This is a genomic window from Arenimonas sp. GDDSR-1 (assembly GCF_025980345.1).
Taxonomy (GTDB): Bacteria; Pseudomonadota; Gammaproteobacteria; order Xanthomonadales; family Xanthomonadaceae; genus Arenimonas.
The window spans coordinates 1-55,433 of sequence record NZ_JAPDUI010000004.1 but is presented as its reverse complement, the minus strand read 5'-3'; the positions used below and the strand labels follow the sequence as shown (position 1 = coordinate 55,433).

The window sequence follows — 55,433 nt, the reverse complement described above, 5'->3', positions numbered from 1 at the left end:
CTTCGTCATTGACCTGCACGTATTTCTTGATCACTTCCAGCAGTTCGCTGCGCAGGCGCGGCATGTAATCCGGGGCGCTGGCATCCCGGCGGGATTGGGACACCAGGATCTGCAGGCGGTTCTTGGCGGTCGAGGCCGAGGTCGGTTTGCTGTCGAGTTTTTCCAGCTGTTCGATGATGTTGCGCAGAAGTCCCATGGCTCAACCTCCGAACATTTTCGAGAAGAAGCCCTTCTTCTCGACGGTGGTGAAGCGCATCGGGCGGTCTTCGCCGAGGATGCGGGCGACGGCATCGGTGTAGGCCTGGCCGGCATCGGAGTTTTCATCGAGGATGACCGGGTTGCCCGAGTTGGACGACTGCAGCACTTCCGGCGATTCCGGAATGACGCCGACGACCTTGAGGCCAAGGATTTCCTCGACATCGCCGATGGAAAGCATCTCGCCCTTCTCGACGCGGGCCGGGTTGTAGCGGGTCAGCAGCAGGTGTTCGGTGATGTGTTCGCCGGCTTCGGCCTTCTGGGTCTTGGAGGCCAGCAGTCCGAGGATGCGGTCGGAGTCGCGTACCGAGGACACTTCCGGATTGACCACGACCACCGCACGGTCGGCGTAGTACATGGCCAGATAGGCGCCTTTTTCAATGCCGGCCGGCGAGTCGCACAGGATGTAGTCGAAACCTTCGGCAGCCAGATCCTTGAGCACCTTCTCGACGCCTTCGCGGGTCAGGGCGTCCTTGTCGCGGGTCTGCGAAGCGGCCAGGACGAACAGGTTGTCGAAGCGCTTGTCCTTGATCAGCGCCTGTTTCAGGTTGGCCTCACCGTGCACCACGTTGACGAAGTCGTAAACCACGCGGCGCTCGCAGCCCATGATCAGGTCGAGATTGCGCAGGCCGACGTCGAAATCGATGACCACGGTTTTCTTGCCGGCCTTGGCCAGGCCGCAGGCGATGCTTGCGCTGGAGGTGGTCTTGCCGACGCCGCCCTTGCCGGATGTGACTACGATGATCTCTGCCAAAATGCGCTCCTTGTCTGTCAATGTCGGTGAATCATATTAAGCCAGTTCTTCGATGCGCAGCTGGTCTTTGTCGAGCCAGATCTGCACCGCCTTGCCCAGCAGTTTTTTCGGAATTTCGTCCAGAACCTTGTACGTGCCGGCGATGGCGACCAGCTCGGCGTTGAATTCGCGGCAGAATATCCGGGCCTGGGCGTTGCCGGAAGCGCCGGCCAGGGCGCGGCCGCGCAACGGACCGTAAATATGGATGGAACCGTCGGCGATGGCCTCGGCGCCTGCGCCTACCATGGCACAGACGGTCAGATCACGCCCGGCGGCGTAAACCTGCTGGCCCGAACGCAATGGCTGGGTCTGCAGCAGCCCGGGTTCCTGATTGGCAGGCGCCGCAACAGCTGCGGTACGGGGCTCGGGTGCCGGCGTTGGCGGAGCAGGTTCGGCGGCGGCGTCCCGTTCAAATGAGGCTCTGAACTTGGCCAGAATCGGCAAGCCGACCTGTTCAGCCAGTTTTTCCACGGCCGGCGTACCGTAGGCGATGGCCACCGGCATGACGCCGGCATCGCGTAACGCATCGATCAGGGCATCGGTCGCTTCGGCATCGGGACAGGCGGGCAGCGCGCTGAAATCGAGGATCACGGCCGCATGCCGGAACAGTTTCGGCGCACGTTCGACGCGTTCCTGCATTTCGGCTTTCAGTGCCGCGAGGTCCAGCGTGCGGATGCGCAGATTGGCGATGCCGACTTGGCCGAATTTCAATTCGCCGCATTGTTCGTAGCTCACCGAAGCACCGCCCATCTCAGGTCCCCGTGGCCAGATGGCCGCCGGTCTGCGGTTTCTGGCGGGATTTCAGCCAATTGACCTGGGGCAGCTGGGCGCCATAACTGGACTGCACAAACGGAAAACTGCACAGGTCCTTGTAAAGCATGGCGGCACGCAGCGGCGAGTCCGGCAATTGATGCTGGCCGACCTCATGGAACCCGAAACTGCCGTGAAAAAGCAGGGCGGGGTGGGTACTGTCTTCGATGAACACCTCGGCAACCAGCGCCGGTGCACGCACTTCGGCGAAACTCTGCACGTCGGCATAGAACAGACGGCCGATGCCGGCGCTGCGCTGGCCTTTGGCGATGACGATGCGGTCGACGTAAACGAAGGCCTCGTAATGATCCTTGAACCAGCGGAAATTGCTGCTTTCGTAGTCGGCATCGCGGGTCATGGCAATCAGGAAGCCGACCAGACAGTCATCGGACTCGGCAACGCGGAAATAATCGGCATGCTGCCAGAAATACTGAATCTGCCCTTGGTTCATCGGCAGAATTCCGCTTCCTGCGGCATTGTTCATGGCCAGAATGGCATCCAGTTCGTGCGCTTGCACGTCGCGGATCGAAATCGACATCGAGACTACTCCAGAATCCAACCAGCCCGTCTTCGGCTTGATGCGGAATTATCGCATGGAGAGCTGGAACAGCGTTAGAGTTTTTGCACGAAAAACGGCAGGCATGACTTCTGGCGGCTTGCAAGTGATTGATTAGGGGGTATCATTCCCCGATGAATGCACGCATCAACCATCAGCAATTGCTGCGCTTTGCCGGATTGTTTACCTGGGGCATGGTCGGCATTCCTTTGCTGTATGCCTGGCGGCAGGGTTTCGATCAAAGCGGGTTGAGCCAGGTTTCAGTGAGCGGCTGGATTTTCAGTTATCTGGCGTTCGGCGTGCTGTATCTGCTGGTGACCGGCCAGCTCAACATCTACCGTCGCGGTTGGCGGGACAGCGTTAGCCTGCTGCTGCTCACCCTGTTCGCCATCGCCGTAAGTTATTATTCCGAAACGGGATTGGGCAGCATGCTGCTCACCGTCATTGCCGGCATTCTGCCCTGGCTGTTGCCGGTCCGGCTTGGTTCGCTGTGGCTGGTGGTCAGCCATCTGCTGGTCATCCCGGTGTTCATCTTCAGCTCGGATGGCCTGACCTGGTGGGAAGCCTTCCTGCAAAGCCTGCTGTACGCCGGATTTTCGACCTTCGTGTTCGTGACCGGCTACGTCGCCAAGCAGCAGGCCGCGGCCCGGGAGGAGCAGCGCCGGCTGATCGCCGAACTCCGCGCCGCACGGACTCTGCTGGCGGAAAACTCCCGGGTCGGCGAACGTCTGCGGATCTCCCGCGAGCTTCACGACCTGTTGGGCCACCATCTGACCGCGCTGAGCCTGAATCTGGAAGTGGCCGGCCACTTGAGCGAAGGCAAGGCCCAGGAGCATGTGAAGCAGAGCCATGCCCTGGCCAAGTTGTTGCTTTCCGATGTGCGCGAAGCGGTTTCGGAAATGCGTGAAGGTTGTGCCATCGACATCTTGGCGGCGATTTCGCCCTTGGTTCAGCCGATGCCCAATCTGGACATCCAATTGCATGCCGATCCCGGGTTGACCCTCGAGGATTCCAGTGTCGCCCAGGTGATTCTACGCTGTGTGCAGGAATTGATCACCAACACCATCAAACATGCCGGCGCTTCAAAGCTCGAAATTTCCTTGCAAAAGCTGGATAATTTATTGATTTTAAAGTCGGAAGACAATGGCGTCGGTGTTTCCCTGGCCCGTCTCGGCAATGGCCTGCAAGGCATGAAGGAGCGGGTCATGGCGCTTGACGGCAAACTGTTGATTCAATCGTCGCCCGGTCATGGTTTCAGTGTCAGCATTACCCTGCCTCTAGGAGATTAACGCATGATTCGAGTCGTTTTGGTGGATGACCAGACCCTGGTCCGTCAAGGGGTGAAATCCCTGCTGTCGTTGGCCGAGGATATCGTGGTTGTGGCTGAAGCCAATGATGGCCAGCAGGCCATTGATCTCATTCCGGAAATCGCCCCGGATGTGGTGTTGATGGACATGCGCATGCCGGTCAAATCCGGGCTGGAAGCCGTTCAGGAGCTCTCGGCGGCCGGCCGCTTGCCGCCCACCATCATTCTGACCACCTTCGATGACGATGAGCTGGTGTTGGCTGGAATCAAGGCCGGAGCCAAGGGCTATCTGCTCAAGGATGTCAGTCTGGAACAGCTGGTCGAGGCGATTCAGGTGGTCTCGAAAGGCGGATCGCTGGTGCAGCCGGCGATGTCGCAACGGCTGCTTTCGGGGCTGGAGGGCATGAGTAACCATTTTGTCAGCCTCGAGCGCCCGGACCCCTTGACCGAGCGTGAAACCGAGATTCTGCGGCTGATGGCTGGTGGCTTTTCCAACAAGGAAATCGCCAATTCCCTGCATGTAGCCGAAGGCACCATCAAGAATCACGTGTCCAACATCCTGTCCAAGCTGGGGGTCCGTGACCGCACCCGGGCGGTGCTGAAGGCGTTCGAACTGAAAATCGTCTAAACGGCGCACAGCCGTGGCCCAAGGAGCCGGTCCGGGCCAACCCAATCCGGATATTAAATGGTATCCTTTAGGACTGATTGCCTGAAAGGGCAGTTTGCCCCTGGAGAGAGTCTTTAAATGAACCGAATTTACGAATTCCTGATTTCGCTGGTCGTCGTTGTGGCGCTTTTTGCAGTCGTCGGCCTTTTCCTGCCCTCGAAGCGCACCGTTGAAAACAAAATCGAAAGCAACCGTCCGATCAGCACCGTTTACGATGTCCTCAACGGCTTCAACCGTTTTGACGAATGGAACGTCCTGCGCTCGGACAGCATGTTGAAATCGCAGGTCAGCGACCCCGCCACCGGCGTGGGCGCCACCATGAGCTACAGCTCGTTGAACCGTTCCACCGGCAGCGGCACCTGGAAGCTGATCGAAAGCGTTCCGCAGGAAAAAATTAAGTTCGCCATCGAAGATACCTCGCAGGGCAGCGACAAGTTCCTGACCATCCTGCTCGACCGCACCGGACCGCTCAACAAGAATGTCGAAATCCGCCAGATCTATGAAGTCGACTACGGCTGGAATCTGCTCGGCCGCTATGCCGGTCTGTACGTCGAGCGCAATGTCGGCGACAAGATCAAAGCCGGGTCCAAGCGTCTGACCACCTTCCTGGCCACCGTTCCGAAGCTGTCCTATGCCGACCGCGTCAATCCGATCACCTTTACCGAGGTTCCGGCCACGAACGCCCTGGTCGCCACCGTCATTTCCAAGCGTGACAACAACGAAATCGCCACCGGCATCGTGAACAAAATGGCCTGGATCAACAAGATCATCGCCGCCAACGGCCTGCAGGCCGCAGGCCCGATGCGCATCGTGACCAACGAGTTCACCTCCGACAGCTACAGCTTCGATGTCGTGCAGCCGGTGACCAAAAACGGCGAAAGCACCGGTGCCTGGAATGTCAGGACCGAAGCGGAAGTCACCCTCGAAGAAATTCCGGGCGGCCGTGCCGCAACCACCGATTACACCGGTTATGCCACCGGTCTGGAAAGCGAACGTCAGTCGGTACGCGCCTGGGCCATGGTCAACGGTGCTTCAACCCGTGACCGCGCCTATGAAGAGTACCTGGTGCCGCCGCAGCTGATGATGACCGAGACCGCCAAATTCAAGGTCTATTGGCCCATCAAGTAAGCAGAACTGAAAAAGCGGGCATGGCCCGCTTTTTCTTTGCCTGCCGGTTGTCAGCATCCTCGGCTTTTCTATACACTTGAACAAACCGGACGGGTGGGGCGGGATGATCCAGGCAGAAGGCATCAGCAAGCGTTTCGGCGCGATTACCGCGGTCGAGGATCTCGGCTTCCGGGTTGAAACCGGTGAAATCGCGGCATTGCTCGGCCCGAACGGCGCCGGCAAGACCACCTGCATGCGGATGCTGTCCGGATTCCTGCTGCCTGACTCCGGCACGGTCAGCATTGCCGGTTTTGATCCGGTCCGGAATCCGCGCTCGGTCCGGCAACACCTCGGATACCTGCCCGAGCATGCGCCGATTTACCGGGAATCCACGGTGCTTTCCTATCTTCGTTTCATCGCATCGGCACGGAGTCTCGGAAGACTGGCCATGTCGGCCGTGGATGACATCTGCGAGCGCCTCTGGCTGAATCCGATCGCACACCAGACCGTTTCGACGCTGTCCAAAGGGGCGATGCGGCGGGTCGCTCTGGCGGCGGCGGTCCTGCACCGGCCTCCGGCCCTGCTTCTGGATGAACCGACGGACGGTCTGGATCCGATCCAGAAACAGCAGGTCCGCCGGCTGATCCAGGAGCTGGCCAAGAACAGCGCCATATTGATGAGTACGCACCAGATCGATGACGTGTTGGCCCTGTGTCCGCGCACCCTGATCATGGCTGCCGGCCGTAAACTGCTTGATGAAAGCACCGACGATCTGCTGTTGCAGTCGAAATACCATAACGCGGTGTCATTCGTGGCCCGTGAAAGCATTGCCGCAAGGGCCGCGCTCGAGGGGCTTTCGGGCATCAGCGGATTCGAGCAGAATGCGGCCGACGGCCGTCTGTATGTGTTCGTGCAGGGCAGCAAACCGCAGAACCAGATCATCGCCGAACGACTGGTTCAGAAAAGCGTGCCCTACCATGATCTGCGTCTCGAAGTCGGGCGCCTCGATGAAGTCTTCGCAAAAACCGTCGGCGAGGCCAGAACATGAACGCCTTCGCGGCCGTGTTCAAACGCGAATTGCTGGCCTACTTCCGGACGCCGCTGGCACTGGTGTATGCGGTCATTTTCCTGATGCTTTCGAACAGTTTCGTGTTCTACCTCGGCGACCTCTACGAAACCGGCCAGGCCAGCATGCAGGCCTATTTCCGGCTCCTGCCCTGGGTCTGTCTGCTGCTGGTACCGGCCTTGTCCATGCGCAGCTGGTCCGAAGAGTTCCGATCAGGCACCATCGAATTGCTGGATGCCTTGCCCCTGGCGCCCTGGCAGCTGGTACTGGCCAAATTCGCGGCACTCTGGTGCGTGGCGGTCAGTGCCTTGCTGCTGTCGTTTCCGCTCTGGCTGACTCTGGCCTGGCTGGGCGATCCGGATCACGGCGTGATCATGCTCGGATATTTCGGCAGCAGCCTGATGCTGGCATCGATGCTGGCCGTCGGACTGTGTGTTTCTTCGTTCAGTGAAAACCAGCTGGTGGTTTACATCCTGACCGCGGTGATCCTGCTGCTTTACCTGCTGGCGGGATATCCCCTGGCTTTGAATCCGATACGCGAGGTGTTTCCGCAGCATGCGGTCGACCTGATCAGTTCGATGAGCTTCCTGACCCATCTGAATGCCGTCATCCGCGGCGTGCTCGATCTGCGCGATGCGCTGTTTTTCGCCATGACCGCGGCGTTCTGGCTGACGGTCAATCTGCTGGTGCTCAGGGCACGCAGGGGCGGCGCATGAGGATGCCGGCACCGGCCCGCTTGGCTTTTGCAGGAATGGTCCTGTTCGGGATTTATTTCATGCTTTGCCAGCTGGTGCTGGTGATGATGCCGCCGGTGCGTCTCGATCTCACCGAAAAGCGCCTGTTCACGCTCTCGGAGGGCAGCGTTCACATCCTTCGCGACATCCGCACGCCGGTCGCATTGACCCTGTACTACTCCGAAAAGGAAGCACGCCCCTATCCGCAGTTCCGCCAGTACGCCACCCGGGTCATCGAAAAGGTCGAAGAGTACGCGGCACAATCGGGCGGTCGGATCACCTTCCGCGTCCTCGATCCGGAGCCTTACTCGGCCACGGAGGATGCCGCCATCGCCAATGGCATCGCCGCCATTCCGCTGGAAGACGGCTCAGGCCCCCTGTATTTCGGACTGACGGCGCTTTCCGAGGGGCGCAGCAAGGCCATCGGCTTCGTCAAGCCCGAGGCCGAGGAACATCTGGAATACGAGCTGTCGAAACTCATACGCTCGGTGCAGCGCATCGACAGGCCGAAGGTCGCCTTGGTCACGGAGCTTCCGGTTACCGGCAATGCCAACCCCGCCTTCGGGCCGGTCACTCCGGCCTGGGTCGCGTTCCGCCAGCTCTCGGAACGCTATGAGATGGTGACGCTGTCGCCGCGTGCGCTGAAAATTCCCGATGATGTCGATGTGCTCTGGGTCATGCATCCGCGCGGCTGGCCGGCCGACAGCCTGAGCCAGATCCAGAACTACATCAATGCCGGCCGCCATGCCGTCATCCTGCTGGATCCGAACGCAGAGTCGGTCCCGGTGTTCGGAACCGGCGGCGAACTCTCCCTCGGATCGGATGCCGCCGCGCTACTGCAGCCATGGGGAATCGTTTTCAATCCGGGCCAGGTGGTGCTCGACAGCAAGTATGCCTGGCTCATGCAGCTCAACGAGAACCAGTTTCCCAAGCGCAATCCCGGTCTGATCAGTCTGCCGGGTGCCGCCATGAACCAGAGCGATGTCGTTACCGCGGATCTCGACCGCATCGTCCTGTCGAGTGCCGGTGCGCTGGATATCCGCGACAGCAGCCTGCTGCGCATCGAGCCCCTGCTGCAGAGTTCCGATGCGTCCAGACCCATCGATGCCGTGGCCTACCGCAGTGCCGCCGATGATCCCGAGAAACTGCTGAATCAGTTTGTATCCAGCCAGGAACCCTTCGTGCTGGCAGCGCGGTTCACCGGGGCACCGCCGCGCGGGGAAAAGGGAGCCGGGATCAACTTCATCGTCATCGGCGATACCGACTTCCTCAGCGACCGCCTCTGGGTGCTGGAAAGCAATCTGTTCGGCGAACCGGTATTCAGTGCCCAGGCCAGCAACGGCGATTTCTTCTTCAACATCATCGACCAGCTGTCCGGCTCGGATGACCTGATTTCCATCCGCAGCCGCGGCATGGTTTCACGGCCCTTCGAAAAAGTCGATCAGCTCCGCCGCACGGCCGAACAGCGTTACCGCGACAGCCAGGTCGGTCTGCTGGCCGAACTGGACCGGGTTCAGGCTGAAATCAATGCCCTGCAGGACGGCGGCAAAACCGATGCCGTTCTTGAAAGTCCACGCCGTAACGCCCTGGCGGCACGGAAAATCACGCTGCGCAAGCAGCTTCGCCGGATCCAGCGCGAATTGAATGAAGATGTCGAGAGTCTGGGGCAACGCATCAAGCTGTTGAATATATTCGCTCTGCCGTTTCTGCTGTTGATTGTGGCTGGCGTCATCGCGGTCCGCCGCCGCATGTTCAAAGACTATGCCCGGGTCGGCGGTCATGGCGCGGCATAAGCGCGGATTCGATGCTGCGGTAGCGCGTCGCGCTCTGGTCAAGGCCGATCCGGCGTTCGCGCCCTGGATCCGTAAAATCGGGCCGATTGATTATTCCTCCGGATGGAGCCGGCCCTTTGATGTGGCCGATGCCCTGGCACGCGCCATCCTGTACCAGCAACTCAGCGGAAAAGCCGCCGCCACCATTGTTGGCCGGGTCGAAGCGGCCATGGCCGAGCCGCGGTTCCATCACCGGACTCTGGCGCGCCTGAGTGATGCCCAACTGCGCAGCTGCGGGGTCTCCGGCAACAAGACGATGGCGCTGCGGGACCTGGCCCGGCGCGAGAAAGCCGGGGAAATTCCGGATTCGCGCCGGTTGCAGTATCTCGATGACGACGCCATCGTTTCGGCCTTGGTTCCGACGCGCGGCATCGGTCGCTGGACCGTGGAGATGATGCTGATGTTCCGGCTCGGCCGGCCGGATGTGCTGCCCATCGACGATCTGGGCGTGCGGCAGGGCGCCATGCTGCTGGATGGGTTGCCGGAAATGCCGCACCCCAAAGCCCTCGCGCTGCGCGGCCGGGTCTGGGCGCCTTACCGGACACTGGCCAGTTTCTATCTCTGGCGCATCGCCGACTTCCGCAAGGAAGCGGTCAAGCGTTCTCAGTCCTGATCACTGCCGATCCAGAACCAATGCCAGGGCTCATAACTGATGCCGTGCGCATTGCCGCGCGCATAACTCATCCGGAAGCCGAAGGCGGCTGCATTGCGGTTCAGCCAGTCGAATGCCGGCGTGTTCTCGAAACTTTCCAGCGCGGGGGCTTCTCCGGGCGTGCCGATATCGATGGCGCGGCCGCTGTGGTGCTCACTGAAGCCCGGGGCCGCGTTCACCGCAAGAATGTCATGCAACGGGATGCCGCGTGCGCTTTTGCGGCGGAAAATCCCCATTTGGTAATGCGCGCTCCGGTAACCGGATATGGCCTGCAACCGGACATCATCGGACACCGCGGCAGACTGCATCCGGGCCCAGGCCTTGGCGGCATCGTACGCCAGCCATAGAGGGCGGCGGAAGCAATCCCGGCCTGCATATTCCAACTGGACCGGCTCGGGTACCGCCGATAGGCCGACTTGCCGGCTGTAGGCCTCGGCATCGATTCCCAATTCGGCATGAAGCGGTTCCAGGTCGGTAAGCGACAGGTGGGAGGCCGCGCCATCTGCGGCGGCCAGCAGTTCATTGACCGCCTCGAAACGCTGCTGCGCGGCTGGGCTGCGCTTCAGGAAACGCAATCCGGATCCCTGCAGGGTTGCGATGTAGATTCCGCTACTGCGCTCGCGGATCAGCCAATCCGCCTGCGCCAGTTGCCGGGCGTGGCTGTTGGCGCGGGCCCGGTAAAGGCAGGCCGGCACCGCATCCAGACGACTGCCATTGATCAAGCGGTATTCGGCGGGAATCAGCATTACAGGGCCTGCAAGGTGTCGAGGAATTCCCTCGGTCGCTCCAAGCTTAATAAAACCGGCCCGCTTTGGGTAGGCAGATAGACCACTTTGCTGCGGTCGGTGATGTAAACGTGCGCCTTACGGCCGTCGTAGAGCTTGAACAGACCGGAACTCAGTCCGGGCATGGCGGCGCCCCACAGCTTCCATTTCGGACGCAGCTCCTGACGGGATTCCAGATTGACCAGCGCGGCATTGGCGCGGTCGATGCTGTTCAGGGCCCAGTGCTTGTCGATGAAGCTGACTTTGATCGACAGCCCATCCTTGCCTAATTTCGCTTGGGGATTCCTGACGCCCATGGCGGCGGCGATCAGCACCGCCGGCCCGATGCCGAACAACAGGCCCAGGAGCCAAAGCGGCATTCCGGTGAATTCATCCGGATTGCCCCACCAGATGACGCCGACGACCAGGATTGGAAGCAACGTCAAGACCGCAAAGAACCATTTGGCGGCGGCGCCGACGGGTGAAAATTCGAAAGACCGGGGTTTATCGTTCATCGCTGCTGTCCTCGTCGTTTTTTGCCGCCGGTAGGCGGTCGGCTCTGCGCAGCGCCTCGCGCAGCACATACTCGATCTGCGCGTTCAGGGAACGCAGATCGTCATCGGCCCAGTGCTGGACGGCTTCCAGCAACCGGGCGTTGATGCGCAGCGGAAACGCTTTCTTCGCAGTCATCGCAAGGGATCAGTAAATCGAACCGGTGTTGACGATCGGCTGCGTCCCGCGCTCGCCGCACAGCACCACCAGCAGATTGCTGACCATTGCCGCGCGGCGTTCCGGATCGAGATCGACGACATTGCGTTTCGAGAGCTCGCTCAGGGCCATCTCGACCATGCTGACCGCGCCTTCGACGATGCGGGTGCGGGCGGCGATGATGGCGCTGGCCTGTTGGCGCTGCAGCATGGCCTGGGCGATTTCCGGGGCATAGGCCAGATGACTGATGCGCGCTTCGATGACGCGTACGCCGGCCTCGGCCAGACGCTCCTGGATTTCCTCGGTCAGATGTTTGGCGATTTCACCGGCATGGCTGCGCAGCGAAATCTTGCCGTCTTCGTGCTGGTCATAGGGGTAGGAGGTGGCCATGGCGCGCAGTGCGGCTTCGGACTGGATGTGCACGAAGCTTTCGTAATCATCGACATTGAATACGGCTTCCGCCGAATCGACGACATTCCAGACCACCACGGCCGCGATTTCAATCGGACTGCCTTCCAGATCATTGACCTTCAGCTTGCCGGATTCGAAGTTGCGCGTGCGCAGCGAAATCTTCTTCTTGCTGTAGAAGGGGTTGTTCCAGCGCAGACCCTGTTCCTTCACGGTACCCACATACTTGCCGAACAGGCTGAGCACGGCGGCCTGGTTCGGTTCGACCATGTAAAGCCCGATCAGCAGGAATGAGAACACAATCAGGCCCGCCAGGGATCCGAAAGCGATGAGGGGGTCGTGCCCCTGGGCTCCGATGAAAAAACCGTAGGCGCAGAGCGTACATGCGGCCAGGCTGAAGATGAGAACGCCAATGCCGTTGAATGATTTGAGATTGTTTTCTTTCATGGTGACCCCCTTGGTTGATATTTAAATGATATCAAAATAAATCAGTGTGTCAACAGAATATTTATTGTTATAAATCATTTAGATACAAAAAAAGCGGCGGAGCCGCTTTTTGAAAACCATATCGATCTGCCTTCAAGGCTGCAGTCGGTCGAAGCGGATGACCGGCGTCGGCGCCTGCTCGCTGCCGACAAACAGCTGCTTGCCGTCCCGGGAATATCCGATGCCCTCGGCCTGGGGCAGCCAGGGCAGGGTAATGATGGTTTGCGGACTCAGGCTTTGGCCTTTGCCTTTGGGCATTTTGAAGAAATAAATCTGTTGATAGTTCAGCACGGCGATGGTGGTTTTATCGGGACTGAGATCGGCCGCTGTGATCTGCGCGCGGTAGCGGCCGTAATCGCCCTTACTGTTCATGGTCTGCGCATCCGGCTGGGCAATGCCTTCCAGAGTCGCCACCTTGACCGGTTTGCTGCCGTCTTTGGCGTCGAAGGGCAGGGCGAATAGCTCGGCGGGTACGCGTTTTTTCGAGATCAGGTAAAAGCGTTTGGATTCTGAAGAAGCAAACAGCGATTCGGCATCCCGTGCGCCGTCGGGCCAGTGAAAGCGGATGCTCTTGACCGGCGTGATGCTGCCGCTTTGGTTCGCATCCGCCGGCTCTTCGAAGATATGGATATAGAGTTCATCGCGGATGCCGCCGTTGTCGCCGGTATCGGCGATGGCGAGGTAGTTCTTGCCGTTCAGGGAATAGTTGGTGATGTCTTCCCAGTCGATATTGCGCACGCCTTCGGTGCTGAAGGTGCCCAGGGTCTGTGCCGCACCATCGATGGCGATGATTTCGGCCGGATTGTCCCCGTCGTTGATGGCCCAGTACACGCCATCGGCATGGTTGGAGCGGGTCAGCCCCGACAGCTCGGCCAGTTTGCCGGCGTCGGGAATGCCCGCGAAAACCGGTTCCGACCAGCGCACGGGCGTGGCTTCGGAAGTCGCCTGACAGGCCGAAAGGAACAAATAACCGACGGTGAACAGAGCCAGGAATGCACGGCGCGGCTTGAATAAAACGATGCTTTTCATCATGGGTATAATGACATAAACCGCTACCAGCAGACAATTGCCATGCATGATCATCCCCGCGTTTTCGGTACCCCTGAGGCAGGAAATGCCCTCCGTGTCCTGTTGCTGGGTTCGGGAGAGCTGGGTAAGGAGGTAGCCATCGAGCTGCAGCGTTTCGGAGTGCAGGTGATTGCCGCAGACCGCTACGACAATGCGCCGGCCATGCAGGTCGCGCACGAATGCCACACGCTGAACATGCTCGACCCTGCGGCGCTGCGTGATCTGATTGCACGGGTCAAGCCGCATCTGGTGGTGCCCGAAATCGAGGCCATCCACACCCAGACCCTGGTCGATCTGGAAGAAAACCAGGGTCTGCACGTGATTCCGACGGCGCGTGCGGCGCGCTTGACCATGGACCGCGAGGGCATCCGGCGCCTGGCCGCGGAGACTCTCGGGCTGCCGACTTCGCCGTACCGGTTTGTCGATGATGAAGCCGGATACCGCGAAGCCTTGCCGGCCGTCGGTATCCCCTGCGTCATCAAACCCGTGATGTCATCATCCGGTAAAGGCCAAAGCACCATCCGTAACGAATCCGAAATCGACGCCGCATGGCACAAGGCCCAGACCGGCGGAAGGGCCGGCACGGGCCGGTGCATCGTCGAGGGCTTCATCGATTTCGATTACGAAATCACCTTGCTCACCGTCCGACACCGGGACGGGATTTCGTTCTGTCCGCCGGTCGGCCATCTGCAGATTGACGGCGACTACCGCGAAAGCTGGATGCCGCAGCCGATGAGCGAAACGGCCTGGGCCAAGGCACAGGACATCGCACGCGCCATCACCGACAACCTGGGCGGCTACGGTCTGTTCGGTGTCGAGCTGTTCGTCAAGGGCGATGCGGTCTGGTTCAGTGAAGTCTCGCCGCGTCCGCATGACACCGGACTGGTGACTTTGATTTCGCAGGAGCTTTCCGAATTCGCCCTGCATGCCCGCGCCATCCTGGGCCTTCCGATTCCCGAAATCCGCGATTATGGTCCTTCGGCTTCGGTTGCGATTCTGGCCAAGGGCACCGGCGTTCCCGAGTTCGGCGGCGTCGCCGAAGCGCTGGCCGAAACCGGAACGGCGCTTCGTCTGTTCGGCAAGCCGTATGTGGAAGGCTCAAGGCGCGTGGCGGTGGCACTGGCACGCGATGCAACACTGGACGCCGCGCGTGAAAAGGCACGGCGTGTCGCCGCCTCGCTCAAGGTTGATTTGGTTTAAACGGCGCCAGATCAACCCAGACCATGCGGTGATCGGTGGCATCCAGCCAGTCGTGGCCCGGCTCACCGGCTTTCGGCCAAAACACCCCGTTGCCGATGACGTTCCAACCGACCGAGGGAAGCACGTAATCCAGACGAAGATTGCCGACCTTGGGTCCAAAATCACCGGTGTCATGGCGCGGAGAGCCGCGGTGTTTGCCATTGGCGCCTCCGGTGGCCTCGGCCGCCTGCGCCGCACCTTCGGAACGCGGCGTCAGCATTCTGAGCACGTGTGGGTTTTCCAGCAGTTCGACGATGGTACCCGGAATGCCATCGCCGTCGGCGGGGTCGGCGTTCAAATCGCCGGCAATGACGAAACGCCCGCCATTCTTCAGGCCGCCGTGCCGGCCGAGGTCATCGACGATCCAGTCGTTGCCGCGATTCCAGACATACTCGCCCCAGAACCGGATTTCATCGGCATTGCGTCTGCCGTTCCGGTCTTCCGGGCCGTCGAATACCGGTGGTGTCGGATGCGACACCAGAAAGTGCAGGATGCCCAACGGCGTTGCGACCGGAACATCCCAGTGCGATTTCGAGGACAGGCGGAAGGCATTCCAGGCCGCTTCCGAATACCATGGCGAACCATCGGGACGCACCGGAATCCGCGCCTGCGGCATGTCCTTCCAGAGGAATTTCTGGAATGTCCGGACGGCCTGTTGATCGATGGGGAATTTCGACAGCACCAGCATGCCGTATTGACCGGGATGGTTGCCGAAACCGAAAGCATCATTGCCGCCTTCGATTTTTCCATCGCCGTTCAGATCGAAACCGCTCGGAACCCCGGTGTTGACCGGAGCGAAATAGCGGTAGTTGTAGGTGATGGGCTTCTGGCCGAATTGCCCCTTGCCCAGATACATTTTCTGGAACAGATCGGCCGCGCGACCTTCGGCATCGTAATCGAATTCATTGAGCAGCAGCAGATCGGGGCGTTGGTGTTGGATTACGGCCGCGATTTTCCGGGCCGGCGCATCGCCCTGTTGCAGACGCCCGATCAGTCCGCCGGCCTGATCGGAATACAGGGAGGTATTGAAGGTCGCAACGCGGATCCGGTCCGCCGCTGCTTCCGCATTCACCGTCGTCAGGCTGGCGAGCAGAGTCATGAAGGCAAATAAACGCATGGCGCGTCCGTTTCTGGGTTTCCGCCATTGTGCCACAGGCTGTGGGTATAATCGCGGCATGAACCCCTCGAGAATGCCATGAGCATCACCGAATTTTTCGGCTTTCTGGCCGCCACACTGACCACCGTCTCCTTCATTCCGCAGGTCATCCAGGTCTGGCGCAGCAAACAGACCCAGGACATCTCCTTGGGCATGTATGCGATATTCACCGTGGGAATCCTGGCCTGGCTGATCTACGGCATTCTGCTCGGTTCGGTTCCGATCATCATCGCCAACAGCATCACCATCGTTCTGGCCGGTTCGGTTCTGGCCATGAAACTCAAATACGGCTGAAAGCCGATCCCTAGGAAAATGGAAATGGACAGCAACGACACTTATATTCCTAAATCCTCAGTCAGCCGTTCGGTCGCTTCCCGCCGCCTTTTGATCGGTTTGCTGCAGGGTCTCGCGCTTTATCTGGTTTATCAGGCGGCGGAAAACAAACTGTGGACCGCCGGCAATTCCGGGCTGTTCGCGGCCCTGCTTCTCGTGCTGACGCTGGTGCCCGTGCTTCTGATTTCGGCGCTCGGCCATATTCCGGCGCGGACACTCTGGCGGTGGCTGTTGCCGGCGGCCGCCGTTCTGGCGCTGCTTGGTTTTTACGACATCTGGCGCGGTGTCGGCGCACCGTATTGGGATACCCAGAAATTCGCCGAGCAGGCCCGCTTTCCTTCCCCGCAGCTTTGGCTGCATGCCGTTGCCGGATTTTTCATCGCCCATGCCATGGTCGGCGCCGCGGTGCTGGATGGGCGCCGCATCGCGGCTTACCGCAGTTATTTCGAAAGCGCATCCAAGCTGCTGATCCAGGTCGCCTTCGCGGCGGTGTTCACTGGCATCATCTGGCTGGTCATGCTGCTCGGTGCGGCCCTGTTCGACATGATCAAGCTGGCCTTTCTCAAGGACGTGCTTGATGAAGCCTGGTTTGCGATACCGTTGACCACCTTCGCCTTTGCCTACGCGCTGCACATCACGGATGTGCGGCCGGCCATCGTGCATGGCGTGCGCAGTCTGGTTCTGGTGCTGCTGTCCTGGATTCTTCCCGTCGCCGTGCTGCTCATCGGCGGATTCCTGCTGGCACTGCCGTTCACCGGACTCGAGCCCCTGTGGGCGACCAAAGCCGCGACGGCGCTGCTCTTGGCGGCTTCGGCGGTTCTGGCGGTCCTGATCAATGCCGCCTTCCAGGATGGCAGCGTCAGCGCGGAAGTCGCGCTGCCGATCCGCATCGGGGCAAAAATCGCGGCCCTGTTGATTCTTCCCCTGGCGCTGATTGCCGCCTATGCCCTCAGTCTGCGGGTCGGTCAATACGGCTGGACCGTCGACCGGCTGGTTGCCGCGTTTTGTCTGGTGGTGGCCTTCTGCTGCGGACTCGGCTATTTCTGGTCGGCGCTGCGCAGTCCGCAGTGGCTGTCGCGGATCGCCCCGGTCAACATCGTTACGGCCTTCATCCTGCTGTTCCTGTTGCTGGCCATTTTCTCGCCGGTGCTTGATCCGTCGCGCATTTCCGTGAATAGCCAGCTGGCGCAACTGAAAGCCGGAAAAGTGAGCGCCGCGAAGTTCGATTATGAATTTCTACGTTTCGAGGGCCAACGCTTCGGCAATGCGGCGTTGAAGACCATGGCTGCTGACACATCAGGAAAAGATGCCGCTGTCATCGCCGTCAAGGCGAAGGCGGCGCTTCAGCGCGATGCGCTCTGGAACATGGAGCCGCAAAAGCTGGATGCCGAATTACTTGCGGTGAACATCGCGGTGAGGACGCCGAACGCAGCCTTGCCCGCCAGTTTTCTGACGCAGAACTGGAAAGACACCATTAAGACCAATACCTGGCAATATCCGGAATGCCTGCACAATAGCGGCAGAAACTGTGACGCCCTCATTCTGGATATGGATGCCGATGGTACAGCCGAGGTCCTGTTGCACGAACAGGGCGGTTCGTTGCACGTTTTTAAACGCGTAAAAGACATCTGGAGCCTTGCCGGCGCGGTCGATTTACCGGGAAACTGCGCTCCAGTCAATGATGCGCTGAGTATGGGTAAAATTGCCTCGGCGCCGGCGAATATGGGGGACGTCGTCATCGCCGGAAGGCATTACCGTCCGGTCAGCAGGGCGCCGCTGACCTGTCCGCAGACCGTTGCCGGCAAGCCGTAACTCAGCCCAGCCGCAGTCCCATGCGCCGTCCGAGCACGGTCGGCGCCTGATGCGCGAAGGTATCCAGCTGCACTTTGCCTTCCGGGAACAGCAGAATTACCGTAGAGCCGTAGTTGAAGCGCGCCATTTCCGCGAAACGTTCCAGCCGGATGTTTTGACCGCGGAAATCGAGGCGTTTCGGGGCATCGGCGTATTCCGGGATGTTGACCCCGTTCCAGACCGTTTCCACGCCGGACACCAGCATGGCGCCGACCATCACCGAGCACATCGGCCCGAAATCGGTCTCGAAATGGCAGACCAGACGCTCGTTGCGGGCGAACAACCGCGGCACATCGGCCACCGTTCCCGGCGACACGCTGAAAAGACGTCCCGGAACATGCAACGTCTCGACCAGGGTACCGCTCCAGGGCATGTGCACCCGGTGGTAATCGCGTGGTGACAGGTAGATGTTCATGAACACGCCGTTTTCATAGGCTTTCGCCATTTCGGCATCACCCAGCAGCTCCACGGCGGTATAGTCCTGACCTTTGGCCTGGAAAATGCGTCCGTTTTGAATATTTCCGCATTGGCTGACTTTGCCATCGGCGGGCAGGATCAGGGTCTGTGGGTCGGCATCGGGCGAACGGGCGCCGGGTTTCAGGGCACGGGTGAAAAAGGCATTGAAGCTTTCGTAGCTGTCCGGATCGGAATCGGCGGCTTCTGCCAGATTCACATCGAAGTTGGCCAGAATCGTGTGGATGAAACGGTGTTTGATCCAGGGGGTTTTCGAGTAGGCCAGCCGGTGCGCCAAATGCGAAAGCAGCCGGTGCGGGAGCAGGTACTGCGCGAGCGAAGCGATTTTCATGGGCGGGCCTTGGCCAGTGCAATCAGGTCCGCGCCGATGGCCTCCGGCTTGAGCGGCGGCCGGATGATGCCGGCGAATTCAGCCTTCGGATTGAGCAGGACCAGAGTGGCGGAATGGTCCATGGTGTAGGAGTCGCCTTGCGGCACCTTCATGTACACCAGGCCGAGAGCGCGGGTGAATTCCCCCAACTGCGGTTCGGCGGCGGTAGCGGTCAGGGTGTCTTTATGGAAAAAGGCCGCATATTCAGCGATTTTCGCCGGAGTATCGCGCTCGGGATCGATGGACAGGAAGAGCAGCTTCGGTTTCTGCGGCAAGCCGGACGCATCCCAGAGTGCCTGGGCACGGGCCATGTCGGTCAGTGTCGTCGGGCAGACATCCGGACAATGGGTAAATCCGACAAACACCACCGTCCAGTGGCCTTTGAGCTGATCGGCGGTCATCGGCCCGGTCGCACTTTCGAGCTTGAAGGCGGGCAGGGCACGGGGACTGTCGATGACTTTGACCGCCGTCATCGCCGGAAGGGGTTTGGCCGGCAGCTGCGGTTTGAATAAGGCCGCCGAAAGTGCCAAGCCGAGGCCGGCTGCCAGTGCGGCAATCAGTATCAGGGTGATTTTACGGTTCATCAAGGCCTGCGCCGTGGAGTTCAACAGCCTGAATTATAGCCTCTGGGGCTATAATACGCACATTGAATTCCCGTGCGGAAAGACCATGACCACTGAATTGTCCAGCATCATCGATTTCATCCGTTACGGCGCCAGCCAGTTCGGCCGTGCCGGGCTGACCTTCGGCCACAGCTTCGACAATGCGCTTGATGAATCCACGCAGCTGGTGCTGCATGCCTTGCATCTGCCGCATGACATCGGGCCGGCCTACGGCCAGGCCCGTTTGACCGCCGAGGAAAAATCGGCCGTTCTGGCCCTGTTCAAACGCCGCATCGATGAACGCATTCCGGCCTGCTATCTGACCGGCGAGGCCTGGTTTGCCGGACTGAATTTCAAATCCGATGCCCGCGCGCTGGTCCCGCGTTCGCCGATAGCCGAATTGATTGAATCCGGTTTCGAGCCCTGGCTCGGTGGACGTGCGGTGGAATCGGCATTGGATCTTTGCACCGGATCGGGCTGCATCGCCATCGCCATGGCCCATTACAACCCGGAGTGGCGGGTCGACGGTGTAGATATCTCCGATGAGGCGCTCAGTCTGGCTGCCGAAAACAAAGCCCGCCTTTACGCCGACAACTGCCACCTGATCAAAAGCGACCTGTTCACGGCATTGTCCGGCAAGGTCTATGACCTGATCGTGACCAATCCGCCGTATGTGACCAATGACGAAACCGATGCGTTGCCGAAGGAGTACGCGCACGAGCCCGACCTGGGGCTGCGTGCCGGCGATGACGGCCTGGATTTTGCGCTGAAGATCCTGCGCGATGCGCCCGCTCATCTGTCCGAACACGGCCTGCTGATCTGCGAGGTCGGCGAAAGCGAGCGCCATCTGATGCGTCTTCTGCCGGAAGTGCCGTTCGCCTGGGTCGAGTTCAAAGTCGGCCAGATGGGCATCTTCGCGATTGACCGCAACGATATCCTCGCCCATCATGAACGCATCAGCCAGCTGGCTGCCCTGCGCTGAAGGAAAGCCGTGTCGGACAACCGTTTCGGAAAACTGTTTTCGGTCACCACCTTCGGCGAAAGCCATGGCCCTGCCATCGGTTGCGTCATTGACGGGTGCCCGCCGGGAATCGCCATCAGCGCTGAAGAGTTCCGTGCCGACTTGGACCGTCGCGCCACCGGTAAAACACGGCATACGTCCCAGCGCCATGAAGCGGATGATATCGAAATCCTGTCAGGTGTCTATCTCGGGCTGACCACCGGCACGCCGATCGCCCTGCTGATCCGCAATACCGACGCACGCTCGAAGGACTACAGCGGCATTGCCGAACAGTTCCGTCCGGGTCATGCCGATTACACCTACCACCACAAATACGGTATACGCGATCCGCGCGGCGGCGGACGATCTTCGGCCCGCGAAACCACCATGCGCGTCGCGGCCGGCGTCATCGCCAAGAAATGGCTGGCCGAAAATTACGGGATCCGCATCCACGCCGGCATCAACCAGATCGGCAGCCTACAGGCCGATATGCCGCAGGACGTGGACTGGTCGGTGGTGGAAGGCAATCCTTTTTTCTGGCCCATCGCTTCGCAGATCGGCGAGTTGGAAACCTTGCTTGACGCCACCCGCAAGTCCGGAGACTCGCTCGGTGCCCGGGTATTCGTCATCGCCTCCGGCGTACCCGTCGGTTGGGGCCAACCGGTATACGGCAAGCTCGATGCCGAAATCGCTGCCGCGATGATGTCGATCAATGCCGTCAAAGGCGTCGAAATCGGTGCGGGGTTCGCCGCGGTCAGCCAACCCGGTAGTATCCACCGGGATTTGATCAGTGCCGATGGCTTTCTGAGCAATCAAGCCGGAGGTATCCTCGGCGGCATCAGCACCGGTCAGGACATCACCTGCCAGATTGCGTTCAAACCGACATCCAGCCTGCGTCTGCCCGGCAACAGCCTCGATACCGAGGGCAATCCGGTCGAGGTGGTGACCACCGGGCGTCATGATCCCTGTGTCGGTCTGCGCGCACCGCCGATCTGCGAGGCCATGCTGGCCCTGTGCCTGATGGATATGGCCTTGCGGCACCGCGCCCAGTGCGGTGATGTCCCCGCCCAGACGCCCTTGGTCCCCAGCCGCCCCCTTTGAGTCCCGATACCCCGTAGAATGCACGCATGATGAAGACTTTTACTGTTGCAGTCGTTGGCGCCACCGGCGCCGTAGGCCAGACCATGCTGGCCATCCTGCAGGAACGCCGCTTTCCCATCGGCACCTTGCATGTGCTGGCTTCCGAACGTTCAGCCGGCGAACAAATCGAGTTCGACGGCCGCAAAATCACGGTCCAGGATCTGGCCGGCTTCGATCCATCCGGCGTCGATTTCGCGCTGTTCTCGGCCGGCGGCTCGATTTCAAAGGAGTATGCCCCCCGATTCGCCGCCGCAGGCGCCATTGTCATCGACAACAGCTCCGCATTCCGCATGGAGGCCGATGTGCCGCTGGTGGTGTCCGAGGTCAATCCGGAGGCGCTCGACAGCATTCCGCGCGGCATCGTGGCCAATCCGAACTGTTCGACCATGCAGATGCTGGTTGCGCTGGCGCCGATTCACCGTGCCGTGGGTATCAGCCGCATCAATGTCGCTACGTATCAGTCGGTTTCCGGCGCCGGCCGTTCCGCGTTGGAAGAACTCGGCCGGCAGACCGCCAACATCCTGAGCTTCAAGGATCCGGACCCGAAGCGCTTCCCGGTGCAGATTGCCTTCAATCTGATTCCGCATATCGATGACTTCCTCGACAACGGCTATACCAAAGAGGAAATGAAACTGGTCTGGGAAACCCGTAAAATCCTCGGCGATGAACGGATCCAGGTCAATCCGACCGCGGTCCGCGTGCCGGTGTTCTACGGACACTCGGAGGCCGTGCATGTCGAAACCCGGGCCAAGATCACCGCTGCCGAAGCCCGTGCGCTGTTGGAGAAATCACCGGGAGTGAGCGTTGTCGATGACCGCGTTCCCGGGGGCTACCCGACGCCGGTGACGCATGCCTCCGGCACCGACGCGGTCTATGTCGGCCGCATCCGCGAGGACATCTCCTGCGACAATGGTTTGAACCTGTGGGTGGTTTCCGACAACATCCGCAAAGGCGCTGCGCTCAATGCCGTGCAGATCGCCGAATTGCTGGCCGCCAAACGGTGACTGTACGGCGATGCGCATGATCCGGACGCCCTGCAAGCTGGTCCTGCTCGTGATGTCGGCTTGGCTGTGCAGCCTGCCGGCATTGGCGGTGACGCTCGGACAGGTGCAGATGCAGTCCGGTCTCGGGCAGCCGCTGTCCGCGCGCATACCGGTTTATGATGCCGATGACGCCGATGTGCAGTCGCTGAGCGTGCAGCTCGCTTCCGAGGAAGCCTTCCGCCGGCTCGGCATCGACCGCAGCCTCTATGCCGAGCTGCAGGTCCGTCTGCAGATCGATGATTCCGGCCGTCCCTATGTCGAGTTGCGCACCGAGCGCCCGTTTCAGGAGCCTGTCCTCAACATCCTGATTGATGCCAGCTGGCGCAACGGCGGCCGGCAAATCAAGGAAATGACGGCACTGGTTGATCCGCCGTTCATCTCCAAGGCGGCCGTGCAGACCATCGATGCGCCGACCGTGCCGCTGACTCCGGTGGTTGCTGCACCCGTTGCCGCGCCCATTTCGCGCACCCCATCCATTCCGACCGGTTCCGAAGCAGTGGAGCCCGTTGCGCCGAAGCCGCCGGCAACACCACCAGCGAAAGCCCCGGAGCCCGTTGCGCCGAAGCCGTTAGCCCCGAAGCCGATTGCAGCCCAACCGGCACCGGTCCAATCTGCTGCGTCTGCCGTACGCATTCCGGCGACGTCGGACAATCAGCGGGAAGTGCAGAGCGGCGAGAGTCTTTACACCATCGCTATCGCCCATAAGCAGACGCAAGCTTCCACGGTCAGCCTGAACCAGATGATGGTCGCCATCCAGCGCGCCAATCCGGAAGCCTTCATCCAGGGCAATGCCAACCGCCTGAAACGCGGCAGCATCCTGAGACTGCCGGACGAGGCACAGGTCCGCGCCTTATTGCCTGATGACAGTGCCGGTCTCTTGGCCGGACAGTGGGCCCGCAAGGTCCAGGCCCAACCGGCGCCCGTGTTGGGTGCAGCCAATCGTTTGAACCGGCAGACCACGGCACCGGCGGTCTCCACCGGTCCGGCAAAATCATCCCCGATCAATCAAGGGCGGCTCAAAATCGTGCCCACGGCAGGTACCATGAACAATGCAGGCAGTCAGTCCGGCGCCAGTAAATCCGGGCAGGGCACGGAGCTCCGTGCCGAAAACACCCTCACCCAGGAAGAGGTAGCGGCACGACAGGCCGAGATCGCCAATCTTCGCAACCAGCTGGATGAAGCCGCCAAACTGCAGACGGAAAGCAAGCGCCTGATTGAACTGCAGAACTCCCAGATCAAACAGCTGACCGAACGCATGCAGCAGTTGGAAAAAGGCGGACAGCCGGCCAATACCGCTTCGGTGGCCGCGCCGGCAGGCTCAAGCCCGCCCGATCCCTGGTATTACAGCCCGTATGCGGCGTTCGCCGCGCTGCTGTTGATTGCCGGGTTGCTCGGCATCCTGCTGAAACGCCGCCGCTGAAATTCAGGTCTGGTTGAGCAGGCGGATGCCCTGGATCACCATCAATGCAATCACAACCACCAGAAGCGCCATGCGCGCTTTGTTGAGCCGGTTCGCCGGCGCCGGTGCGGTTTTCCTTACCTGCCGGTAGCTTTCCGGAACATAGGACTCAGGTGTGGTATCCAACAGCCCGTTTTCCAGAAGTATTTCCCGCGCACGCCGGTAATCATCGGCGTGCAGCACCCAAAGCTGGGGTTGCGGCTCATCCAGCGATGCCTGCCGTTCGTTGTAGCTGAAGCCCCGGCGCGAGTAGGTTTTGTAGCTGCGACCGCCGATAATCTTGGTGGCGATGCCGGCTTGCGCGAACAGATCGCGGACATGTTCGACGTTTTCGAGACGGGCCGAGCTGAACATCATCCTCATGCCGGATTCTCCGGAGCGCCATCGGTGACACGGATCAGCCCTTCCTGCGCGACCGACGCCACCAGGACGCCTTCACGGGTATAGATGCTGCCGCGTGCCAAACCGCGGGCACCGCTGGCTGAAGGACTGTCGAGCGAGTACAGCAGCCAGTCATCGATGCGGAACGGCCGGTGGAACCACAGTGCATGGTCCAGCGAAGCCATCTGCACATTGTGCTGGTAGTAGCTGATGCCGCTCGGGAAAGTGCTGGTGCCGAGCAGATAGAAATCGGACGCATAGGCCAGCATGGCACGGTGCATGTTCGCGTCGTCGCCGATTTTATCCATCAGCCGGAACCAGACCTGCTGGTAGGGTGGACGCTTGCTGGGATTCAGTTCGTCGCGCGGATATACCGGACGCATCTCGAACGGCCCCATGCGCGACAGCCAGCGCTGCATTTTCGCCGAAAGTCCGGCCATAACCTCAGGGCTTGGCGGCGTCTGCGGCGGCACATCTTCGGGTTGCGGCACTTCCGGAATGTGGAATTGATGCTCGACCCCGGATTCCTGTTTCTGGAACGAGGCGGCAAAAACCAGAATCGGTTTGCCGTGCTGGATGGCGGTAACGCGGCGGACCGAGAAACTGTGGCCATCGCGCGAACGGTCGACATCGAACACGATCGGGGCTTCGATGTCGCCGGCACGGAGAAAATAGGCGTGTATCGAATGCACGGTGCGCGCATCATCCACCGTCTGTTGGGCGGCGCTGAGCGATTGTCCGAGCACCTGTCCGCCGAAGACGTACTTGGTGCCGATATCGCGGCTTTGTCCGCGGAACAGGTTTTCCTCCAGCCGTTCCAGGGTCAGCAGATCGATCAGTTCATTGACGACAGGTGCGCTCATGCAGTGGGTTCCGGTTGCAGACGGGTCAGGCCGGTTTCGGCAAGAATGCGCGACCAGGGAAAATGCGGTCCAGGATCGCGCTTGCGATGGACCCGGCGTTCGGGATCATCAGTGGCATCGACCATGGCCGTGTCGAGATCTTCGTGGCCGGCAATCAGCTGCAGGTTGGGCAGTGCGGCACGCAATTGCCGGAGCAGGGCCGATGTAGCCGCAATCTGCGCCTCGGTGTAAGGTTCGCTCATGTCCTGGTGGCCGCTGTGGTACCAGTCCGGATAGCGGCCGGTATTGACCAGTTCGATGCCGATCGCGCGCGGATTGAAGCCGCGCGTGTGATGCGCGACGAATTCCGGACCGACATAGCAATGCACGCTGCCATCGCGGTCGATGTAAAAGTGTCCGCTGTTGCCGGTACCGGCAGGATAATGCACGCGCTCACCGTATTCACGGGCCATGGCCAGATCCGGCAGTTCGGTGCAGTGCATGACCACAAGGTCGATTTGGCCGATTTCCCGCACATCCAGTTTTGCCTCATAGGGCAGCCGGTGCTCGTGGATTGGCCATGCAGGGCTTAAATCATTCATAATGGCGCCATAATACCATCGCCGGCCCGCCGCTTTCAGCATCCGGGCATTACCGGGACAACCTGCATGAGCGGACACGTCATCATTTCGCACGGCCTCAACAGCGGCCCCGATGCCACCAAAGCCACGGCATTGGCCCAGGCCTGCGACCTGCTGGGCTGGACCTGCGAGCGCCCGGATTTCCGCGATCTGGACGCCGCCATGCCGCCTTTGGGTGATGTCCAGTCCCGGATCGTACGCCTGCAGCAACTCGCCGCTGCCATTAACGGTCCGGTCGTGCTGGCCGGTTCCAGCATGGGGGCCTTCATCTCCGCCCAGGTTTCCCTGCGCATGCCGGTGCGGGGCCTGTTCCTGATGGCGCCGCCGATCAGCCTTGAAGGCTATGAAATGCGCCTGCAGACATCCGCGGTACCGCTTTCCATCGTGCATGGCTGGCATGATGAACTGATCCCTGCCGATGATGTCGCCCAGTGGGCCAAGCACCATCAGGCGCGCATCTGTCTGGTCAATGACGATCACCGTCTAGGTGCCCATGTGGATTTCTGCGCCCAGCAATTCGCCCTGTTTCTGGGCAGCCTGTCGTGAAGTTCTTTCTGTCATGCGCCAAAGGCCTGGAGTATCTCTTGGTCGACGAGGCCGCCGCCATGGCTGTCAAAGCGACCGCAACGATGGCGGGGGTCAATGCCGAAGGCAGCCTGCGCGATGCCATGAATCTGGTCATGCATTCCCGTCTGGCATCCCGGGTGCTCTGGCCGATTGCCCATTTCGATTGCTTGAACGAGCAGGACCTGTACCAGGGCATGCATGCCATTGATTGGGCCAAACACATCGGTCCGGGTAGGAGTTTCGCCATTGATGCCCGCATATCCAGCCCGACCCTGACCCACGAGCGTTACGCCGCACAGCGCGGCAAGGATGCCATCGTCGATCGTTTGCGGGCGCAGACCGGAACGCGTCCGGACGTCGATGTCGAAAATCCGGATATCCGCATCAATGTGCATGTGCGCAAGGACAAGGCCGACATCGCGATTGATCTGGGCGGCGGCTCTTTGCATAAACGAGGCTGGCGCCAGGAGCAGGGCGAGGCACCGATCAAGGAAAATCTGGCCGCGGCCATGCTGTACCGGGGCAAATGGCCGCAGGTCTACAAGGATGGCGGCGGCCTGCTGGATCCGATGTGCGGCAGCGGTACGCTGTTGATTGAAGCCGCCCTGATGGCCGCGGATGAAGCGCCCGGTCTGCAAAGGCATGGCGACAGATTACCGACGCAGTGGCTCGGATTCGATGCCGAGGGATGGCAGGTACTGTGCACGGAGGCGCGCCGTCGCGCCGATGCCGGACGCGCCGCCTTGAAACCTGTATTTACCGGCTACGACACGCAGGCGGATGTGCTGCGCAAGGCCGTGGCCAACTGTGATCGCGCGGGACTGGCCGAACTGATCCGTTTTGAACGTCAGGCGGTTTCGAATCTGAAAGCACCTGGCCAGACGACCGGGCTGGTGGTCTGTAACATGCCCTATAACCAGCGCCTGCAGGCCGACAAAGCCCTGTATCGCGAGGCCGGCGACGCGCTGAGTGTGCAGGTTCCGCAATGGCGGGCCGTCCTGTTGTGCGGTAACGACGAGCTGGCGTATGCCACCGGTCTGCGTGCCAAGAAAAAATACGAATTCCATAACGGCGCCTTGCCCTGCACGTTGCTGCTGTGTGAACCGATCTTCAGTCCGCGTCCCGAACGCGAAGGTCCCAGGCCGCTGGCGGACGGTGCGCTGATGGTGGCCAACCGGTTGCAGAAGAATCTGAAGAAATTCGGGAAATGGGCGAAGCAGGGCAATATTTCCTGTTACCGCATCTATGATGCGGACCTGCCCGAATACGCCGCAGCCATCGACCTCTACCCCGAAGAGGATGGCGACGGCCGGCTTTTCCTGCATGTCCAGGAATATGAAGCGCCGGCCGAAATTCCCGAAGAAAGCACCCGCCGACGGTTCGGTGAATTGCTTCAGGCCGTGGATGCGGTGTTCGCGTTGCCACGGGCCCAGGTTTCGGTAAAAACGCGTCGCCGCGGCAAGGGCGGCAGCAAATACGGCCGCATGGATGATACCCATGATTTCATCCAAGTCAGGGAAGGGCAGGTGAAGCTGTGGGTGAATCTGTTCGATTATCTGGATACCGGCCTGTTCCTCGATCACCGCCCTCTGCGCCTGCGCCTGGCGGACGAAGCACGCGGCAGGCGTTTCCTGAATCTGTTCTGTTACACCGCCACGGCCAGCGTGCATGCCATTGCCGGCGGTGCCGCGGCGTCCACTTCAGTGGATCTGTCGGCGACCTATCTGGACTGGGCCGAAGCCAATTATGAGTTGAACGACATCCAGGGCGGCAGCCATCAGCTGGTCAAGGCCGATGTAGCCGAATGGCTGGGCAATTGCCGGCAGAAGTTCGATCTGGTGTTCTGCGATCCGCCGACGTTCTCCAATTCCGCCAGTGCCGCCGATTTCGATGTGCAGAAGGATCATGTCGCCCTGCTGGAGAAGATCATGGCAGTGATGACCGATGACGGCGTCTGCTATTTCTCGAACAACTTCCGTAAATTCAAGATCGATCTTGATGCCTTATCGGCATTTGCCCGAGTGGACGATATTTCGGCACAGACCATCGATCCGGATTTCGAGCGCAACCCGAAGATCCACCGGTGCTGGAAATTGACCCGAAAATAAACCCGCCGAAGCGGGTTTGATGCAACGGCATGGACGCCGAGACGGTCATTTTCCGGTTTTGATGGTGGTCCACAGCCTTACGCGTTCTCGCTGGACGTCCGGCGGGAAACTGGCCGGATCGGCCAGCTTGGCGCTGACTTCGGGTTTCGGGTACACCGATTCATCGGCAGCCAGTTCCGGGTCCAGCAGGGCCTTGGCGGCATTATTCGGCGTGGCGTACGAGACATAGTTGCTGATGTCCGCGGCGACCTGCGGGCGCAGCAGGTAATCGATGAACTTCATGGCGTTGGACTTGTTGCGGGCATCGCCCGGAATGGCCATGACATCGACCCAGCGCGCGGCGCCTTCCCTGGGGATGAGGAAATCGATTTCGACCCCGTTGGCGGCTTCGTCGGCGCGGTCGCGGGCCTGGAAGATATCGCCGGAGTAGCCCATGGCCACGCAGATGTCGCCATTGGCCAGATCGGAGATGTACTGCGAAGAGTGGAAATACTTGATGTTGGCACGCGTACCCAGGAAAGCCTGTTTTGCGGCTTCCAGTGATTTTCCGTCGGAAACCTTCGGATCCATGCCTTTCCAGAGCAGCGCAGAGGTGATGGCATCTTCAGGGTCGTCCAGAACGGCGATGCCGCACTGTGCCAGCTTGCCGGCGATGACCGGATCGAACACCAGCGACCAGCTGTCAATGACGGCATCCGGTCCGAGTATTTCACGGACTTTTTTGACGTTGTAGCCGATGCCCGTGGTTCCCCACATGTAAGGCACCAGCTTGGCATTGCCCGGATCAATGGCGTCCAGTGACTTCAGTACGCCTGTATCCAGATTGCCCCAGTTGGCGAGCGCGGCCCTGTCCAGATCGGCGTAAACGCCCGCCGCAATCTGTTTCTCGGCGAACGGACGGGCCGAGGGAAATACCAGATCGTAGCCGGATGCGCCCGAAAGCAGTTTGGCTTCCAGTGTTTCGTTGCTGTCGTAGACATCGTAGACGACCTTGATCCCGGTTTCTTTGCTGAATCCAGCGACCGTATCTTCAGCGATGTAATCGCTCCAGTTATAGACGTAGAGGACTTTGGCGTCCGCCTCGGCTTTCTTCGCATCTTCCTTGTTGCCGCAGGCGCCAAGCGCCGTGCACACGGCCAATATCAAGACGAGTCTTTTCATGGCACTACTCTCTTTGGCTAAGAGGTGAGTTTAGCCTAAATCCTTGGAATGTCTACTCAATAGCGCAAATCGAGCGACTCGACGGCATGGCAATCCTTCAACTTTATTATTAGTATCCGATTATATTCATCATCGGCAATCGGTCGAACCGGATGTGCGGTCCAGGCTTCAGCAATGGCAGGAATGGTGTTGCTGTGCCCGATCACCACGGCGCTGGCATCGGCCGGCAAGGCACAGATGCGCGCCAACAGCTGCTGCGGGTATTCGGCAGCCGTGGCTTTTTCAATCGGAACTACGGTAACGGAGATGCCGGACGCTGCGGCCAAGGGCAATGCCGTCAATTGCGTGCGCCGGTATTGGCTTGTAAAAACGGCAGCGGGTTTTGCATTGGCAAGCCGAACGGCAAGATTTTCAGCGCGGGCGGTGCCGATCTCGGTCAGTCCCGGATCGGATGCCGGTTCTGCGGATTTTTCGGCATGCCGCAGGAGAAAAACCATGTGGTTCTGCGCATGCGCCGCCGTGCTGATGAAAAGCATCAATATTGCGGCATTCCGTAACTTTCCGGCAATCATGATCTTGCTCCGAGCTGTGTCAGCAGAGCGCGCAGGAACAGGGCGCGTTGTTCGCCGGATTCGGTTTTGTTGGTGATTTTCAGCCGGTCCGAGCCCTGCATGGCATAGGTCCGGGGATTGCGCTGGATCAGCTGGATGACCGTCATCGGATCGATCGCCGGTTTGGCGGTGAATGCCAGATAGCCGCCACCGTCGTGCAGGTCGATGCGCTGGATGCCGATCTGCTCCGCCATCAGCCGCAATTCGGCGCAGGCAAAAAGCTGCTCGGCCGCCGGTGCCAGCAGGCCGAAGCGGTCGATGATTTCGATCTGCAGTTCCCGCAGATCGGCGGGTGATTTTGCCGAAGCGATGCGCTTATAGAGCATGAGACGGGTATGCACGTCATCGATCATGCTGTCCGGAAGCAGTGCCGGGCTGTGCAGGCTGACTTGGGCGCTGGCCGAGGCCGACGTCAGCACATCGGGAATTTTGCCATCCTTGATCGATGCCACGGCACGCTCCAGATACTGGGCATAGAGGGCAAAGCCGACCTCGGTGATCTGGCCGGATTGGCCTTCGCCGAGCAGCTCTCCGGCGCCGCGGATTTCAAGGTCATGGGTGGACAGAGTGAATCCCGCACCCAGCTCCTCGAGCGAGGCCAGGGCATCGAGGCGCTTGCGGGCATCGGCAGTGATGCGCTTGAGATCCGGGACGATCAAATAGGCATAGGCGCGGTGATGCGATCGTCCGACCCGGCCGCGCAGCTGGTGCAGCTGTGCCAGTCCGAAACGGTCGGCCCGGTTGATGATGATGGTATTGGCGCTGGGAATATCGATGCCGGATTCGATGATGGTCGTCGAGACCAGAATGTTGAAACGCTGCTTGTGGAAATCGAGCATGACCTTTTCCAGCTGACGCTCCGGCATCTGTCCATGGGCGATGCGGATACGGGCATCCGGCAGCAGGGTTTCGAGGTCCCGTGCCGTCTTCTCGATGGTATCGATATCGTTGTGCAGGAAATACACCTGACCGCCGCGCGCCAGTTCACGCTGGAATGCCTCGAGCAGGATAGTAGTGTCCCACGGGCAGATGAAGGTCTTGACCGCGACGCGATGGGCCGGCGGGGTGCCGATGATGGACAGCTGGCGCAGGCCGCTCATCGCCATGTTCAGCGTGCGCGGTATCGGCGTGGCGGTCAGCGTCAGCAGATGGACATCGGCCTTGAGCGCTTTCAGTGCTTCCTTGTGACGCACGCCGAAGCGCTGTTCCTCGTCGACGATGACCAGACCGAGGCGTTCGAAGGCGACATCCTTCTGCAGCAGCCGGTGCGTGCCGATGATCACATCGATTTTTCCGACGGCCAGAAGTTCAAGGGCCTGTTTGATTTCTTTGGTGCTCTTGAACCGGGAAAGGACCTCGATGCGGACCGGCCAGTCCGCGAAACGGTCGCTGAAATTCCGGAAGTGCTGCTCGGCCAACAGGGTAGTGGGTACCAATACGGCCACCTGCTTTCCGGCCATGGCCGCGACGAACGCAGCCCGCAGCGCCACTTCGGTCTTTCCGAAGCCGACGTCGCCGCAGACCACGCGGTCCATCGGGTGCGGCATCGCCATGTCCGAAAGCACCGCGTTGATGGCCTGTTCCTGGTCGGGGGTTTCCTCGAACGGGAAACCAGAGGCGAAGCGCTCATAGAGTGCGCGCTCGGCGTCCAGCGCGAAACCCTCCTGGGCAAGGCGCCTGGCCTGGATGTCCAGCAATTCAGCAGCGACGTCATGGACTTTTTCCGCCGCTTTGCGCTTGGCCCGATCCCAGGCTTCACCGCCGAGGCTGTGCAGCGGGGCGTGTTCGGTACTGGTGCCCGAGTAACGCGAGACCAGGTGCAGCTGCGCCACGGGAACATAAAGTTTGTCGCCCTTGGCGTACTCGATGCTGAGGAATTCACCGGGCATGCCACCCGTTTCAAGGCTGACCAGACCCTGATACCGGCCGACACCATGGTCTTCATGCACGATCGGCGCGCCGATGCTGATCTCATTGAGATCGCGCAGGATGGCTTCGGGATCCTTCTGCTGGCTTTTCCGGCGCCGGCTTTGACTGACCCGCTCGGGAAACAGCTGGCGTTCGGTCAATACCGTCAGGGCCGGCGACCTGACGCTGAATCCGTCCGACAGTTCGGCATTGGTCAGCATCAGGACATGCGGCAAGGCGGCGGTGAAGGCGTCCTGCCAATCGCCGGCAGTCATGACATCCACTCCGGCATCCTTGAACAGGGTTTTCAGGGATTCGCGACGGCCGGGACTGTCTGCGGCCAGAATCACTTTTCCGGGATAGGCCGACAGGAAGTCGATCAGGGCCTGCCCCGGCTTTCCGGCGGCATCCTGCCATGCGCCGGAGAAAGGCGGCGTCAATGCCAGCGCCGCCGCAGAGGGATAGCCCGGTTCGCCCGCATTCAGCACTTGATAGCGGTGATGCCGGTTGAAGCGCGCCCGCAGGGCTTCCGGCGTGAAGTACAGCTCGGCCGGAGCCAGTACCGGACGTTCGATGTCATGCCGACGCTGCTCATACCGGTCCATGGTCTGCTGCCAGAAATGCTCCGCGGCGCTGAGCACCTCGGGGGCGAGAACCAAATCGAAATCCGGAGGCAGGTAGTCAATCAGACTGGCGGTTTCGGAAAAAAACAGCGGGAGGTAATACTCGATGCCCGCCGGTGCCACGCCTTCCTTCAGGTCGGCATACAGTCCGCAGTTCCGCGGATTGATCTCGAAGCGTTCCAGCAACTGCTCGCGGGCCCGCTTGCAGGCTTGCGCATCCAGGGGGAATTCGCGGGCCGGAAGCAGTTTGACGCTTTTCCGGGACTCGCCCGAGCGCTGGGATTCCGGATCGAAAAGACGCAGCGATTCGATTTCGTCATCAAGCAGTTCGATGCGGATCGGAAGCGCCGAACCTGCCGGGTAAAGATCCAGTATCGCACCGCGGATGGAGAAATCGCCGACATCCATGACCTGCGGGACATGCCGGTAGCCGAATTTCTGGAGACGGCTGCGCTCGGCCTGCAGGTCGAACTTCATGCCGACCGACAAATCCAGCACCTGTGCGGCAATCCAGTCCACCGGCGTGATGCGCTGCATCAGGCTGGTCACCGGAACCACCAGAATGCCCCGGGTGCTTTTCGGCAGACGGTAAAGGCAGTCGATGCGCTGGGAGACCAGATCCGGGTGCGGGCTGAACTGGTCGTAGCTCAGGGTTTCCCAATCCGGGAAATGAAGAATGGGCAGGTCCGTGCGCAAGGCACGCAGGTCCTGTTCCAGCTGCTGTGCATGGTAACTGTCGGGAACCACCACCACCTGCAGGACCGGTTTGGCCATGGCCTGGCTGCGGATGGCATAGGCCATAGCCGCGCCGTTGGGCGGGGCTTGGACCGGTGTGAGAAGGTGGTTGGGCGCTGGGTCGGGCAGCAGGGCGTCGCTCATCGCGCCATTTTATCAGTTCACGGCTTCCGGATTCTCGGTTTTCAGCCATTTCATGGTGAACGAAGCACCGCCGTCATCGAGCAGTTCGGCCAATTGCCGCATGCCCGGATGCAGATCGGCGTCGATACGGAAGGGCGGATTGATCAGCAGCATGCCGCTGCCGTTCATGCGCAGCGGCGAGTTGTCGGGGCGAACCAGCAGTTCGATGGCAAGTACGGTACGGCAGGGCAGCTGTGCCGCCTTGCGCAGGAAGGACTTGATGGAAGCACGCTGTTTGATCGGATACCAGACCGCGTACTGGCCCGTCGGCCAGCGGCTGAGGGCATCCTGCAGGCTCTGCAGGATCTGGAGAAACTCCTGTTCCTGTGCTTCATACGGCGGATCGATCAGAACCAGGCCGCGTCGCGGCGTTGGCGGGAGCAGGGCTTTGATGGCCTGATAGCCGTCCCCGTGCTGGACCTGGACCTTGCTGTCGTGCGCAAACAGCTGCTTGAGCGCATCGGCCTCGCCCTTCTGCATTTCCACACAGACCAGCCGGTCGCCGTCGCGCAGCTGCTGTGCTGTCAACAGGGGAGAACCGGGATAGTTGATCAGGCTTCCGACCGGATTGACCCGTTCCACCTGCTTCAGGTAGTTGTTGAGGACTTCCGGAAGTTTTTTGAGCACGATCAGCTTGAAGATGCCGCCGCGCGCTTCATCGGTTTTCCGTGCCTGCTCGCCCTGGATCAGGTACTGGCCCCGTCCGGCATGGGTGTCCAGAATGAAGAACGGCTTGTCTTTCTGTTTGAGGCGTGCCAGCAACGCCAGAAGGACCATGTGTTTCAGGACATCGGCGTGGTTGCCGGCGTGGAATCCGTGCAGATAGTTCATCTATTTCTCGATGATGGCCAGCGTGATATCCGCGGCTTTCAGGTAGGCGATTTCATTTTCAAGATCGGAACGCGTCAGGGGATGCTGATCCAGCCATTTCCGGGGAATCGCGAGCTGCAGTCTGGATCGTGCGACCGAAAGTTTCAGTTTCGGAATGCTTTCGGCCGAATGGCTGCGGTACAGAAGTACCGAAAGGCGCAGCAGCAGGATGCAGCGCAGTGCGCGGATGGCACGCGTTTCGGTCAGCGTCAGCAGGCTTTTGAAGTGGATGCTGCGGCGCTGGTTCCGGATCAGCACCGCGATCAGGTGCTGTTCCGTCTTGGAGAATCCGGAAATGTCGGAATGATCGATGAGGTAGGATCCATGATGGTGGTGCTGGCTGTGAGCCACGGCCAGACCGATTTCATGCAGCTTGCATGCCCAGACCAGGGCTTCGCGGTCGACCGCGTCGAGATCCCAGAAGCGTCTGGCCTGGTCGAACAGGACCATCGCGTAGTCCTCGACCCGTTGCGCCTGCGCGGTATCGATGGAGTAACGTTCCTGGAGTGCCTTGACCGAATCAAGCCGCGGATCGTGATCCTTGTTGCGCCCGAGAATGTCGAAAAGCGCGCCTTCGCGCAGGGCGTAGTCGCTGGTCTGCATGCGTGCGATGCCGAGCTCTTCGAAAGCCGTCTCCAGAGTCAGCAGGCCGCCGGCGATGGAATGCCGCCGCGACGCCGAAATCTGCGGCCAGCGGATGTTCTGCATGCTTCCGAAATCGATCAGTTCCTGGCGCAGCAGCTGCAGGGTCTTGAGCGTCAGGCTGCCGTCGCTGATGCCTTGATGCCTGGCGATGTCGGACAGCGCTTTGATGGTTCCGGAGGCTCCGTACACTTCCTTCCAGCCCTGTGCGCGGTAAGCACGGACGAACGGCTGCATGTCCACGCCGATCTGCGTCTTGGCTTTCTGCCACTGCCTTGCGTTCCATTTGCCATCGGGAAAGAAGCGGTGCAGGTTGGCGATGCAGCCGATCTGCAGACTTTCGCGCTCGATGATTTCGAAGCCGCGCCCGATGACGAATTCGGTGGAGCCGCCACCGATGTCGATGACCAGGCGTTTGCCCTTTTTCGGCGGTTTGTCGTGCGCAACGCCGAGGTAGATCAGACGCGCTTCTTCGCGGCCGGCGATGATTTCGATGCGGTGCCCGATGGCAGCTTCGGCCTTGGTCAGGAAAGCCCCGGGATTGACCATGGTCCGGATGGTGTTGGTGGCGACCACGCGGACATTGACGGGTTTGACATAAGCCAGCCGCTGTCCGAACAGGGCCAGGCAGTCGAGTGCGCGCTTCGCCGATTTCGGACTGAGGTTCCGGTCCGCATCCAGGCCGTCGGCCAGCATGACGTGTTCCTTGATGCGGTCGATGATGCGCAATTGGCCGAGCACGTGCCGTGCGACGACCATGTGGAAACTGTTGGAACCGAGATCGACCGCGGCCACCAGATCGCCGTCTTTCAGTGCCGGATTGTGGCGGCTGCTTTTCATCGTTTGCGGCAGAGTTCGGAAAGAAGCTGGGCCTGCGCGCAGAAGACCGGCTCGTCATCGGAGCGCACGATCTTGCTGTAGCTGCCATCGGCATTCAGCATCCATGACTGGCAGTTATCGCGGCGGTAATACTCGAGCTCTTCGGTGAACACGCGCTGCGCCAGTTCCGGCTCGAGGACCGGGAAGCAGGTTTCGACCCGGCGCAGCAGATTGCGCTCCAGCCAGTCCGCACTCGAACAGTAAATTTCCGGTTTGCCGTTGTTGCCGAACCAGTACACGCGGCTGTGCTCGAGGAAACGCCCGACCAGCGCTCTCACGCTGATGTTGTCGGACAGACCGGGCACGCCGGGACGCAGACAGCAGGCGCCGCGGACGATCAGTTCGATTTTGACGCCGGCCTGCGAAGCCGCATACAGGGCCTTGATCACATCGGGCTCGTTGATGGCGTTCATCTTGGCGATGATGTGGCCTTTCTTTCCGTCACGGGCGAGTTTCTGCTCGCGCTTGATTTTCTTGAGCAGGCTGGCATGCAGGGTGAACGGCGAGGTCAGCAGGTGCTTGAGCGCGATCGGCTTGCTCAGGCCCGAAAGCTGCTGGAAGATCGAATGGACATCCTGGGTAATGCCGGGATGGCAGGTCAACAGCCCGATATCGGTATAGACCTTGGCGGTGCCGGCATGGTAGTTGCCGGTACCGAGATGCGCATAGCGCCGAAGCGACTTTCCTTCGCGCCGGACGATGAGCATCATTTTGGCATGGGTCTTGAACCCGACCACGCCGTAGATGACCTGCACGCCGGCTTCCTGAAGGCGGTTGGCCAGATTGAGATTGGCCTCTTCATCGAAGCGGGCCCGCAGTTCCACCACCACCGAGACGTCCTTGCCATTGTGTGCGGCGGTGATCAGGTGTTCGATGATTTTGGAGTCCTTGCCGGTACGGTACAGCGTCTGTTTGATGGCCAGGACATGCGGGTCGTTGGCGGCATGCTGCAGCACATCGAGGACGTCGTTGAAGCTCTGGTAAGGATGGTGCAGCAGGATGTCGCCGGCGCGTATGCTGCCGAACGGATCCTCTTCGTCGAGCGTGGAACGGCCCTGCTTGAAGTTCGGAAACTTCAGGTCGGCACGCTTGGCCAGGTCATAGACCTGGATGACCCGGTTGAGGTTGACCGGCCCGTTGATGCGCGATACCGCATTCTCGGAAAGATTGAAGTTTTCCAGCAGGATCTGGACGATCCGGTTCGGGCAGTCCTTGGCGATTTCAAGGCGTACCGCCGGGTTGTAGCCGCGCGAGTGTAGTTCGTCTTTCAGCGCGCTCGCGAGATTCTCGACTTCCTCTTCGTCGACGAACAGTTCGGAGTTGCGGGTGACGCGGAACTGGTAGGCGCCCTTGACCTTCATTCCCGGGAAAAGATCGCCGACGAATTCACTGAGCATTGCCGAGAGGAAAACGAAGTCGTCGCGTCCGCCGGAAACGGATTCCGGCAACTGGATGATGCGCGGCAGGGAACGCGGCGCACGCACGATGGCCAGACCGCCGCGGCGGCCGAAAGCATCCTTGCCGTCAAGAACGACCGCGACATTCAGGCTTTTGTTCAGGATTTGCGGGAACGGATGGGCCGGGTCGAGCGCCAGCGGCGAAAGAATCGGCAGGACTTCCGTTTTGAAATAATGCTGAAGCCAGCGGCGCTGGGCCGCATTCCAGTTGCCGCGGTCGAGAATGCGTACGCCGGCCGCGGCCAGCTCCGGCCTGAGGGTCTCGTTCCACAGGGCATACTGCGCCTTCACCAGCCGGTTCGACAGCAGATAGATCTTGTCCAGCGCCAGCTGCGGATCCATGTTGTCCGGCAGCAGCGGGGCCTTGTACTGAAGCGCGGTTTTGACCGTCGCCGCCCGGATTTCGAAGAACTCATCCAGATTGGTGCAGGATATGCACAGGTATTTGAGGCGCTCGAGCAGGGGGATCGCCGGATCCTGCGCCTGCGCCAACACGCGGAAATTGAATTCCAGCTGCGAAAGCTCGCGGTTGAGGAACAGGTCCGAATCGGAATAATCGTTGATATCGCTCATGCGCTTTCATTCAGTGCCGTTACGGGGAAGCATAGCAGATGCCGCAGGTGCGGTTAAGCCACGCGTGTGGCCGGAAAGCGGCAGAGAAAGCGGCTGCCCTTGCCGGGCGTGCTTTCGATGCGCAGTTCGGCTTGATGCAGATTCAGCACATGTTTGCAGATCGAAAGTCCGAGTCCGGTTCCGCCGAGCTCGCGCGAACGGCTGGTGGACACCCGGTAGAAGCGTTCGGTCAGGCGGCTGATCTGGTCGGCCGGAATGCCGAAACCGGTATCCTGCACCCAGAAATCCAGTCCATCGGCCTCGTTGCGGCGGAAGCCGATGACGATGCGGCCCTCGGCAGGCGTATAGCGCACCGCATTCGACACCAGGTTCGAAAACGCGCTGTGGATGTCCTTCGGCGAACCGATCAGCAGACCGCTGAACTCCGGCTCGAGCCTGATTTCATGCCGGCCCTGGCTCAGGGCCATGGCCTCCTGCTGCAATGTGTGCAGCAGCGCGCCGGTGCTGATGGCTTCTTCCGGCAGGGTGCTTCCGGATTCGAGCCGTGACAGGTTCAGCAGGTCCTCGACCAGATTGTTCATGCGGCTCGACTGTTTCTGCATTTCGGCGATGATGGTCTGCAGCTCCGGACTGTCCTGCTGTTCGATCAGCTCCAGATAGCCGTGGATGACCGTCAGCGGGGTCCGCAGCTCGTGCGAAACATTGGCGACGAAATCACTGCGCATTTGCTCCAGCCGCCGCATCTTGGTGGAGTCGCGCATCACCACCAGGCTGTTCTGGGCAGTGTAGGGCAGCAAAAAAAGATCCAGATAGGCATCGTGCTCGCCGGGCGAGTTCACGTTCAGCAGGGGTTTTTCCGCATCCGCCGTGGTGAACCAGGTTTTCACTTCCTGGCCCAACAGCCGGAACAGGTTGGTGTCTTCCTCGCCTGGGTGCAGTCCGAGCATCCGTTTCGCGGTCTTGTTCGACCACACGAGATATCCCGTTTCGCGGCTCACCACCAGGGCGCCTTCCGGCATGGATCCCGCGGCAAGCCGGTATCCGCGCAGCATCTGGACCAGGCGGCCGATGCGGATGCGGTGTTCCCGGTTCTTTTTGTAAATCAGGGTTTCCAATGCCGCCCAGACGCCCTGGCCATCCGGCTGCGGATTCAATACCCGCGATTCCAGCTGGTCAAGGATGCGACCGAGTTTGCGGTAGGCGCGGACAATCTGGAATACGGTCAGCGCGATGAATGCAATCAGCACACCCCTGCCGCTGCCCAAGGCATAACCGATGGCAAGACCGACGGCATAGGTGAAGCCCCAGAGAATCCAGGATTGCCGCCACGCCAGTGCAGTCAGGGTCGCCTTGGCCATGTTCAGGATGCCGGCGGTTGCCCGACGAAGCGGTAGCCGGCCCCGCGTACGGTTTCGATCATCGATTCCAGCTGGAACGGTTCGAGTACCTTGCGCAGACGGCGGACATGCACATCCACGGTCCGGTCCTCGATGTCGCTGCCGCCGCCCCAGACGAAATCGAGCAGCTGATTGCGGGTATACACCCGGTTGGCATGGCTCATCATGAAATGCAACAGACGGTATTCCGTCGGGCCGAGATGGACTTTCTCCTCACGGACCAGCAGTTTCTGTTGATTGGCATCGAGGCGCAGGGGGCCGACGGCGATCGAACCGTCATCTTCATTCTCACGGCTGCGGCGCAGCACGGCTTTGATCCGCGCCAGAAGTTCACGGGCGGAGAAGGGCTTGACCACATAATCATCGACGCCGCTGTCGAAACCGGCGATTCGATCGGATTCCTCGCCCTTGGCGGTCAGCATGATGATCGGCACATCGCGGGTATTGCTTTCCCGGCGGAAGCGTCGGGCCAGTTCAATGCCGGGGGTGCCCGGAAGCATCCAGTCCAGCAGGATCATGTCGGGAATGCGCTCGGAGATGGCCTGCATGGCCTCTTTGGCGTCCTGGGCGCAGATCGGCTGGTAGGATTGCGTACGAAGGGCATAGGCAATCATGTCACGGATGGCCGGTTCGTCTTCGACAATCAGGATTTGAGCTTGCACGGCAGAACCTTAGTCTCGGGAGTTAAGGCATTACATCCAATCATTATGACGGCTTTATGACAGCCTGTCACAGACTCAGCCGCCCTGTTCTTCCGGTTTGATGCCCTGACGCTTCAGTTCCAGCGAGATCGGCATGAATTCGGCAATCCGGGCCTCCACCCGGGCACGTTGGTAATAATCCAGGTCGTCGTTCCGGAGCAGGGCGTTGAGCTGATTGATGGCGTCATCGACCCGGCCGTTCAGAAAAGCGACTTCGGCATAGGCTTCGGCGGCCCTGAGGGTGTTTCCGGAAAGCTCGTAAGCGCGCGCCAACAGACGTTGGTAGGTGAAATCCTCGCCGTCGCCTCCGAAGCGACGAAGGACCTCCTGGGCCCGCTGCGCTTTCGTGGCATCGTCCTGTTCAAGCAGGAAGTCGGCGTAAGCCAGAAGAGCCGCACGGTTATCCGGGAACTTGGCCAGCAATTGCTCGAATCGGGATTCAGCCAGGACCGGCTTCTTGGCAGCCTGCGCCGCTTGCGCAAGGGCAATTGCGATCCACAGGTGGTCCGGATGCTTTTTATGCAAGTCGGCCAGGATCGCTTCGGCATCATTGCCCTGTCGGTTGGCGATATAGGCCAGGGCCAGTCCATACTGATGGGCTTCGCTGGGTTTGCTTTCATAGCCATCGATGCCGCGCCGGTACTCGATGATGGCGGCGCCGGGGCTGGATGCGGAAAGCACGCGCAGGCGTTCCTTGGCCCACGGGAAATCGCTGCCGGCGGCGGTTTGGCGGAGGGTGTCGGGTCGGGCAAAGTCGGGTAGCAGCGGGTTGTCCGGATTTTTGCCGCCAGCGCCGAGCACCGCGCGGTTATCGCGGATCTTGAGGGCGCGGTCACGGGCTTCGCTGATGCGGGTGGCACTGACCGGATGCGTCCGGAGGTAGTCCGGGGCGGTATAACCCCCGGAATTGGCCCGGCCCACGCTTTCCATCCGGGCGAAGAAATCGGCCAATGCATCCGGGTTGTAGCCGGCCCGGAACAGGGTCTGGATGCCGATGCGATCGGCCTCGGACTCGTTGGAGCGGGTGTAATCGATCTGGCGTTGGATCATCAGGGCCTGGGCGCTCATCATGGCGGCGGCCGAGGCATTATCCGCCGAGTTTCCCGAGCCGCCTGCCGATTGCGCTGCCACGATCATTCCAAGCGCCGCCAGCATGATGGGTATCTGGTCCTTTTTGGCGCGCTCGACCGAACGGATCACGTGCTTCTGGGTGACGTGTGAAATTTCATGGCTGAGCACGCCGGCCACTTCATCTTCGGTCTTGGCAGTCAGAACCAAACCGGCATTGGTGCCGATGTAACCGCCGAGTGTCGCGAAGGCGTTGATCTGCCGCTCGCGCAGCAGGAAGAAGGTATAGGGTTGCCTGGGATTGTCGGAATTGGCGCCCAGCCGGTGGCCCATGGTCTGCAGCCAGGAGTCCAGCAGAGGGTCGTCGAGCACATAGTTCATCTGCCGCAGCTGGTGCAGGGTATAGCCGCCATACTGCGCTTCCTGAGCCGGGGTAATCATTTCCCCGGCGGAAGACCCCAATTCGGGCAGGGTGGTTTCCTGGGCCATGCAGGCCATGCCGGCGCCGCTCAGGGCGACCAGTACGGCCAAAGCCAGTCCGTTCCCGGCAGGGTGTAATTTGTTCATCCGTTATGCACTTGAATTCACTTACACTGGGACTCACATACTAACGCATAGTTCCCCGTCATCCCAAGGACCGTCATGGCCGATATCCTCATCTACAGCGCCGCCGTCTGCCCCTATTGCGTGGCGGCCAAGAATTTCCTGAAATCCAGGGGCTTGGACTACCGCGAAATCCGCATCGACCAGGACGCCGGAGCCCGCAATGAGATGATGACACGGGCCAAGCGCACCTCGGTGCCCCAGATCTTCGTCAATGGTACTCATGTCGGTGGTTTTGACGACATGGTGGCCCTGGACCGTGCCGGAAACTTTCAACCCTTAGTGGAGCAAGCCCCGTGAGCGAACAGGACCGCGTCAAAGCCTTTACCGAGTTCCGCCAGCGCATGAACGAACGCATCCTGGCCGAGGACAATCAGGTGGTCCGGCGCTTTTTCGCGCTTGATACCCAAACCTATAAAGACGGCGCCCTTGACCTGAAAACCAAGGAACTTCTGGGTCTGGTGGCTTCCATGGTGCTGCGCTGCGATGACTGCATCAGTTACCACATCGCCCAGTGCAAGGAGGCCGGGGTCAACCGCGAGGAGTTTTTCGAGGCGTTCTCCGTGGCGCTGGTGGTCGGCGGCTCGATTGTCATCCCCCACCTGCGCCGGGGCGTCGATTTCCTCGACCAGCTCGAGGGGCAGGGCATCCATGCCGTGCCTGAGCACAAGCACGATTGAGCCGAGAGGCCCCGATATGACGGCGGTTTAGGCCCTGTTCGGCTCCGGACGGGGCTAGTCCGCTATAATAGCGGGCTTACTTCAATCCACCCAGGAATCAGCATATGTCGCAGACAATCGCCGTCATCAAAGGAGATGGCATCGGTCCGGAAATCATGGACGCTACCCTGGAGGTGCTCGATGCCCTAAACGTCGGTCTACAGTATGATTTCGTCGATGCCGGCCTGAGTGCCTATGAAAAAACCGGCGAACTGCTGCCGGAAGCCACGCTGGCCGCGATCATCAAACATAAAGTCGCCTTGAAAAGCCCGCTGACCACGCCGGTCGGCGAGGGGTTTTCTTCGATCAATGTCGCGTTGCGCCGTAAATTCGACCTGTATGCCAATGTCCGTCCGGCCATCAGCTTCCCGAACACCAAGTCGCGTTACAGCAACATCGACCTGATCACCGTGCGCGAGAATACCGAAGGCGCCTACATCGGGGAAGGCCAAAGCATTTCCGAGGACGGCGAAACCGCGCTGCTGACCCAGAAAATCACCCGCAAGGGTTCCGAACGCATCGTTCGCTATGCCTTTGAGCTGGCCAAGAACCTCGGACGCAAGAAAATCACCGTGGTACACAAGGCCAATATCCTGAAAACCACCTCCGGTCTGTTCCTGAAAGTGGCGCGCGAAGTGGCTGCAGAATACCCGCAGATCGAATGCAACGAGATGATCGTCGACAACACCTGCATGCAGCTGGTCATGAAGCCGGAGCAGTTCGACGTGATCGTGACCACCAATCTGTTCGGCGACATCATCTCCGATCTGTGCGCCGGTCTGGTCGGCGGTCTCGGCCTGGCGCCGGGCGCCAATATCGGCAAGGACTGTGCCATTTTCGAAGCCGTGCACGGTTCGGCCCCGGACATCGCCGGCAAAGGCATCGCCAACCCCTGCGCGTTGCTGCTCGGCGCTGTGCAGATGCTGGAACACATCGGTCAGGTCGATGCCGGCCGCCGGCTCAAGCAGGCCATCATCGACACCATGAACGACAAAGACCACCTGACGCCGGATCTGGGCGGCACCGGCAGTACGCAGACCTTCGCCGCGGCCATCATCAAGCACATCAAGGCCTGATATTTTCCGTCTCTCAAACAAAAAAAAACGCGCTTCGGCGCGTTTTTTTGATTCCTGAAATCTCAGAACCAGGCCCGCCGGATGCGGACAACTTTCGGGTTGCCCCGGAAATCACGCAGGATGGCGCGCGCGGCCTCCTCGTTTACGGCAACCAGCTCGATGCGTTCGGTTTTGCCTTCGGCATTCTTGACGGTCGCCACGAAGCGGTAAAGTTTGCCGGAATTGGCGGCCGGTGCCTCCGGAGCATTGACAGGCGCGGCTGAGCTGACCGTTGAGGGTGCTGTCACGGGTTTCGGTTGTTTGACCGGAGCGATTTGTTTCGCGTTAGCTCCCACGACCGGTGTACCGGTATTTTTCACCATGTCCGCGCGCACATAATCGCCGTCAAAGCCCGTTCCGGCCCCGTGGTAGGCCTGGCAGCCGGAGGTGTTTACATTCAAGGTGCCGGACTTGATGCTGAAAACGATGCTGCAGCCGTATTCCTGGTTGAAGAAAAGCGCATAGCCGTTACGGAATTCCGCGACACCGTAAACCTCGCCGATTTTACCCGGAGCTTTGCTGTCCAGTTGGAACACCAGGCTATTGGCGGATTTCTTCTGGATCTCCAGTTTCTGCCATTTTGCCGAGGTATCCACGCCGCCATGCCAGCTGCCGAGGTAATTCTCCAGTGCCACGCGGTCGTGATCCGGTATGGCGATTTCAGCCACCTCCGTTGCCTTGACTTCACTCCGGGATGGTTCTGCAGGGGGCTGTATTACGGCGTTATCCGCAGAATCCGAAGCGACCGCTACCGGCGGTTCAGGCGTATTCCGGCCCTTGTAGAGCCAGAACAGGCCGGCCACTCCCAGAACAAGGAGAGCTGCAGCAGTAAGCCGGAATTTCCCGGGTGCGTCGGCCGATTCGGGCGCAACAGGGGCCGGAATGTTGCCAGTACTTTGATTCGGGTCTTTGGCGCGGGGATTGGCGGCTGGCGGTGTTTTGATCGGCGATGCCGGCAACTTGGGTCCGTTTTTGGCCCGTTCCTGTTCCTGCAGCCAGAGGTCGTAAGCCGCTCTCTGATCCGGATCGGAAAGTACGGCATGTGCATCGCCGATGGCCTTCAGGTAGCGTGAAGGATCGGCATTGGGGCGGAGCTCGTCACGGCACTTCTGGACCAGGCGCTCGTAGGCTTCGGTGATCGCAGCCGGTTTGGCATTGCGGCTGACATTCAGGGTGTCGTAGTGCGATTTGTTGTGCATGGTTACGTTACTGGAGGTGTTTCAAAACCGATAATCCGCTGGTTCCGGGATTGTAAGCGCTTTTCAGAGCCTTGAACACGTAATCGCCAGCGGCTTCACAGGCCTCCGGCAGGGGTTTCTTCAGCGCCAGATTGGCGGCGATGGCCGCCGCCAACGTACAACCGGTTCCGTGGCCGGAGACCTTCAGCCGCGTGTGCTCGAACTCGAACAGGGCTTTACCGGTGTCGAGCCGGTCGATGACTTTCTTCCCCGACAGGTGTCCGCCTTTGAGCAGCACCGCATTCGCACCCATGGCCAGCAACTCGACCAATGCGCCTTCAGCCTGTTCGTCGTTGTCGATGGCATGGTCGAGCAGCAGCACGGCTTCGTCGATGTTGGGGGTGATGACCGTGGCTATTGGTAACAGGCGGTCGACCAGTTTCCGGATGGCACGGGGTTCCAGCAGGGTGTGTCCGGAGCTCGACACCATCACCGGGTCGAGCACGACGGATTTCGGACGGTAGCGCTCCAGCGCGTCGGCGACGGTGTCGATGATGCGTGCATTGGCCAGCATGCCGATCTTTACCGCGCGCACATCGAAATCCGAAAACACCGAATCAAGCTGGGCTTTGAGAAAAGCGGGCGGCGGTACATGGATGGCCTGCACGCCGCGGGTGTTCTGGGCGGTGAGGGCGGCAATCGCCGACAGGCCGTGCAGGCCATGTGCGGCGAAGGTTTTCAGGTCGGCCTGGATGCCGGCACCGCCGCCGGAGTCGGATCCGGCGATGGTGAGCACGGACGGGACCCGCGCCATGGCTTACAACACCTCGGAGGCGTAATCGGCCAGACGTGAGCGTTCACCGCGGCGCAGGGTGATGTGCGCGGAATGCGCCCAGTTCTTGAAGCGGTCGACCGCGTAAGTCAGACCCGAGGTCGTTTCGGTCAGGTAGGGCGTATCGATCTGTTCGACATTGCCCATGCAGATGATCTTGGTGCCGGGGCCGGCGCGGGTAATCAGGGTCTTCATCTGTTTCGGGGTCAGATTCTGCGCTTCGTCCACAATCAGCCATCGGCTCAGGAAAGTGCGTCCGCGCATGAAGTTCATAGCCCGGATTTTGATGCGCGAGGCCAGAAGTTCGTTGGTGGCGCCGCGCCCCCACGAGTTCTGCTCCTGGGTGTTGGTCAGCACTTCCAGATTGTCGGTCAGGGCGCCCATCCAGGGCGTCATCTTCTCTTCCTCGGTACCGGGCAGGAAGCCGATGTCCTCGCCGACCGAGACCGTGGCGCGGGTCATGATGATTTCGCGGTAACGCTGGCTGTCCATGGTCTGGGTCAGGCCGGCCGCCAATGCCAGAAGCGTCTTGCCGGTGCCGGCGGTGCCGAGCAGGGTGACCAGGTCGATTTCGGGATCCATCAGGGCATTGAGCGCGAAGTTCTGTTCGCGGTTGCGGGCGCCGACGCCCCAGACCTGATGCTGGGGTGTCCGGTAATCATCGACGATCTGCAGCACGACCTTGTCGCCATCCATGCGGCAGACCCGCATTTCGACCTCGTCATCGCCCGGCATGTACAGGAACTGGTTGATGAACCAGTCCTCATCACGCGCACGCAGAATTTCATAGTAAGTGCGGCCCTTGTCGGTCCAGGAGCGCAGGTTGCCCTGATGGCGTTCCCAGAAGTCGGCTTCCAGTTCACGTACGCCGGTGAACAGCAGATTGAAATCGTCGATGGCGCGGTCGTTCTCGTAATCCTCGGCGGCGACACCGCAGATCGAGGCTTTGATGCGCAGATTGATGTCCTTGGAGACCAGAACCACCGGAACGCCGGGGTTGTCTTCCTTCAGCTGCAGTATTGAGCCAAGAATGAGGTTGTCGGGCAGTACGGTACCGAAGCGCTTGCCGGCTTCGACCTGCTTCAACTGGAAGTGGAGCTTGCCGACGCTCTGTTCGGCCCGCAGGTTGAGGCCTTTCGGCTGGACCAGGGTTATGCCCTCGGCGATGTCGCGGCTACCGTGCGATTCGACCAGCTCGTTGAGGAACCGGCTGACCTGCCGGGCGTTGCGTGAGGATTCGGAGTGGCCTTTCTTGCCGTTATCCAGTTCCTCAAGGACCATCATGGGAATGAAAACATCGTGTTCTTCGAACTTAAACAGCGCGGTTGGATCATGCATCAGGATATTGGTATCGAGGACATAGATGCGCTTGCTGCGGGTCATTGATTCTTCCTTAGTGGGGGAAAGGTCAGTACTTCATTGGATCCATGATCGCGTCGAGGTTCAGATGGTCGCAGAACTCCATAAAATCATCGCGCAGTGCCGCGATGTGCATGTTGGCGGGAATGCCGATGGTCAATTGCGCGGTGAACATGGAGGCGCCGGTGTGCATGGCCTGATAGCCGTTGGACTGCATGTTTTCGATGGTGATGCCCTGCCGGTCGAAGAAGTCGGCGAGCTGGAACAGGATGCCGGGCTTGTCCGCCGCCACCACTTCCACCAGGTAAGGCAGAAGGTTGCTCTGCATAGGTTTCGGACCGGTGCGGTAAAAAGTCAGTTTGATGTCGTGTTCGCGCTCGAACTTGCCGAGCAGGGATTCCAGTTTCACGATGCTGTCCCAGCTGCCGGTGGCCAGGGCGACCAGCGACACGTCCCGGCCGACGGTGGCCAGGCGCGTGTCGACCAGGTTGCATCCGGATTCGGAAATGCGGCGGGAAACCATCAGCAACGGCGAATTCGGATAGGTGCTGTAGGCGCTGATCAGCAGGTGGTTGCCGGAAGCGGGGGAGGCAGGCGAAGCGGTTTCGTGTTCGTTCAAGTGGCGTTCCTGCGACACGGAAATCTGTGTCAGAATATTAAAGACAGAATAGAGTCTTGATGGCGGTCCGGCAAGCCCCGGCCCGTATTTAATTCCAAGGAGCCTGAAAGTGCAGTTGCAAGGCAGTATTACCGCGCTAACCACCCCGTTTACCGAGTCCGGAATGCTTGATCTCGGTGCCTGGCGCGCCCAGATCGACATGCAGATCCGCAGCGGCAGCGCCGCCATCGTGGTCGCCGGTTCCACCGGCGAAGCCGCAACCCTCAGTGACGAAGAATACGCTCAACTCATTGAATTGGCGGCGATTCGAGTTTCCGGCCGGATTCCTGTATTGGCCGGAACCGGTCTGTCTTCAACCGCCAAGACCATCCGCCAGACCAAACTCGCCAAGGACAGCGGCGCCGATATCGCGCTGGTGGTTACTCCGCCCTATGTTCGCCCGACCCAGGCCGGTTTGCATGCCCATTACGGCGCTGTGGCCGACGCTTCCGGAATTCCGGTCGTGCTTTACAACGTACCAGGCCGGACCGGGTGCGATCTGCAGCCGCAGACGGTCGCCCGTCTGTGCAGTCACGGCAACATCATCGGGTTCAAGGAGGCGGTCGGTGATGAAGAACGCTGGCAGGAACTGTATCCCCTGGCATCGCCAGCATTCAGCCTGCTGAGCGGCGACGACCCCACGTTCGTGCGGGCCATCGCCGGTGGTGCCCAAGGCGTGATTTCCGTGGCATCCAACGTGGTGCCCGCCGCCTTCGCCCGCATCTGCCAGCTGCTGCAGGACCGCAATGTCGCCGGCGCCCAGGTGCTGGATGCCGGTTTGCGGAACCTTTACGATTTCCTCGGTGTCGAACCGAATCCGGTACCCGTGAAAGCATTGATGCGGCTGATGGGATTCGGCCACGGCCTGCGCCTGCCGCTGTTGCCGCTGTCGGAGTCCCATGCCGGCGAGGCGCAACGGATGCTGGAATTATGCAAAACTATCGAACAATCCATCTGAGACTAGGACACATAATGAACGGTTTCGTCAAAATCGGTACACGCGCCGCGCTTATGGTCGTCGTGCCGGCCCTGCTGCTTTCGGGTTGCGGCTGGCATTTGTTCAACAAGAAGTCCGAGTATGAAGGTGTGGAATTGACCAAGCCGCTGGCCATTCCGCCGGACCTGAGCAAGCCCAATGACCGCGAGGCGCTGAAGATTCCACCCAAGAGTGCCGTCGGCATCAATGCGGTATCCATGGAAATCGTACGCAGCATCAACGTCAATGCGGATGTCGCGACCACCTGGAAACGCGTCGGCAGCGCTTTGGGGCAGATCGAAGGCGTCGAAATCCTGAGTGCGGTCGAGGGCATTTCCAGCTATGAAGTGTCCTACGGCAGTGAAACCATGCTGATATCGGTGCAGAGCAATGCCGGGAAATCCCGCGTCGTAGCGCTCGGTCCAGACGGCGCAGGCAATGAGAGTGCGGCTTCGGGCCAGCTGCTGGCGCGGCTCAAACAGAAGCTCTGAGCGGAGCATGATGCATGTAAAGAGCGCCTTCCGGCGCTCTTTTCATTTCTGCAGGAACTGCAGCTTATCGGTCTTGCCGTCCCATTCCGCGGCATCCGGAAGGGCGTCGCTGCGCGTGGTGATGACCGGCCATTGGGCGGCCAATTCGGCATTCAGTGCCACGAAATGTTCCTGGCCGGCGGGCACATCATCTTCCGGAAAAATCGCCTTGGCAGGACACTCCGGTTCACACAGGGTGCAGTCGATGCACTCGACAGGATCGATGACCAGGAAATTCGGACCTTCGTGGAAACAGTCAACCGGGCAGACTTCGACGCAATCGGTGTATTTGCAGCGGATGCAGTTTTCGGTCACGACAAATGGCATAAATCACCTAATGGGAGTGAAAACCCTTAAAATGGCCCATCTGCCACAGGGTTAGCGTTCGTGAATATTTTACTGCATTTGGGAGCGCCATGAGCGATCCCCAAGGATCCGGTCAAGGGGCGGTCATCGCCCGCGCCGACCACGGCGTTTCGCGCAAGGACATCAGCCCGAATGCCCTGCGGGTTCTTTACAAGCTCCGTGATGCCGGCTTCGAGGCCTATATCGTCGGCGGCGCCGTCCGTGACCTGCTGATCGGCGGCCACCCCAAGGATTTCGATGTGGCCACCAATGCCACCCCCGAGCAGGTGCGTGCCCAATTCCGCAATTGCCGCCTGATCGGCCGCCGGTTCCGGCTGGCGCACATCATGTTCGGCCAGGAAATCATCGAAGTCGCGACATTCCGTGCTTCCGGGGATGATGATACCGCGCTCGTCGATCGCCAGGTCCACGAGGAAGGCCACCTCATCCGTGACAATGTCTACGGAACACTGGAGGAAGACGCCTTCCGCCGGGATTTCACCGCCAACGCGTTGTATTACACCGTCGAAGATTTCAGCGTACGCGACATCGTCGGGGGCTATGCCGATGTGCAGGCCCGCATTCTGCGGCTGATCGGCGATCCGGTCACCCGATACCGCGAAGATCCGGTCAGGATGCTGCGGGCCGTGCGTCTGGCGGCAAAACTCGACTTCAGCATCCACGCCACCGCCGCCGAACCGATTCCCGAGCTGGCCGGTCTGTTGGCCAGTGCGTCGTCGGCCCGTCTATTCGATGAATGCCTGAAAATTTTCCTGGCCGGCAGCGCCGAAAAGAGTTTCCTCCTGCTGGAGCGTTTCGCGCTTCTCGATGTGCTGTTTCCGGATACTGCCAAAGCACTGCAGACCAACCGCACCGGCGCATTGCGCGACATGCTGTTGGAATCCCTGAGACAGACCGATGCCCGTGTCAACGCCGGCAAATCGGTTGCTCCGGGGTTCCTGTTCGCCTGCCTGCTGTGGCCGGCCTATTGCCGCGAGCTGGCGATCCTGCAGAATTCCGGGGCCGAGCTCAGCGTTGCCCAGCAGCGCGCCGCCGACCGCGTCACCCTGCGTCAGGTCGAGCGTATCGCCATACCGCGCCGGTTCTCGTTGCCGATGCATGAAATCTGGCAACTGCAGACCCGATTCAGCCAACGCACCCGCAAGCGCGTATTCCGTCTTCTCGCCCATCCGCGCTTCCGCGCGGCGTTCGATTTTCTGGCGCTTCGCGCCACCGGCATCCCCGAATTGGCCGAAGAAGTGCAATTCTGGGAACAGGCACAGACCATGGCGCCGGAACAGCTGGCACAGATCATTCCCGGCCAAAGCAAACCCGCCATCGGCGGCGAGAGCGCCCATGTGCCGCCCAAGCGCCGGCGGCGGCGCAGCAAACCGAAAACCACCGACGGTTGAGTGTCGATGACGGTGCGCGCGTTCATCGGATTGGGCGGCAACCAAGGCGATGTGCCGGCACGGTTCCGCTCGGCTCTCGAGGCGATCGCGATGCTGCCGAAGACACGGATCGCTGCCGTATCGGGTCTCTATTCCAGTCCGGCTTGGGGCGGCATGCTCCAGGACGATTACACCAATGCCGTCATCGAAGTCGACACCGCATTGGCGCCGGAGGCGCTGCTGGATGCATTGCTGGCCATTGAACAGGCCCATGGCCGGGACCGCAGCGCCGGACCACGCTGGGGTCCGCGTCCCCTGGACTGCGATATCCTGCTGTACGCGGACACGGTAATCGATGGCGGACGGCTTCAGGTGCCGCATCCACGCATGGCGGAACGTGCTTTCGTTCTGCTACCCTTGGCGGAAATCGCCCCTGACCTGTGCATTCCCGGTTTGGGGGCTTTGAAGCCGCTTCTCGAACGTATTTCCGAACAACCGATACGGCGCATCGCCGAAGGATTACCGCATGTACACCAGCCCTGCTGATACGCCCAGTCGCCGCGCGCGGACCGTGCCCGATCTGCGCCGGATGAAGGCGGCCGGGGAACGCATCGCCAGCTTGACCGCCTACGACGCCAGTTTCGCGCGGGTCATGGATGCAGCCGGCATCGATGCCGTGCTGGTCGGCGATTCACTCGGCATGGTGGTGCAGGGCGGAGTCAACACGGTGTCGGTCAGCGTCGAGGACATGGTCTATCACAGCCGCTGTGTGGCCCGTGGCCTGCAGCACGCCTTGCTGATCGCCGATATGCCTTTCCAGAGCTACGCCTCACCGGAACGCGCCATCGATGCGGCCAGTGCGCTTCTGGCCGAGGGACTGGCCAGCATGGTGAAACTGGAGGGTGCCGGATTCGTACTGGACGCAATCGAGTATCTGAGCGCCCGCGAAATTCCGGTCTGTGCCCATCTTGGATTGACGCCGCAATCGGTATTGCGCATGGGCGGTTTCAAAGTCCAGGGCCGGGACGCCGATGCGGCGCAGGCATTGCTGGCTCAGGCGAAGCAGGTCGAAGCGGCCGGGGCCCAGCTGCTGGTGCTTGAATGCGTGCCTTCCGTTCTGGCCGCTGAAATCACCCGCAGTCTGGAAATTCCCACCATCGGCATCGGCGCGGGACCGGATTGCGATGGCCAGATTCTGGTGTCCTACGATGCACTGGGAATCAATTCCGGCCACCGCCGTCCGCGCTTCGTCAAGGATTTCCTGAAAGGCCGCGATTCCATTGAATCGGCGTTCCAGGCGTATGTCTCCGAGGTTAAAAGCGGTGCCTTTCCGCAGGCTGAGCACGGCTACGCCTGATGCAGACCTTCCGTGATCTCGCCGCGTTGCGCGAATGCATCGGCACCTGGAAGCGTGATGGCCTTCGGGTCGGCTTCGTGCCGACCATGGGCAATCTGCATGCAGGCCATTACGCCTTGGTTGAATTGGCCCAGCAACATTGCGATGCGGTCGTCGCCAGCATTTTCGTAAACCCGACGCAGTTCGGGCCGAACGAGGATTACGCCCGCTACCCGCGGACCGAACAACGCGATGCCGACGGGCTGGCGCAGGCCGGGGCGGCGGCGCTGTTTTTGCCGTCGGTGGATGTGATGTATCCCTTCGGGGCCATCGGCTGCGTCCAGATGCACGTGCCCGGCATCACCGACATCCTCTGCGGCGCGCACCGTCCGGGCCATTTCAACGGCGTGGCCACGGTGGTGGCGCGCCTGTTCAATATGGTGCAGCCTGACTGTGCGGTGTTCGGCCGCAAGGACTACCAGCAATTGCAGGTCATCCGTTACATGGCCGGTGAACTCAGTTTCCCGGTAGAGATCATTCCGGCACCGACCCTGCGTGAGCCTTCCGGGCTGGCCATGAGCTCGCGGAACCAGTATCTGAGCGACCCCGAGCGCGAGTCTGCGACGGCGATCTACCGTACCCTGCAGCAGATGCGTGCGGCCTGCATCGCCGGCGTGCCGGTCGCCCAGATTGAGCGCGATGCCGAAACCGCCCTGCAGGCCCTCGGATTCACCGTGGACTATGCGGAAATCCGATCGGCTGCGCTGGCACCGGCCAGCCGAGCAGCGGACAACAAGCGGGTGGCGCTGATCGCCGCTTTCCTCGGGCGCACGCGCCTGATCGACAATCTCGAATTCGAAATCCCCTGAACAAGGAATCATGGCATGTGGAATGAACAGGACTGGCAGGCCTTGGCGGAACATGCACAGCGATGCCGGCAACAGCCGATTGCAGCACTGATTGCCGCCGAACCCGGACGCAACACCGCTTTTGCCCGGCGGCTCGGACCCCTGTATTGCAATTTCGCCCGTCAGCATCTGGATGCCCGGGCTTTGTCCGATATGCAGCGTCGTCTGCTCGACTCCGGCATCCGGACAAAGGTACGCGAGCTTTTTGACGGTGCCCGCATCAACCGCAGCGAGGACCGTGCCGTTCTGCACACCGCACTGCGCAGCGATCTGGGCGTAACAGCAGAGGCGCGCTCGGCCCATGCAGGCGCCCGGGACGTATTGGATTCCATGGAAGCATTGACGGAGCGGCTGAAATCCCGGGGCATCACCGATATCCTCAGCGTCGGCATCGGCGGATCCGATCTCGGTCCGCGACTGGTGCTCAATGCTTTGGCGGAATTCGGCAATGGCGGTTTTAATGTGCATTTCCTCAGCTCCGCCGACGGCATGTATCTGGACCGCTACATGAATGCGCTGGATCCGGAAAAAACCGCGGTCCTGCTGGTCAGCAAGAGTTTCGGCACCCAGGAAACACTGATCAATGGCGCGGCGCTCAAGGCCTGGGTCGGTGATTCGGAACGGGTATTCGCCATTACCGCCAACGGTGCCCGTGCCGAAGCATTCGATGTGCCGCCGCACAACATCCTGCCGATCTGGGATTGGGTCGGCGGCCGCTTTTCGGTGTGGTCGGCCGTGGCCTTTCCGGTGGTGCTCGGTCTGGGCATGCCGGTGTTCCGCGAATTCCTGCGCGGCGCCGCCGCCATGGATGCCCATTTCCTGGAGGCGCCGATCGAAGACAATCTGGTGCATTGGCAGGCGCTGATGTCGGTCTGGAACCGTAATGCCATGGGCTACGGTACGCAGGGCATCATTCCCTACGACGAGCGTCTGGAACTGCTGCCGGCGCATCTGCAGCAGGTGATCATGGAAAGCCTCGGCAAATCGGTTACCGTCGATGGCGAGGATTGCCCGCAGGCCACCAGTCCGGTGCTGATGGGCGCCAGCGGCAATCCCAGCCAGCACAGTTTCTTCCAGTATCTGCAGCAGGGCATCGGCACGGTGCCGCTGGACATCCTCGGGGTAATCAAGTCCGGCCACTGCCAGCCGACCAACCATCATTTCATCCTGGCCAATCTTCTGGCGCAGGCCGAATCCCTGGCCAACGGCCAGCCCAGCGAGGATCCGCAGCGCCGCTATCCGGGCAACCGTCCGTCAACGGTGATGCTGCTCGACGAGCTTACCCCGTATGCACTCGGCATGCTGTTGGCGCTCTACGAGCACAGTGTGTTCGTGCAGTCGCAGATCTGGGGCATCAATGCCTTCGATCAATGGGGGGTTGAACTGGGCAAAAACATCGCTACCGGATTGATGCCCTATGTCGAAGGCGAGCAGACCGATTTTTCGGGAGTGGATCCGGTAACGCGCGAGCTTCTCGGGGTCATGCACCGGAACTGAGTTTCGTTTCAAGGCGCTGCAACGCCCATTGCGCATGTTCACGCACGACCGGATCGGCATGGTCGCATTTTCCGCGCAGGGCATCCAGGTGCTCCGGAGTCGGAGCGGCGTTGCCCAGTGCCACCGCCAGATTGCGCAGCCAGTTGATGTAACCGGTGCGCCGGATGGCCGAACCTTCGGTGCGCTGCAGGAATTCGGCCTCCGTCCAGGCGAACAATTCCAGCAGGCTGGCCTCATCCAGGCGGTTCCGGACCGCGAAGTCGGGTTCGGCATGGACTTTGGCGAATTTGTTCCAGGGGCAGACCAGCTGGCAGTCATCGCAGCCGAAGATGCGGTTGCCTATGGCTTCGCGGAATTCTTCGGGAATGCTGCCCTGATGCTCGATGGTCAGATAGCTGATGCACCGCCGCGCATCCAGCCGGTTCGGCGCGATGATGGCACCGGTCGGGCAGATGTCGATGCAGCGCGTGCAGGTTCCGCAATGGCCCTGCGGCGACAATGACGTGCCCGGCAACGGAAGGTCGGTGTAGATTTCGCCCAGGAAGAACCAGGAGCCTTCATCCTTGTCGATCAGGCAGGTGTGCTTGCCGATCCAGCCCAGGCCCGCGTTGCGGGCCAGAGCCCTTTCCAGTGACGGCGCCGAATCCACCAGGACGCGGTAACCGAAGCGGCCGACTTCGGACGCGATGAACTCTGCCAGCTGTTTCAGGCGTTGCCGCATCAGTTTGTGGTAATCGCGGCCGAGTGCATAGCGCGCGAC

The 55,433-nt window shown here is 60.7% G+C and carries 56 protein-coding genes (1 of these 56 running past the window's edge); 26 read left to right on the top strand and 30 right to left on the bottom strand.

Annotated features, from left to right (window positions below; all coding sequences use genetic code 11):
* The 4 genes in view from minE to Q0W88_RS01520 are tightly spaced (at most 36 nt apart) and all read right to left on the bottom strand, a layout consistent with a single transcriptional unit that may run on beyond the window.
* On the bottom strand, positions 1 to 196 hold the 5' portion of the coding sequence (gene minE / locus Q0W88_RS01535) for a cell division topological specificity factor MinE (RefSeq protein WP_297799263.1). It extends 83 nt beyond the left edge of the window; 196 of the gene's 279 nt are visible here — the first part of the coding sequence; it begins with the start codon at positions 194 to 196; its stop codon lies off the left edge, out of view.
* Positions 197 to 199: 3 nt separating this feature from the next.
* The gene (gene minD, locus Q0W88_RS01530; protein ID WP_297799261.1) at positions 200 to 1,009 is read right to left on the bottom strand and encodes a septum site-determining protein MinD; all 810 of its coding nucleotides are present in this window, start codon (positions 1,007 to 1,009) and stop codon (positions 200 to 202) included.
* A gap of 36 nt (positions 1,010 to 1,045) precedes the next feature.
* The gene (gene minC, locus Q0W88_RS01525) at positions 1,046 to 1,798 is read right to left on the bottom strand and encodes a septum site-determining protein MinC (protein WP_297799258.1); all 753 of its coding nucleotides are present in this window, start codon (positions 1,796 to 1,798) and stop codon (positions 1,046 to 1,048) included.
* A 1-nt stretch (position 1,799) separates the two neighbouring features.
* Complete coding sequence (locus tag Q0W88_RS01520; RefSeq protein ID WP_297799257.1) at positions 1,800 to 2,396, bottom strand: GNAT family N-acetyltransferase; 597 nt, start codon at positions 2,394 to 2,396, stop codon at positions 1,800 to 1,802.
* A gap of 152 nt (positions 2,397 to 2,548) precedes the next feature.
* Between Q0W88_RS01520 and Q0W88_RS01515 the strand changes: the two genes are divergently transcribed.
* From Q0W88_RS01515 to Q0W88_RS01485, 7 genes are all read left to right on the top strand, one after another.
* Positions 2,549 to 3,703, top strand: a complete 1,155-nt coding sequence (locus Q0W88_RS01515) for a sensor histidine kinase (protein ID WP_297799256.1) — start codon at positions 2,549 to 2,551, stop codon at positions 3,701 to 3,703.
* A 3-nt stretch (positions 3,704 to 3,706) separates the two neighbouring features.
* Positions 3,707 to 4,348 carry a response regulator transcription factor gene (locus tag Q0W88_RS01510; RefSeq protein WP_297799254.1) on the top strand — a complete coding sequence of 214 codons (642 nt, stop codon included), beginning with the start codon at positions 3,707 to 3,709 and terminating at the stop codon, positions 4,346 to 4,348.
* Between the two features lie 117 nt (positions 4,349 to 4,465).
* Positions 4,466 to 5,515 carry a polyketide cyclase gene (locus tag Q0W88_RS01505; protein ID WP_297799252.1) on the top strand — a complete coding sequence of 350 codons (1,050 nt, stop codon included), beginning with the start codon at positions 4,466 to 4,468 and terminating at the stop codon, positions 5,513 to 5,515.
* Positions 5,516 to 5,618: 103 nt separating this feature from the next.
* Complete coding sequence (locus Q0W88_RS01500; protein ID WP_297799250.1) at positions 5,619 to 6,542, top strand: ABC transporter ATP-binding protein; 924 nt, start codon at positions 5,619 to 5,621, stop codon at positions 6,540 to 6,542.
* Positions 6,539 to 7,276 (top strand): ABC transporter permease, encoded by a 738-nt coding sequence (locus tag Q0W88_RS01495; protein ID WP_297799248.1) that lies wholly within the window; start codon positions 6,539 to 6,541, stop codon positions 7,274 to 7,276. The genes Q0W88_RS01500 and Q0W88_RS01495 overlap by 4 nt, the downstream gene beginning before the upstream one ends.
* Positions 7,277 to 7,335: 59 nt before the next feature.
* Positions 7,336 to 9,087, top strand: coding sequence for a Gldg family protein (locus Q0W88_RS01490; protein ID WP_297799246.1), 1,752 nt, complete (start codon positions 7,336 to 7,338; stop codon positions 9,085 to 9,087).
* On the top strand, positions 9,074 to 9,739 hold the full coding sequence (locus Q0W88_RS01485) for a DNA-3-methyladenine glycosylase 2 family protein (RefSeq protein ID WP_297799244.1): 666 nt from the start codon (positions 9,074 to 9,076) through the stop codon (positions 9,737 to 9,739). Before Q0W88_RS01490 ends, Q0W88_RS01485 begins: the two co-directional genes overlap by 14 nt.
* Here the strand turns inward: Q0W88_RS01485 and Q0W88_RS01480 are convergent.
* The 5 genes from Q0W88_RS01480 to Q0W88_RS01460 all read right to left on the bottom strand — a co-directional run bounded on the left by Q0W88_RS01480 (position 9,730) and on the right by Q0W88_RS01460 (position 13,176).
* A complete protein-coding gene (locus Q0W88_RS01480) occupies positions 9,730 to 10,524 on the bottom strand; it encodes a M15 family metallopeptidase (protein ID WP_297799242.1) in 795 nt (264 codons plus the stop codon). The genes Q0W88_RS01485 and Q0W88_RS01480 overlap by 10 nt on opposite strands.
* A complete protein-coding gene (locus tag Q0W88_RS01475; RefSeq protein ID WP_297799240.1) occupies positions 10,524 to 11,057 on the bottom strand; it encodes a PH domain-containing protein in 534 nt (177 codons plus the stop codon). Before Q0W88_RS01475 ends, Q0W88_RS01480 begins: the two co-directional genes overlap by 1 nt.
* Positions 11,047 to 11,232, bottom strand: a complete 186-nt coding sequence (locus Q0W88_RS01470; RefSeq protein WP_297799237.1) for an Arc family DNA binding domain-containing protein — start codon at positions 11,230 to 11,232, stop codon at positions 11,047 to 11,049. The genes Q0W88_RS01475 and Q0W88_RS01470 overlap by 11 nt, the downstream gene beginning before the upstream one ends.
* A 9-nt stretch (positions 11,233 to 11,241) precedes the next feature.
* Positions 11,242 to 12,105 (bottom strand): SPFH domain-containing protein, encoded by an 864-nt coding sequence (locus Q0W88_RS01465; RefSeq protein ID WP_297799235.1) that lies wholly within the window; start codon positions 12,103 to 12,105, stop codon positions 11,242 to 11,244.
* A 132-nt stretch (positions 12,106 to 12,237) separates the two neighbouring features.
* Positions 12,238 to 13,176, bottom strand: a complete 939-nt coding sequence (locus Q0W88_RS01460; RefSeq protein WP_297799233.1) for a hypothetical protein — start codon at positions 13,174 to 13,176, stop codon at positions 12,238 to 12,240.
* 39 nt (positions 13,177 to 13,215) lie between these two features.
* Here Q0W88_RS01460 and purT point away from each other — a divergent pair, with 39 nt between their 5' ends.
* On the top strand, positions 13,216 to 14,412 hold the full coding sequence (purT, locus tag Q0W88_RS01455; RefSeq protein WP_297799231.1) for a formate-dependent phosphoribosylglycinamide formyltransferase: 1,197 nt from the start codon (positions 13,216 to 13,218) through the stop codon (positions 14,410 to 14,412).
* Here purT and Q0W88_RS01450 read toward each other — a convergent pair.
* Complete coding sequence (locus Q0W88_RS01450; RefSeq protein WP_297799229.1) at positions 14,393 to 15,568, bottom strand: endonuclease/exonuclease/phosphatase family protein; 1,176 nt, start codon at positions 15,566 to 15,568, stop codon at positions 14,393 to 14,395. The genes purT and Q0W88_RS01450 overlap by 20 nt on opposite strands.
* Before the next feature lie 78 nt (positions 15,569 to 15,646).
* On the opposite strand from Q0W88_RS01450, the gene Q0W88_RS01445 reads away from it, so the two are divergent.
* Both Q0W88_RS01445 and Q0W88_RS01440 read left to right on the top strand, forming a co-directional pair.
* Positions 15,647 to 15,901 carry a SemiSWEET transporter gene (locus Q0W88_RS01445; RefSeq protein WP_297799225.1) on the top strand — a complete coding sequence of 85 codons (255 nt, stop codon included), beginning with the start codon at positions 15,647 to 15,649 and terminating at the stop codon, positions 15,899 to 15,901.
* Positions 15,902 to 15,925: 24 nt separating this feature from the next.
* Complete coding sequence (locus tag Q0W88_RS01440; protein WP_297799223.1) at positions 15,926 to 17,752, top strand: DUF4153 domain-containing protein; 1,827 nt, start codon at positions 15,926 to 15,928, stop codon at positions 17,750 to 17,752.
* A 1-nt stretch (position 17,753) separates the two neighbouring features.
* Here the strand turns inward: Q0W88_RS01440 and asd are convergent, their stop codons facing one another.
* Both asd and Q0W88_RS01430 read right to left on the bottom strand, forming a co-directional pair.
* A complete protein-coding gene (gene asd / locus Q0W88_RS01435; RefSeq protein WP_297799221.1) occupies positions 17,754 to 18,596 on the bottom strand; it encodes an archaetidylserine decarboxylase in 843 nt (280 codons plus the stop codon).
* Positions 18,593 to 19,219 carry an SCO family protein gene (locus Q0W88_RS01430; protein ID WP_297799219.1) on the bottom strand — a complete coding sequence of 209 codons (627 nt, stop codon included), beginning with the start codon at positions 19,217 to 19,219 and terminating at the stop codon, positions 18,593 to 18,595. The genes asd and Q0W88_RS01430 overlap by 4 nt, the downstream gene beginning before the upstream one ends.
* A gap of 85 nt (positions 19,220 to 19,304) precedes the next feature.
* Here Q0W88_RS01430 and prmB point away from each other — a divergent pair, with 85 nt between their 5' ends.
* Genes prmB through Q0W88_RS01410 form a run of 4 tightly spaced genes read left to right on the top strand, consistent with a single transcriptional unit; the run spans position 19,305 to position 23,840 of the window.
* Positions 19,305 to 20,219, top strand: coding sequence for a 50S ribosomal protein L3 N(5)-glutamine methyltransferase (gene prmB, locus Q0W88_RS01425; RefSeq protein WP_297799217.1), 915 nt, complete (start codon positions 19,305 to 19,307; stop codon positions 20,217 to 20,219).
* A gap of 9 nt (positions 20,220 to 20,228) precedes the next feature.
* Complete coding sequence (gene aroC, locus Q0W88_RS01420; RefSeq protein ID WP_297799215.1) at positions 20,229 to 21,338, top strand: chorismate synthase; 1,110 nt, start codon at positions 20,229 to 20,231, stop codon at positions 21,336 to 21,338.
* Positions 21,339 to 21,364: 26 nt separating this feature from the next.
* The gene (locus tag Q0W88_RS01415) at positions 21,365 to 22,381 is read left to right on the top strand and encodes an aspartate-semialdehyde dehydrogenase (protein WP_297799213.1); all 1,017 of its coding nucleotides are present in this window, start codon (positions 21,365 to 21,367) and stop codon (positions 22,379 to 22,381) included.
* A 16-nt stretch (positions 22,382 to 22,397) separates the two neighbouring features.
* A complete protein-coding gene (locus tag Q0W88_RS01410; protein ID WP_297799211.1) occupies positions 22,398 to 23,840 on the top strand; it encodes a FimV/HubP family polar landmark protein in 1,443 nt (480 codons plus the stop codon).
* A gap of 3 nt (positions 23,841 to 23,843) precedes the next feature.
* On the opposite strand, the gene Q0W88_RS01405 is transcribed toward Q0W88_RS01410, so the two are convergent.
* From Q0W88_RS01405 to Q0W88_RS01395, 3 genes are read right to left on the bottom strand one after another with little or no spacing between them, the layout of a single operon-like run.
* Positions 23,844 to 24,242 carry a pathogenicity-like protein gene (locus Q0W88_RS01405; protein WP_297799209.1) on the bottom strand — a complete coding sequence of 133 codons (399 nt, stop codon included), beginning with the start codon at positions 24,240 to 24,242 and terminating at the stop codon, positions 23,844 to 23,846.
* Positions 24,239 to 25,123 (bottom strand): acyl-CoA thioesterase II, encoded by an 885-nt coding sequence (gene tesB / locus Q0W88_RS01400; RefSeq protein ID WP_297799207.1) that lies wholly within the window; start codon positions 25,121 to 25,123, stop codon positions 24,239 to 24,241. The genes Q0W88_RS01405 and tesB overlap by 4 nt, the downstream gene beginning before the upstream one ends.
* Positions 25,120 to 25,704, bottom strand: coding sequence for an N-acetylmuramoyl-L-alanine amidase (locus Q0W88_RS01395; RefSeq protein ID WP_297799205.1), 585 nt, complete (start codon positions 25,702 to 25,704; stop codon positions 25,120 to 25,122). The genes tesB and Q0W88_RS01395 overlap by 4 nt, the downstream gene beginning before the upstream one ends.
* A gap of 66 nt (positions 25,705 to 25,770) precedes the next feature.
* On the opposite strand from Q0W88_RS01395, the gene Q0W88_RS01390 reads away from it, so the two are divergent.
* Both Q0W88_RS01390 and rlmKL read left to right on the top strand, forming a co-directional pair.
* Positions 25,771 to 26,289 carry an alpha/beta fold hydrolase gene (locus Q0W88_RS01390; protein WP_297799203.1) on the top strand — a complete coding sequence of 173 codons (519 nt, stop codon included), beginning with the start codon at positions 25,771 to 25,773 and terminating at the stop codon, positions 26,287 to 26,289.
* Complete coding sequence (gene rlmKL / locus Q0W88_RS01385) at positions 26,286 to 28,418, top strand: bifunctional 23S rRNA (guanine(2069)-N(7))-methyltransferase RlmK/23S rRNA (guanine(2445)-N(2))-methyltransferase RlmL (protein ID WP_297799201.1); 2,133 nt, start codon at positions 26,286 to 26,288, stop codon at positions 28,416 to 28,418. Before Q0W88_RS01390 ends, rlmKL begins: the two co-directional genes overlap by 4 nt.
* Positions 28,419 to 28,463: 45 nt before the next feature.
* Here rlmKL and Q0W88_RS01380 read toward each other — a convergent pair whose 3' ends face one another.
* From Q0W88_RS01380 to Q0W88_RS01340, 9 genes are all read right to left on the bottom strand, one after another.
* Positions 28,464 to 29,579, bottom strand: a complete 1,116-nt coding sequence (locus tag Q0W88_RS01380; protein ID WP_297799199.1) for a polyamine ABC transporter substrate-binding protein — start codon at positions 29,577 to 29,579, stop codon at positions 28,464 to 28,466.
* A 56-nt stretch (positions 29,580 to 29,635) separates the two neighbouring features.
* Complete coding sequence (locus tag Q0W88_RS01375) at positions 29,636 to 30,115, bottom strand: histidine phosphatase family protein (protein ID WP_297799197.1); 480 nt, start codon at positions 30,113 to 30,115, stop codon at positions 29,636 to 29,638.
* 32 nt (positions 30,116 to 30,147) lie between these two features.
* Positions 30,148 to 33,600, bottom strand: coding sequence for a transcription-repair coupling factor (mfd, locus tag Q0W88_RS01370; protein WP_297799195.1), 3,453 nt, complete (start codon positions 33,598 to 33,600; stop codon positions 30,148 to 30,150).
* A 12-nt stretch (positions 33,601 to 33,612) separates the two neighbouring features.
* A complete protein-coding gene (rlmJ, locus tag Q0W88_RS01365) occupies positions 33,613 to 34,470 on the bottom strand; it encodes a 23S rRNA (adenine(2030)-N(6))-methyltransferase RlmJ (RefSeq protein WP_297799194.1) in 858 nt (285 codons plus the stop codon).
* Positions 34,471 to 35,991: a Ppx/GppA phosphatase family protein gene (locus Q0W88_RS01360; protein WP_297799192.1), complete on the bottom strand. Its 1,521-nt coding sequence runs from the start codon at positions 35,989 to 35,991 to the stop codon at positions 34,471 to 34,473.
* On the bottom strand, positions 35,988 to 38,060 hold the full coding sequence (gene ppk1 / locus Q0W88_RS01355) for a polyphosphate kinase 1 (RefSeq protein WP_297799190.1): 2,073 nt from the start codon (positions 38,058 to 38,060) through the stop codon (positions 35,988 to 35,990). The genes Q0W88_RS01360 and ppk1 overlap by 4 nt, the downstream gene beginning before the upstream one ends.
* A 53-nt stretch (positions 38,061 to 38,113) precedes the next feature.
* Complete coding sequence (gene phoR / locus Q0W88_RS01350) at positions 38,114 to 39,418, bottom strand: phosphate regulon sensor histidine kinase PhoR (RefSeq protein ID WP_297799187.1); 1,305 nt, start codon at positions 39,416 to 39,418, stop codon at positions 38,114 to 38,116.
* A gap of 2 nt (positions 39,419 to 39,420) precedes the next feature.
* Positions 39,421 to 40,119: a phosphate regulon transcriptional regulator PhoB gene (gene phoB, locus Q0W88_RS01345; protein WP_297799185.1), complete on the bottom strand. Its 699-nt coding sequence runs from the start codon at positions 40,117 to 40,119 to the stop codon at positions 39,421 to 39,423.
* Positions 40,120 to 40,194: 75 nt separating this feature from the next.
* Positions 40,195 to 41,724 (bottom strand): M48 family metalloprotease, encoded by a 1,530-nt coding sequence (locus Q0W88_RS01340; protein ID WP_297799274.1) that lies wholly within the window; start codon positions 41,722 to 41,724, stop codon positions 40,195 to 40,197.
* 144 nt (positions 41,725 to 41,868) lie between these two features.
* On the opposite strand from Q0W88_RS01340, the gene grxC reads away from it, so the two are divergent.
* The 3 genes from grxC to Q0W88_RS01325 all read left to right on the top strand — a co-directional run bounded on the left by grxC (position 41,869) and on the right by Q0W88_RS01325 (position 43,624).
* Positions 41,869 to 42,129: a glutaredoxin 3 gene (gene grxC, locus Q0W88_RS01335; protein ID WP_297799183.1), complete on the top strand. Its 261-nt coding sequence runs from the start codon at positions 41,869 to 41,871 to the stop codon at positions 42,127 to 42,129.
* 44 nt (positions 42,130 to 42,173) lie between these two features.
* Positions 42,174 to 42,509: a carboxymuconolactone decarboxylase family protein gene (locus tag Q0W88_RS01330; protein ID WP_297799271.1), complete on the top strand. Its 336-nt coding sequence runs from the start codon at positions 42,174 to 42,176 to the stop codon at positions 42,507 to 42,509.
* 104 nt (positions 42,510 to 42,613) lie between these two features.
* Entirely contained in the window at positions 42,614 to 43,624 is a 1,011-nt protein-coding gene (locus Q0W88_RS01325) for an isocitrate dehydrogenase (protein ID WP_297799181.1), read from the top strand.
* Positions 43,625 to 43,686: 62 nt separating this feature from the next.
* Here Q0W88_RS01325 and Q0W88_RS01320 read toward each other — a convergent pair whose 3' ends face one another.
* The 4 genes from Q0W88_RS01320 to Q0W88_RS01305 are packed head-to-tail and all read right to left on the bottom strand — an operon-like array spanning position 43,687 to position 47,651.
* Complete coding sequence (locus Q0W88_RS01320) at positions 43,687 to 44,862, bottom strand: DnaJ domain-containing protein (RefSeq protein ID WP_297799179.1); 1,176 nt, start codon at positions 44,860 to 44,862, stop codon at positions 43,687 to 43,689.
* Between the two features lie 7 nt (positions 44,863 to 44,869).
* The gene (thiD, locus tag Q0W88_RS01315) at positions 44,870 to 45,655 is read right to left on the bottom strand and encodes a bifunctional hydroxymethylpyrimidine kinase/phosphomethylpyrimidine kinase (protein ID WP_297799177.1); all 786 of its coding nucleotides are present in this window, start codon (positions 45,653 to 45,655) and stop codon (positions 44,870 to 44,872) included.
* 3 nt (positions 45,656 to 45,658) lie between these two features.
* Positions 45,659 to 47,056, bottom strand: coding sequence for a PhoH family protein (locus tag Q0W88_RS01310; protein ID WP_297799175.1), 1,398 nt, complete (start codon positions 47,054 to 47,056; stop codon positions 45,659 to 45,661).
* A 25-nt stretch (positions 47,057 to 47,081) separates the two neighbouring features.
* Positions 47,082 to 47,651 carry a glycine cleavage system protein R gene (locus Q0W88_RS01305; RefSeq protein ID WP_297799173.1) on the bottom strand — a complete coding sequence of 190 codons (570 nt, stop codon included), beginning with the start codon at positions 47,649 to 47,651 and terminating at the stop codon, positions 47,082 to 47,084.
* Between the two features lie 109 nt (positions 47,652 to 47,760).
* Here Q0W88_RS01305 and dapA point away from each other — a divergent pair, with 109 nt between their 5' ends.
* Complete coding sequence (gene dapA / locus Q0W88_RS01300; protein WP_297799171.1) at positions 47,761 to 48,648, top strand: 4-hydroxy-tetrahydrodipicolinate synthase; 888 nt, start codon at positions 47,761 to 47,763, stop codon at positions 48,646 to 48,648.
* A gap of 14 nt (positions 48,649 to 48,662) precedes the next feature.
* Positions 48,663 to 49,157 carry a hypothetical protein gene (locus tag Q0W88_RS01295; RefSeq protein WP_297799169.1) on the top strand — a complete coding sequence of 165 codons (495 nt, stop codon included), beginning with the start codon at positions 48,663 to 48,665 and terminating at the stop codon, positions 49,155 to 49,157.
* A 42-nt stretch (positions 49,158 to 49,199) separates the two neighbouring features.
* Here the strand turns inward: Q0W88_RS01295 and fdxA are convergent, their stop codons facing one another.
* Entirely contained in the window at positions 49,200 to 49,523 is a 324-nt protein-coding gene (gene fdxA / locus Q0W88_RS01290; protein WP_297799166.1) for a ferredoxin FdxA, read from the bottom strand.
* Between the two features lie 89 nt (positions 49,524 to 49,612).
* Between fdxA and pcnB the strand changes: the two genes are divergently transcribed.
* From pcnB to pgi, 5 genes are read left to right on the top strand one after another with little or no spacing between them, the layout of a single operon-like run.
* Complete coding sequence (gene pcnB / locus Q0W88_RS01285; protein ID WP_343212521.1) at positions 49,613 to 50,953, top strand: polynucleotide adenylyltransferase PcnB; 1,341 nt, start codon at positions 49,613 to 49,615, stop codon at positions 50,951 to 50,953.
* 6 nt (positions 50,954 to 50,959) lie between these two features.
* On the top strand, positions 50,960 to 51,478 hold the full coding sequence (gene folK / locus Q0W88_RS01280) for a 2-amino-4-hydroxy-6-hydroxymethyldihydropteridine diphosphokinase (RefSeq protein WP_297799164.1): 519 nt from the start codon (positions 50,960 to 50,962) through the stop codon (positions 51,476 to 51,478).
* The gene (gene panB / locus Q0W88_RS01275; RefSeq protein WP_297799162.1) at positions 51,459 to 52,289 is read left to right on the top strand and encodes a 3-methyl-2-oxobutanoate hydroxymethyltransferase; all 831 of its coding nucleotides are present in this window, start codon (positions 51,459 to 51,461) and stop codon (positions 52,287 to 52,289) included. Before folK ends, panB begins: the two co-directional genes overlap by 20 nt.
* The gene (gene panC / locus Q0W88_RS01270; protein WP_297799269.1) at positions 52,286 to 53,137 is read left to right on the top strand and encodes a pantoate--beta-alanine ligase; all 852 of its coding nucleotides are present in this window, start codon (positions 52,286 to 52,288) and stop codon (positions 53,135 to 53,137) included. Before panB ends, panC begins: the two co-directional genes overlap by 4 nt.
* 15 nt (positions 53,138 to 53,152) lie before the next feature.
* Positions 53,153 to 54,673 (top strand): glucose-6-phosphate isomerase, encoded by a 1,521-nt coding sequence (gene pgi, locus Q0W88_RS01265; RefSeq protein ID WP_297799160.1) that lies wholly within the window; start codon positions 53,153 to 53,155, stop codon positions 54,671 to 54,673.
* Here the strand turns inward: pgi and queG are convergent.
* A partial coding sequence (gene queG / locus Q0W88_RS01260) for a tRNA epoxyqueuosine(34) reductase QueG (RefSeq protein WP_297799158.1) occupies positions 54,657 to 55,433 on the bottom strand: 777 nt, incomplete at its 5' end. The genes pgi and queG overlap by 17 nt on opposite strands.

Excerpts from the sequence above, each read along its gene's own strand:
- minC (WP_297799258.1), bottom strand. The coding sequence starts at position 1,798 with ATGGGCGGTGCTTCGGTGAGCTACGAACAATGCGGCGAATTGAAATTC.
- Q0W88_RS01520 (WP_297799257.1), bottom strand. The coding sequence starts at position 2,396 with ATGTCGATTTCGATCCGCGACGTGCAAGCGCACGAACTGGATGCCATT.
- Q0W88_RS01515 (WP_297799256.1), top strand. The coding sequence starts at position 2,549 with ATGAATGCACGCATCAACCATCAGCAATTGCTGCGCTTTGCCGGATTG.
- Q0W88_RS01510 (WP_297799254.1), top strand. The coding sequence starts at position 3,707 with ATGATTCGAGTCGTTTTGGTGGATGACCAGACCCTGGTCCGTCAAGGG.
- Q0W88_RS01505 (WP_297799252.1), top strand. The coding sequence starts at position 4,466 with ATGAACCGAATTTACGAATTCCTGATTTCGCTGGTCGTCGTTGTGGCG.
- Q0W88_RS01500 (WP_297799250.1), top strand. The coding sequence starts at position 5,619 with ATGATCCAGGCAGAAGGCATCAGCAAGCGTTTCGGCGCGATTACCGCG.
- Q0W88_RS01495 (WP_297799248.1), top strand. The coding sequence starts at position 6,539 with ATGAACGCCTTCGCGGCCGTGTTCAAACGCGAATTGCTGGCCTACTTC.
- Q0W88_RS01490 (WP_297799246.1), top strand. The coding sequence starts at position 7,336 with ATGCTTTGCCAGCTGGTGCTGGTGATGATGCCGCCGGTGCGTCTCGAT.
- Q0W88_RS01485 (WP_297799244.1), top strand. The coding sequence starts at position 9,074 with ATGGCGCGGCATAAGCGCGGATTCGATGCTGCGGTAGCGCGTCGCGCT.
- Q0W88_RS01480 (WP_297799242.1), bottom strand. The coding sequence starts at position 10,524 with ATGCTGATTCCCGCCGAATACCGCTTGATCAATGGCAGTCGTCTGGAT.
- Q0W88_RS01475 (WP_297799240.1), bottom strand. The coding sequence starts at position 11,057 with ATGAACGATAAACCCCGGTCTTTCGAATTTTCACCCGTCGGCGCCGCC.
- Q0W88_RS01470 (WP_297799237.1), bottom strand. The coding sequence starts at position 11,232 with ATGACTGCGAAGAAAGCGTTTCCGCTGCGCATCAACGCCCGGTTGCTG.
- Q0W88_RS01465 (WP_297799235.1), bottom strand. The coding sequence starts at position 12,105 with ATGAAAGAAAACAATCTCAAATCATTCAACGGCATTGGCGTTCTCATC.
- Q0W88_RS01460 (WP_297799233.1), bottom strand. The coding sequence starts at position 13,176 with ATGATGAAAAGCATCGTTTTATTCAAGCCGCGCCGTGCATTCCTGGCT.
- purT (WP_297799231.1), top strand. The coding sequence starts at position 13,216 with ATGCATGATCATCCCCGCGTTTTCGGTACCCCTGAGGCAGGAAATGCC.
- Q0W88_RS01450 (WP_297799229.1), bottom strand. The coding sequence starts at position 15,568 with ATGCGTTTATTTGCCTTCATGACTCTGCTCGCCAGCCTGACGACGGTG.
- Q0W88_RS01445 (WP_297799225.1), top strand. The coding sequence starts at position 15,647 with ATGAGCATCACCGAATTTTTCGGCTTTCTGGCCGCCACACTGACCACC.
- Q0W88_RS01440 (WP_297799223.1), top strand. The coding sequence starts at position 15,926 with ATGGACAGCAACGACACTTATATTCCTAAATCCTCAGTCAGCCGTTCG.
- asd (WP_297799221.1), bottom strand. The coding sequence starts at position 18,596 with ATGAAAATCGCTTCGCTCGCGCAGTACCTGCTCCCGCACCGGCTGCTT.
- Q0W88_RS01430 (WP_297799219.1), bottom strand. The coding sequence starts at position 19,219 with ATGAACCGTAAAATCACCCTGATACTGATTGCCGCACTGGCAGCCGGC.
- prmB (WP_297799217.1), top strand. The coding sequence starts at position 19,305 with ATGACCACTGAATTGTCCAGCATCATCGATTTCATCCGTTACGGCGCC.
- Q0W88_RS01415 (WP_297799213.1), top strand. The coding sequence starts at position 21,365 with ATGATGAAGACTTTTACTGTTGCAGTCGTTGGCGCCACCGGCGCCGTA.
- Q0W88_RS01410 (WP_297799211.1), top strand. The coding sequence starts at position 22,398 with ATGATCCGGACGCCCTGCAAGCTGGTCCTGCTCGTGATGTCGGCTTGG.
- Q0W88_RS01405 (WP_297799209.1), bottom strand. The coding sequence starts at position 24,242 with ATGAGGATGATGTTCAGCTCGGCCCGTCTCGAAAACGTCGAACATGTC.
- tesB (WP_297799207.1), bottom strand. The coding sequence starts at position 25,123 with ATGAGCGCACCTGTCGTCAATGAACTGATCGATCTGCTGACCCTGGAA.
- Q0W88_RS01395 (WP_297799205.1), bottom strand. The coding sequence starts at position 25,704 with ATGAATGATTTAAGCCCTGCATGGCCAATCCACGAGCACCGGCTGCCC.
- Q0W88_RS01390 (WP_297799203.1), top strand. The coding sequence starts at position 25,771 with ATGAGCGGACACGTCATCATTTCGCACGGCCTCAACAGCGGCCCCGAT.
- Q0W88_RS01380 (WP_297799199.1), bottom strand. The coding sequence starts at position 29,579 with ATGAAAAGACTCGTCTTGATATTGGCCGTGTGCACGGCGCTTGGCGCC.
- Q0W88_RS01375 (WP_297799197.1), bottom strand. The coding sequence starts at position 30,115 with ATGCTTTTCATCAGCACGGCGGCGCATGCGCAGAACCACATGGTTTTT.
- mfd (WP_297799195.1), bottom strand. The coding sequence starts at position 33,600 with ATGAGCGACGCCCTGCTGCCCGACCCAGCGCCCAACCACCTTCTCACA.
- rlmJ (WP_297799194.1), bottom strand. The coding sequence starts at position 34,470 with ATGAACTATCTGCACGGATTCCACGCCGGCAACCACGCCGATGTCCTG.
- Q0W88_RS01360 (WP_297799192.1), bottom strand. The coding sequence starts at position 35,991 with ATGAAAAGCAGCCGCCACAATCCGGCACTGAAAGACGGCGATCTGGTG.
- ppk1 (WP_297799190.1), bottom strand. The coding sequence starts at position 38,060 with ATGAGCGATATCAACGATTATTCCGATTCGGACCTGTTCCTCAACCGC.
- phoR (WP_297799187.1), bottom strand. The coding sequence starts at position 39,418 with ATGGCCAAGGCGACCCTGACTGCACTGGCGTGGCGGCAATCCTGGATT.
- Q0W88_RS01340 (WP_297799274.1), bottom strand. The coding sequence starts at position 41,724 with ATGGCCTGCATGGCCCAGGAAACCACCCTGCCCGAATTGGGGTCTTCC.
- grxC (WP_297799183.1), top strand. The coding sequence starts at position 41,869 with ATGGCCGATATCCTCATCTACAGCGCCGCCGTCTGCCCCTATTGCGTG.
- Q0W88_RS01330 (WP_297799271.1), top strand. The coding sequence starts at position 42,174 with ATGAACGAACGCATCCTGGCCGAGGACAATCAGGTGGTCCGGCGCTTT.
- Q0W88_RS01325 (WP_297799181.1), top strand. The coding sequence starts at position 42,614 with ATGTCGCAGACAATCGCCGTCATCAAAGGAGATGGCATCGGTCCGGAA.
- Q0W88_RS01320 (WP_297799179.1), bottom strand. The coding sequence starts at position 44,862 with ATGCACAACAAATCGCACTACGACACCCTGAATGTCAGCCGCAATGCC.
- thiD (WP_297799177.1), bottom strand. The coding sequence starts at position 45,655 with ATGGCGCGGGTCCCGTCCGTGCTCACCATCGCCGGATCCGACTCCGGC.
- Q0W88_RS01310 (WP_297799175.1), bottom strand. The coding sequence starts at position 47,056 with ATGACCCGCAGCAAGCGCATCTATGTCCTCGATACCAATATCCTGATG.
- Q0W88_RS01295 (WP_297799169.1), top strand. The coding sequence starts at position 48,663 with ATGAACGGTTTCGTCAAAATCGGTACACGCGCCGCGCTTATGGTCGTC.
- fdxA (WP_297799166.1), bottom strand. The coding sequence starts at position 49,523 with ATGCCATTTGTCGTGACCGAAAACTGCATCCGCTGCAAATACACCGAT.
- pcnB (WP_343212521.1), top strand. The coding sequence starts at position 49,613 with ATGAGCGATCCCCAAGGATCCGGTCAAGGGGCGGTCATCGCCCGCGCC.
- folK (WP_297799164.1), top strand. The coding sequence starts at position 50,960 with ATGACGGTGCGCGCGTTCATCGGATTGGGCGGCAACCAAGGCGATGTG.
- panB (WP_297799162.1), top strand. The coding sequence starts at position 51,459 with ATGTACACCAGCCCTGCTGATACGCCCAGTCGCCGCGCGCGGACCGTG.
- pgi (WP_297799160.1), top strand. The coding sequence starts at position 53,153 with ATGTGGAATGAACAGGACTGGCAGGCCTTGGCGGAACATGCACAGCGA.